This window comes from Vibrio galatheae (genome assembly GCF_000967545.1).
In the GTDB taxonomy this organism is placed as follows: Bacteria; Pseudomonadota; Gammaproteobacteria; order Enterobacterales; family Vibrionaceae; genus Vibrio; species Vibrio galatheae.
Map to the genome: position 1 here is coordinate 57,320 of NZ_JXXV01000005.1, position 57,671 is coordinate 114,990.

Below are 57,671 nucleotides of genomic sequence, written 5' to 3' on the forward strand. Positions count from 1 at the left end.
TTCGCGCTTATTTGCTTATATTACCAACCGTTCACACCCGTGAGCCTGGGTGTGTGAAACAAGTAATTACTTGCTTAGGTCTGATGCGTGCTCAGATAGGAACGCTGCAACACCTTTTGGTGATGCGTCCATACCTGCTTTACCTTCTTCCCACTGTGCTGGACATACTTCACCGTTTTTCTGGTGGAAGTTTAGTGCGTCAACCATGCGTAGCATTTCGTCGATGTTACGGCCTAGTGGTAGGTCGTTAACAACTTGGTGACGTACAAGACCATCTTCGTCGATTAGGAAAGAACCACGGAAAGCAACGCCTGCTTCTGGGTGCTCAACGTCGTAAGCTTTACAGATTTCGTGCTTAACGTCAGCAACTAGTGGGTACTTAACTTGACCGATACCGCCATCTTCGATTGCAGTGTTACGCCATGCGTTGTGAGAGAACTGAGAATCGATAGATACACCGATTACTTCAACACCTTTAGCTTGGAAATCAGCTAGACGGTTGTCGAAAGCGATTAGCTCAGATGGGCAAACGAAAGTGAAATCTAGTGGGTAGAAGAAAACAACCGCTTTCTTACCTTTAGTGAACTCAGCAAAGTTGAAGTTATCAACGATTTCACCGTTACCTAGAACAGCTGCAGCAGTAAAATCTGGGGCTTGACGACCTACTAGTACCATTTTTTTGCTCCTAAAATATATGGTTAGTTCCAAACCAAGCTTGGTTTAAGTTGGTTTAGTCCGTGTTTGTGCGCGACAAACTATAGTACACATTGTAGTATGTAAAAAAGCGAATTAAATAGATTAAGTTAATCGAAAAAAGCGATAAGTTGGTTTTTATTAGCTCGATCAATATCTCATCACAAGTAATCAATAAATCTATGAATAAGTGGCCTAGCCTCAAGCAGTTACATTATCTCATTACTCTGCACGAAACCCGCCATTTCAGCGACGCCGCCGAGAAGTGTTTTGTTAGCCAGTCAACCTTAAGTAAGGGAATTCAAAACCTCGAAGAGTTGATTGGCTGCCCTCTATATGAAAAGAAAGATAAAAAAAGCCCATTGGTGTTCACTCAAGCTGGAGAGTTGGTGGTTCAGCAAGGGCGAGAGCTCCTCGCCAAAGGGCAAGATTTAGTCGAGTTAGGGCGGTTGTGCCAAGGTGATGAAATGGAAGGGCAGTTGCGAGTTGGATGCATCCCGACTATCGCCCCCTTCTTACTGTGCGATCTGGTTCAGGAAGTGAATCAACGATTTCCTCAGCTTAACCTGCTACTGCGAGAAGATACCACCACCAACCTATTGGACGCCTTACGCCACGGAGAGTTAGATGTTTTGATACTCGCGCTGCCCGTCGATATTGATGGCATGGATAGCCGTATTGTGGGCAATGATCCGTTTAGAATGATCATTAGTCAGAATCAAGCCGATGCGATACGCACGCCCATCAAATATGCGGATTTACCCAATGAGTTTGTGTTCTTATTAGAGAAAGAGCACTGTTTAACCGAGCATGCCGTTTCCGCTTGCCAATTGACAGACAAAGAAAAGATCAATCCTTTCTCTGCGACGAGTTTGCATACCTTAGTGCAAATGGTAGCGAATGGCATGGGAACCACTTTTATTCCTCAGATGGCGATCGATCATGGCTTGATTGACAACCAAAATCTGGTCGTGATTGATGCTCCTGGGCAACAAGCCCATCGTCATATTGGATTGGTTTGGCGCCCAAGTTCATCTCGCGTCAACACTTTCAATCAGTTGGCAGATGTCGTATCAGAGCTGCTCTAGCACTAAGGTGTTCGTCACCGAAATTTCTTCTGTAGAAGAAGTGTACAGCTTGTAATGTTACTTTCGGTCTGAGTAGAAACTTTGACATGTTTGAGCGGCGCTAGCCGCTCTTTTTTTGTGCTGTAACACTCAGTTGGATAGTTATATTTTGAAAAAACTGAGCAGATCTTTTTGTCGTGTCGCTAGGCCTGAAAGTTCAACACTGGCCTTATTGCTTTCTCGGATCGCAGCAACATTAACATTCACTAGCTCGAAAGCGATGGAGACATTTTTGGATATATCTTGAGTGACACTAGATTGCTCTTCTGATGCGGTAGCCACTTGAGTGTTCATTTCTGATATTTGTCTGACAGAGTCGGTAATAGAGCTAAACGCCGAACGTAAGTTTTGACTGTAGCTACGTGACTCTTCGGCCAAGGTTAGATTGGATTGCATGAATTTATTGGCATCTTGAGCTTGGGCCTGGAGACGAGCGATGATCTCTTGAATGTCGATAGTCGATTGCTGCGTCTTAGCGGCCAATGAGCGAACTTCGTCGGCGACAACGGCAAAACCTCGCCCTTGTTCTCCTGCACGTGCTGCTTCAATGGCTGCATTGAGCGCCAGCAAATTGGTCTGCTCTGAAATAGAATTGATCACTTCGATAACACTGCCGATCTCAACAGAATATTCTTGCAACTGATGGACGATACCAGACGTTTCTGCAATCGATTTATCCACCTTACCAGAGACTTCGTCAGAAGAACTTAGTAAACGTTGTCCTTCTAGCACATTGGTGTTGGCCGTACTGGCAGCAGTTTCGGCGCGAGAAGCACTTTGACTGACCTCACTTGCTGTGCTGGAGAGCTCGTCAATCGCTGTTGCAATTTGTTCGACCTGATTGAATTCTTGTTGCGCGTTATTCTCAGTCTCGCTCATGACACTGGTTAATTGCACGGATGCTGACGACACGCTATCTGATGTTTGATGAAACTCCCCAATAATGCGTTTGAGTTCAACACACATCTGCAGAATGTTGGCATAGATACCGGTTTCTTTACCGGTGATGTTTTTGTCAATCGATAGGTTGCCTGATGAGACTTGTTCAACGATCGCCTGGATTTCGCTTGGCTCACCACCGACGATTTTAAACACGCTGCGATATATTTTGACTGCAACAAACAGTGATATAGCAATCACCAGTAGCGATGTGATTGCCAGTAGCGTTTGTGCATTGTCAAACCTTTCAACCATTGCAGGGCCAATCGCATCTTGTTCTGCTTTAGTACTTAGCTTGATTTGCTCAATCGACGACGCCGCTGATGCGCCTATCACATCGAGTGTATTGCTGATGATAGCGTTACGGGCATCAATGGTTTTAATCACCTCGGCGAAAATCGCTTGGTAAGTGTTGAAGCTTTGGAAGAAGGTGTTGAATGCCGACGTTTGTTCGGATGAGTTGAGTTGTTCTTTAATACTACTCGCTAAAGTGGTGAGTTGATCAAACTCCATTTGTGCTCTTTCAGCGTCTTGCGGGCGATTGTCGGTTAAAAATTTAGATACATAGAGACGCGACAACAAAAGATGTTCTTGGATGATCCCTGACTTGACAGCAATAGCCAAATCTTGCTCACTGGCTGCGTTTGCCATCAAGTTTGAAATTGCTTCTCTCATAGCCAGCCCTGCAGGATCTAACTTATCTCTCACCAGTTGGTTTCTGGTGTCGACAAGCTGAACGACCTGATCAAAGCCTTGTTCATATTGAGTCATCTGCTGTTGCATTTGTTTCAATGTACTTTGATGGGAACCGACTTTATAAGTTGATAACGCTTCATTAATCAGTTGCTTAGCGGTTGAAATACGGTCATGCAGGTTAGAGATATATTGATCATCTTGCGTCCTGATAAACTTTAGCGATGCTAAGCGCGCTTCAAGAATGTTGGCTTGAATTCGGCCTGTTGCAACACTTGTTAAGGCGAGAGAACGGTAGTCATCGAAGCCATTGCTTGATTGATAAAATCGAACAGAAGAAAGAATCGAGATAACCAGAATTAGGCTGAGAACGACGCCAAAGCCTAGTGAGAGTAATTTTTTTAAGCTCATGGGGTACCCTAACAATGAGTTGTCATTCGTCACTAGAGTGAGAGAATCACAGAGTATGGTTTGATGTTAAAAAAGTGTAATTGATAGGTTTGATTAATGCTAATTTAGGCGGGGGGTTATGGCGCTGATATTTTTACGCTGTGATATTGGTATGCGTATAGCGTATTGGTAAGTCGAGTTTTAGAGTCTCGCGTCTAAAACTCGACACTTTAGCTGTGTTTATTCCATCTCTTCTGGTTCAACTTCTTCTTGTAGTTCAAGTAGATTGATCGCGATAGCAACAAAGTCACTGTCGGTGATAATGCCCACTAATTGGCCTTTCTCTACCACTGGCAAACAACCGACTTTATGTTTTTGCATGTAAATCGCACTCTCTTTTAATCCAGCCTGAGGTGCTACTGTCATCACACCAGTTTTCATCACCTCATGTAATGGAGTATTGAGTGTGTAAGATTGATTTTCGGGGATCTGCTGCAAGCTTGATTCTTGCGCAGCGAGCACGTCGCGTTGAGATATTACACCAAGCAAATGCTTATGCGCATCGACGATGGGGACATGACGAATGTCTAGCGCTTCCATGGTATGTTTCGCATCGGCAAGGTTATGTGAGCGTAGCAAAGTATGCGGGTTACGCGTCATCATGTCTTCTACCTTAATCATGGCTGCCTCCTGAGTTATTGTGATTTACAACTAAGTAGCCTTTACTAGGCGGTCTGCGTTGCGATTCTCTTCTACTTACTGTCGGTATCAGCTAAAGCTACTTAGGTATCCTTCTTTAATATAGTAACTTTTGCCACTGGATATTGAGAGCCAGTTAGGTTTTTATTCCTATTTTTTGCAAAAGCGCTGGCGAAATATCAAAAGATTAAAACCAACGTGCAGAACCATCGCCTATCAAGCATTTCAGCAGCAGAAAAAATCGAATTCGATTACAATAATTCACATCTCTTTCCTTGCTATTACTGGTATGCGGAATATACTAGTCGGCTGCGAAAAACTCGTCGTCTGTTTGTGACAGAATCAGTTCGACTTCCATCACGACATAACAAACCACGACTAAAGATTAGTAACATGCAAGTATCAGATTTTCACTTTGACCTACCCGATGAGCTGATTGCTCGTTATCCTCAGCCACAGCGTACTGCTAGCCGTCTGCTTCAACTTGACGGTAACAGTGGCGAGCTCACCGATGGCACGTTTACCGATGTGCTGGAGCAAGTGCAGCCGGGTGATTTAGTGGTTTTCAATAATACTCGCGTGATTCCAGCGCGTATGTTTGGTCGCAAGGAGTCAGGGGGCAAGCTAGAGGTGTTGGTAGAGCGAGTACTGGATGAAAAGAGCATTCTGGCTCACGTTCGTTGCTCTAAATCTCCAAAACCTGGCACAACAATTTTTATTGGTGAGAACGACGAGTACTCGGCACAGATGGTTGCGCGTCATGATGCACTGTTTGAGTTGAAGTTTAATACCGAGCAAAATGTATTGGCGGTATTGGAAGAAATTGGTCATATGCCACTTCCACCTTATATTGACCGCCCTGATGAAGATTCAGATAAAGAGCGTTACCAAACGGTTTACAACAAGAAACCGGGCGCGGTGGCTGCGCCAACGGCTGGTCTGCATTTTGACGAGCCTTTGCTAGAGAAAATCAAAGCCAAAGGCGCTGAGTTTGCCTACGTTACTCTGCATGTTGGCGCGGGGACGTTCCAGCCAGTTAAAGTAGACAACATCAATGATCACCATATGCACGCTGAGTACGTTGAAGTCCCGCAAGAAGTGGTGGATGCGATCAATGCAGCGAAAGCACGTGGCGGTCGTATTATCGCAGTGGGGACAACGTCTGTACGCTCTCTGGAAAGCGCAGCGCAAGATGCCATCAAAAAGGGTACGGAGTTAGTACCTTTCTTTGGTGATACCGAGATTTTCATCTTCCCAGGTTATGAATATCAGTTGGTGGACTGTTTAATTACCAATTTCCATCTGCCAGAATCGACACTGATTATGCTGGTCAGTGCATTCGCAGGTTATGAAAATACTATGAACGCCTACAAACACGCGGTAGAGAATAACTACCGTTTCTTCTCGTATGGCGATTCAATGTTTATCCAAAAGAAAACGGCATAATTTAAAAATTTACGAGTGCTAGCAGAACGCTAGGACGCTAACTAGAAGGCTAGTTAGTATCTCGCATGGAAGGCGACCGCTCCTCATGACCCGTCATATTTGGCGCTGCAATGTTGTTGACTGCGTAAATTCACCCTAGTCACATAGAATCTCTATGCTCATAGGGCTGAGCTTACTGTCGCCTAGCTGCAACACCAACTATTTAGGGTAGATGGCAAAATGATGACTGTTTTGCTCTGAACTTAATGTCAGACTGTTTCTCTGACAACCGGAGGCTTCGTGAAGTTAAAATTCGATCTTAAGAAAAAAGATGGTGTAGCGCGTCGTGGTCAACTGACCTTCGAACGTGGCACTGTTCAAACTCCTGCATTTATGCCAGTGGGTACGTACGGTACCGTTAAAGGCATGACACCAGAGGAAGTGAAAGGCACTGGTGCTGAAATCCTTCTCGGCAACACTTTCCACCTTTGGCTACGCCCAGGTCAAGAAATCATGAAAATGCACGGCGATTTGCATGATTTTATGAACTGGCATGGTCCAATCCTGACTGACTCAGGCGGTTTCCAAGTATTTAGTTTGGGCAAAATGCGCACTATCACTGAGCAAGGGGTTCACTTCCGTAACCCGGTTAACGGTGACAAGATTTTCATGGACGCAGAAAAGTCGATGGAAATCCAAAAAGACCTTGGTTCAGATATCGTAATGATCTTCGACGAGTGTACGCCGTACCCTGCGACACATGACGAAGCGAAAAAATCGATGGAAATGTCGCTACGCTGGGCACAACGTTCACGCGACCATTTCGATAAACTAGAAAACCCGAACAACCTATTTGGTATCGTGCAAGGTGGCGTTTACGAAGACCTGCGTGATGTTTCGGTTAAGGGCCTAACAGAGATCGGTTTTGATGGTTACGCTGTCGGTGGTCTTGCGGTTGGTGAGCCTAAAGAGGACATGCACCGCATTCTAGAGCACACCTGTCCACAACTTCCGGAAGACAAACCTCGTTACTTGATGGGTGTTGGCAAACCAGAAGATTTAGTAGAAGGTGTTCGACGCGGTATCGACATGTTCGACTGTGTAATGCCAACGCGTAACGCACGTAATGGCCACTTATTTGTGACAGGTGGTGTGATCAAGATCCGTAATGCGAAACATAAAACAGATACAACGCCATTAGATCCGCACTGTGACTGTTACACTTGCCAAAACTACAGCAAGTCGTACCTTCACCACTTAGAGCGTTGTAATGAAATCTTGGGTGCTCGTCTAAATACGATCCACAACCTGCGTTATTACCAACGTTTGATGGAAAGTATTCGTAACGCGATTGATGAAGATCGCTTTGATGAGTTCGTGCAAGAGTTCTATGAGCGTCGTGGTCGTGAAGTACCACCGCTAGCAAAAGAGCAGTAACAGCTGACTTAAATAATTGAAGCCTTTGGCCTTGTGCCAGAGGCTTTTACGAATAAAGTAGGCAAACGTAGGTTATTTTTGAGAGAGCGATCTCTATTAGTCACACTCAGACTTGAAACTAAATTGCGTCGGCCCAACTTGGGTATTAATAAAAAATAATAGAGGACTTTTTAATGTTTATTTCTCAAGCTCATGCAGCAGCAGAAGGTGGCCCAGCAGGCGGCGGTTTTGAAATGCTAATCATGCTAGGTATGTTTGCGGTGATCTTCTACTTCATGATCTACCGTCCACAAGCTAAGCGTGTTAAAGAGCACAAGAGCCTAATGTCGTCGATGGGTAAAGGTGATGAAGTGCTAACGAGCGGTGGCCTAGTGGGTAAAATCACTAAAATCGCTGAAGATAACGACTACATCTCTATCGAGCTGAACACAAATAACGAAGTTGTTATCAAGAAAGATTTCGTTACTGCAGTGCTACCAAAAGGTACGCTTAAGTCTCTATAAAACAGCTAGAGGATCCTCGCTGTGTTAAACCGCTATCCTATATGGAAGTACCTGATGGTGGTGTTTACCATCGCTATTGCTGCATTGTATGCACTTCCAAATATCTACGGTGAAGATCCGGCTATTCAAGTTACAGGGGCGCGTGGCGCCTCTGTAGATATGTCAACGCTGGATTCTGTCACTCACGCTCTTGAAACTCAGGGCTTATCTCATAAATCCATTGCTCTCGAAAATGGATCTATTCTTGTACGCTTTAATGACACTGACACCCAAATCAGTGCCCGCGATATTATCAATGAAGCACTTGGCAAAGACACAATTGTTGCTCTGAACCTTGCTCCTTCAACACCGGATTGGCTTGAGTCTATCGGTGCTGCACCGATGAAACTTGGCTTGGACCTACGTGGTGGTGTTCACTTCTTGATGGAAGTGGATATGGATGCCGCGATGGAAAAGCTGGTCGGTCAGCAGGAAGAAGCTTTCCGCACAGAACTTCGTGAAGAAAAAATTCGTTACCGCGCCATTCGTCCGTCTGGGAAAGAGGCGGTAGAAGTACTCCTTCGTGATGAAAAGCAGTTGGCGGATGCCGAGCGTATTCTGAAGAAAAACCATCCAGACATGATCTTTACAGAGTCAGATTCTGATGGTCGTTTTGCTTTAACTGCGACGTTTACCGAGCAGCGTTTAACCGAAATTCGTAATTACGCCGTTGAACAAAACATCACTATCTTACGTAACCGTGTTAACGAATTAGGTGTTGCCGAGCCACTAGTTCAACGTCAGGGCGCAAGCCGTATCGTTGTTGAACTGCCAGGCGTCCAAGACACCGCGCGTGCGAAAGAAATTCTAGGTGCGACAGCAACGCTCGAGTTCCGTGAAGTGGATGCTAAAGCCGATTTGGCAGCCGCAGCCAGTGGCCGTGCCCCAGCAGGTAGCGAGATTAAACAAGATCGCGATGGTCGCCCTGTGGTACTTAAGAAACGTGTCATTCTTGGTGGTGCAAGCATTACCGATGCGAGTTCAAGTGTTGACGAATATGGCCGACCTCAAGTTAACATCTCACTAGACAGTGAAGGTGGCAGCAAGATGTCTGCGTTCTCTAAGCAAAACATTGGTAAGCTGATGGCTACCGTGTTTGCTGAGTACAAAGACAGTGGTCGTCGTACTCCGGAAGGCAAGGTGATTCTGTCTAAACACGAAGAAGTGATCAACCAAGCGACGATTCAGTCTGCACTCGGTCGTAACTTCCGTATTACCGGTATCGATTCTGCTGCGGAAGCGCATAACTTAGCGTTATTGCTACGTGCAGGTGCTTTGATTGCGCCTATTTCTATTGTTGAAGAGCGAACCATTGGTCCATCTATGGGGCAACAAAATATCGATATGGGTATTCAGGCGTGTCTCTTTGGCCTTGCCGCTGTGATGTTGTTCTGTTTGGTTTACTACCGTAAGTTCGGTCTGTTCGCTAACCTTGCGCTCATTGCTAATATTGTGTTGATTATCGGTGTAATGTCGATGATTCCTGGCGCGACGATGACGCTACCGGGCATCGCAGGTATCGTATTAACGGTGGGTATGGCGGTCGATGCCAACGTCCTTATCTTTGAGCGTATTCGTGAAGAGCTGCGCGACGGACGTAATCCCCAGCAAGCAATTCACCAAGGTTACGCCAATGCGTTCAGTACCATTGCCGATGCCAACATCACAACCTTGATCACGGCAATCATTCTATTTGCAGTTGGTACAGGTGCGATTAAAGGCTTCGCGGTAACGCTATCTATCGGTATCTTGACCTCAATGTTTACCGCCATTATTGGTACTCGTTGTATCGTGAACCTGCTTTACGGCGGTAAGCGAATCAACAAACTGTCGATCTAAGGAAGTAATATGTTTCAGTTAATGAAAACAGACAGAACGATCGACTTTATGCGTTGGTCGAAGTTGGCATTTGTGTTGTCTATTTTGATGATTGGTGCCTCTATCTTCACTCTGTCAACTAAGTGGTTGAACTGGGGTCTAGACTTTACCGGTGGTACCTTAATCGAAGTAGGCTTTGAGCAACCAGCAAACCTCGAAGAAATTCGTGGTGCACTGGAAGCAAAAGGCTTCGGTGATGCCACGGTGCAAAACTTTGGTAGTGCACGTGATGTAATGGTGCGCCTACGTCCTCGCGAGGATATGGCTGGTGAAACTCTTGGTAATCAGATCTTAAATGCGATTAAAGACGGCACGGGTGACAGTGTTGAGATGCGTCGTATTGAGTTCGTTGGTCCAAACGTGGGTGACGAGCTGACCGAGGCGGGTGGTCTTGCGATCCTTGTCTCGCTGATCTGTATCTTGCTTTACGTTTCGGTGCGTTTTGAGTGGCGTTTGGCTGCGGGTGCGGTATTGGCCTTAACTCACGATGTCATCATTACTCTGGGTGTCTTTTCGCTGCTTGAAATTGAAGTCGACCTGACAATTGTCGCGGCGCTGTTGACGGTCGTTGGTTACTCGCTAAACGATACCATAGTGGTATTTGACCGTATTCGTGAAAACTTCCGCAAGATGCGTAAGGGCGAACCAGCCGAGATTATGAACAGCTCGATTACCCAAACATTGAGCCGTACGTTAATTACTTCAGGTACTACCTTGTTCGTTGTTATTGCGCTGTTTACTCAGGGCGGTGCTATGATTCATGGCTTTGCAACCGCACTTCTCTTGGGTATTACGGTCGGTACTTACTCTTCAATCTATGTCGCTTCGGCGCTGGCATTGAAATTGGGTATTACCAAAGAGCATTTAATGCCTCCTCAAATTGAGAAAGAGGGTGCAGAGTTTGATGAGATGCCTTAAGGCTATTTCACCATACACATAGTCTAAAGCCGCTGAACTCAGCGGCTTTATTGTTGATGAAAGGAATTCATAGTGCGTTGTTTAACGCTATTTACGTTGCTGTTTAGCGCCACTCTGTGGGCAAATACACTGGTGCTATCGGGTATTAGTGATGACGAACTCAAGTTGTCTATTCAGTCTTCTTGGCTGCATTGCGAACCACAAGTTTGGTGTAGCGACGAGCTGTTTTATTATCGAGAAAGTTTTATTGCTGAAGCTCGAATAAGCCCGCAAAAATTTTCCATTCAATTGTTCGCTGAATATTCCGCCCATCTACTTTCTCAGCTCCAACTGCATTTGCGCCAAGATGGTTTTAGCCTCACCAGCGTGAATATCGAAGAGATGGAGTTTGACGTCGCCTCGGCGCTCAAAGAAGTCTCAGCGCCTGAAGCGGATAGAGACTTAGTGCTGTTTCTAAATCGATATCCACCGGAAGCGATGCGCACAATCTATTGGCAGAATCCTAACTGGGAAGCTCGACTATTTAGTGACGGTGAACTGGTCTCGTTGACCGTGACTCCTCGTTAACCTTTGTGAGACAGACCTCGCCAAGCAGATAGCGTTGCGCTGTAAACGAGACATTAGCAAAGATCTTGTTATGATGAAAACAAGTAAAGCAATAGGAAATCCGTCATGCCACATTTACGTTTTCGAGCGGTAGAGCCGCAAACCGTGCAAACCTTGTCACAGTCGTTGATTGATGAGCTACAGCCTCATATGGATTGCCCACGCGAAGATTTTACCTTTGAATACATCTACAGCACTTTTTATCATGAAGGCGAAGTAAGCCAAGCCTACCCATTTGTTGAAGTACTGTGGTTCGACCGTGGTCAAGATACCCAAGATAGCGTCGCGAAAATTATTACTCAGCAAGTGCGTGGCATCATTGGTGAAGATGTCGACGTCGCCGTGATTTTCACCGCGCTAGCGGCGAGTGGCTACTATGATAATGGTGAACATTATTAGATTTTGAGCGGCATAAGGGAGCTTCGTATGGCAAGTCATTTTCAAACCTCCGTAATGAGCTTGACTCTACTTGCATTACTAAGCTTTCCGGCTATTGCTACGCCTTGGGAGCAAATAGCCAATCCGTCCAATCAGCCACCACAAGCGATTGGTAGCTACGCCAATGGTTGTTTAGCTGGTGGTGCTGCGCTTCCTCTGAACGGGGAAGGGTATCAGGTACTGCGCAGTCAGCGTGCGCGTTATTACGCTCATCCTAACACCATCAGCTTTGTCCAGTCTTTGGCTTATTTAGCCAGTCAAAAGCTTCATACCTCACTCTTAATCGGCGATATGTCACTGCCGCAAGGTGGACGCTTTTCTTCAGGCCACTCTAGCCATCAAACCGGACTCGATATTGATATCTGGTTGCGCTTTGCTGATCGCCCTCTCTCTAATGAGCAACTTGAACAGCCAACGCCAATGAGTGTGGTCGACATCGAACAGTATCGATTGCTGCAAAAACAGTGGGAGTCGCGTCATTTTGACCTGATTAAAATGACCGCGCTCAAGGAGCAAGTTGCGCGGATATTTGTTCATCCAGTGATCAAGAACAAGCTCTGTCAAAGTGAGCAAAGTGAAGATAGGGCTTGGCTGCGAAAAGTGCGTCCGTGGTGGGGACATCATTATCACATGCATGTGCGTTTGAAATGTCCACAAGGAAGTGAGATCTGTCAGCCTCAAGCAGCGCCACCGCAAGGTGATGGCTGTGGAGCTGAGTTAGCGAGTTGGAAGCCGCAACCTAAACCTGCTGCGCCAAAGATAGCGAGCACTAAGCCGAAAAAGAAAAAAGCCAAACTCTTGCCCGAGCAGTGTCAGCAATTGCTTGAAGAGATATAACAAAAAACGCAGCTCCAGTGAGCTGCGTTTTTCATTAAGGCGGAATGTTAAGCTAAACCTTGAATGATGACGAATTTCTCCAGCAACTCTTCTTCGGTTTCTACGTGGTTTGGATCGGTAATGATACATTTTGTGATCGGACATACCGACTGACACGTAGGCTTCTCATAGTGACCTTTACACTCAGTACATAGATCAGGATCGATCTCAAAGATAGAGTCACCCATAGAAATAGCCCCATTGGGACATTCTGGGTCACACATATCGCAGTTAATGCACTTATCGGTGATCAGTAACGCCATTGCTTACTTACCCGTTGGGTTACGAGTATCCTGACCTGAGTTTAGGTTACGCATTAACAAGCCATATTCAAGATCCATATCTTGTGGAACTGGAATAAATACAAAGTGGCCGTTACCTTTTGCGTCTTCAATCTGTTCTGATTTACGGTTTTCCATCACTTCGAGAGTAAAGACTACATTGCCTTTTGGCGTCATTAGCTCAAGGCTGTCACCGACAACAAATTTGTTTTTCACTTCAACTTCAGCAAGGTCACCACGGCGTTTACCCGTAAACTCACCAACAAACTGCTGCGCGTCAGAAACTGAGTAACCGTAATCGTAGTTCTGGTAGGCATCGTGAGTGTGACGACGTAGGAAACCTTCGGTGTAACCACGGTGAGCAAGGCTTTCCAGCGTGCCCATTAGGTTTTCATCAAATGGCTTGCCAGCAACGGCATCATCAATCGCTTTGCGGTATACCTGAGCAGTACGCGCACAGTAGTAGAATGATTTAGTACGGCCTTCGATCTTCAATGAGTGAACACCCATCTTAGTTAGGCGCTCAACGTGTTGAACGGCGCGAAGATCTTTTGAGTTCATGATGTAAGTACCATGCTCATCTTCGTAAGCTGCCATCTTCTCTTCTGGACGGTGTGCTTCAGAAAGCAGGACTACTTCATCCGTTGGCTTACCACGACCGATAGTCGTTTCAGGGCGCTCGTCCTGAATTTCAACCGCTTGTGCTTCTGTCGGGTCAAATTTCTCTACGATATCGCCAGTGTCATTTTCTTTGCCTTGTTCAACTTTATATTCCCAACGACATGCGTTGGTACACGTACCTTGGTTCGGATCACGCTTGTTGATGTAGCCAGACAATAAACAGCGTCCTGAATAAGCCATACATAGCGCGCCGTGAACGAACACTTCGAGCTCTGTTTCAGGACAGTGTTCACGGATCTCTTCAATTTCTTCCAGAGAAAGCTCACGAGATACAATCACACGCTCAACACCGTTTGCTGCCCAGAATTTTACGGTTGCCCAGTTCACCGCGTTCGCTTGTACAGACAGGTGAATTGGCATCTCAGGAAACGCTTCACGAACCATCATAATCAAACCTGGGTCAGACATGATCAGTGCGTCAGGGCCCATTTCTACCACAGGTTTAAGATCGCGGATGAAGGTTTTTAGCTTAGAGTTGTGCGGCTGGATGTTACAAACCACGTAAAGCTTTTTGCCTTGGGCATGCGCTTCGTTGATACCAATTTGTAGATTCTCGTGGTTAAACTCGTTGTTACGTACGCGAAGGCTGTAACGAGGCTGGCCTGCGTATACCGCATCAGCGCCATAGGCGAATGCGTAACGCATGTTTTTTAGGCTACCTGCCGGTGACAGTAGCTCTGGTACGAATGCTTTCTCAGTCATGTGTAATTCTCTTAATCTGATCTCAAGTCAGGCCGATTCCACCACATGGGATCGGGGGCGCAAATTTTACGTCAAAATGTGACTTGTGACCAGCGAAGAGTGTGAACAAAATTTATTCATGCTAGCAATGGCCTGTTAGCTATTGCTTTGCAAGTCGCTTGAGGGAAGTTAGGGGGAGGAATTATGCGCAGAGCTATGTCCGCGCATACTTGTTAGTAAGAGCGATACAGGCCATTCTTAGATGCCCTGATATAACGCTTTATGAGTTAGGATGCGGCAGTCCGCCAAGGCATTCGTATAGGTTGGGTAGAAACGCGCTAAGTTCACCACACATCAGCGAGAAGTCAGCGTCAAAACGAGCAGCCTGATCTTCACGTGGGATATCATCGTTTTGATCTTTTAGCTCATCAGAGAATTTAAGGCGCTTGATGCTGCCATCTTCTGCCAAAATGAACTCGATTCGTTCTTGCCACCATAACGCCAGCTTAGTGACGACTTTATCCGCGTCGATGTGGCTGCGAATTTCATCCGCCGTTAACTCTTGCTTCTTACAACGGATCACGCCGCCTTCTTCAAGTACCGATTTGAGCTCAGCTTCATCAAGCATTTGCATGCCAACGGGTGTTTCGCCCGTTTTGACCCACTCAGTTAAGGTGGTTTCTACCGCTTTTTCAGGGATAGCAGGAACAACAGGTAGACTGCCCATGGTTTTACGTAGCAAAGCTAATACATCTTCCGCTTTTTTGAAGCTGCTCGCATCGACAAGAATAAAACCTTCTTTCGGCAAGATAAGAACATAGGTGTGGTTGCTGCGGCTAAAGGCTCGTGGTAGCAGATCCATCACAATGTCTTCTTTTAACGTGTCTTTTTCTTTCTTTTTCAGTGGGCGGCCTTCTTGCGCTTCGAGGGCATCAACCTTAGCACTGAGTGAATCTTTGATCACTGATGCTGGCAGCATTTTTTCTTCTTTCTTAGCGCAGATAAGGATGCGGTTTTCAGACACGTGAGTCATCATGTCGCCATGTTTACCCATAGCTGTTACCCAACCAAACTTCTGTTTGTCTTGGCTGCCGCAAGGGGTAAAACGGAACTCAGCTAATTGTTTTTCAAGCTGATCTGCATTGAACTCGATATCACGGTTAAAACGATATACCAGACAGTTTTTAAACCACATACTTTTTCTCTTACCTTTAATTTAGCTGCCAATCATAAAGACTTTTGTGTCGCTTGTCTTACTGCAAACACGCAATAGTGGGATGAAAGTTATATGAAAATTTGTTTTCAAAGGTCACAAAAGTGTCATAATTGCTAGTGATAATGCTTAGCGTTGCACAAGGGTTGAATACCCTAGATAACTAAACTTACACAAGGTTATTAGATTATGTCTAGAAGGATTCTGGTTGTTGAAGACGAAGCACCTATTCGCGAAATGCTTTGCTTTGTACTTGAACAAAAAGGTTACCAAGCGGTAGAAGCGGAAGATTACGATAGTGCGGTAACTAAACTGGCTGAACCCTTCCCAGATCTAGTATTGCTAGACTGGATGCTACCGGGTGGTAGTGGTATCAACTTTATCAAACATATGAAACGCGAAGAGCTGACACGTAACATTCCAGTGGTCATGCTCACGGCTCGTGGTGAAGAAGAAGACAAAGTGCGTGGTCTTGAAGTCGGTGCAGACGACTACATTACTAAGCCATTTTCACCAAAAGAGCTGGTTGCTCGTCTTAAAGCGGTCATTCGCCGCGTGACACCAACGGCATTAGAAGATGTGATTGATGTGCAAGGGCTCAAACTTGACCCTGTTTCCCACCGTGTTACGGCGAACGATGAAGCGCTTGATATGGGGCCGACAGAGTTCAAAATGTTGCACTTTTTTATGACCCACCAAGAGCGTGTCTACAGCAGAGAGCAGCTACTGAACAATGTGTGGGGCACCAACGTTTATGTTGAAGATCGAACTGTCGATGTTCATATCCGTCGTCTGCGTAAAGCGCTCGAAACAGCCGGTCATGATAAGCTGATTCAGACAGTACGCGGTGCAGGCTACCGATTCTCGACCAAAGCGTAGTAAATAGACCCATTCGGAGAGGTATGTGGTAGAACGGTTAACTTGGAAGAAGCTGGCCTGGGAGCTGGCTTTTTTTTACACCCCTTGGGTGATTGTCGGCTGGATTTTCGGTCAAATGCCGTGGTTGCTATTAGCGGCTACGGTTTTACAGCTGGTATGGCATCTGCACAACCAAATGCGCTTATCTGCGTGGTTGTGGGATGAAAAGCGCCTGACACCACCGTCTGGCAGTGGTAACTGGGAGTCGCTGTTTAACGGCATCTACCGCTTGCAGCAGCGCCAGCGTAAAAAGCGCAAAGAGTTAACTAATTTAATCCGTCGTTTCCGTAATGGTGCGGAATCGCTGCCCGATGCGGTGGTGGTTTTTCGTGGCGAAGGCAATATTGTCTGGTGCAACAAGCTTGCTCAGCATCTACTTGGCTTTAAATGGCCTGATGATTCAGGTCAGCCGATTTCTAACTTGATTCGCACACCTGACTTCATTAAATACCTCAACAAACAAGACTTTTCTGAGCCGCTTGAAATGCAATCACCGCTTAATGTTGAGCGTATGCTAGAGCTACGTATCGTGCCTTATACCGAAGGCGAACACCTGATGGTGGTGCGTGATGTTTCTCAGGTAAAACAACTCGAGGGCATGCGCCGTAACTTCTTCGCTAACGTTTCCCACGAACTGCGAACTCCGATGACGGTGCTGCAAGGTTATCTAGAGATGACCGAAGACCCCGATATGGTCGTCGGCCCTATGTGGACCAAAGCGCACGGCGTAATGACAGAGCAGCTCAACCGAATGAACAGTTTGGTCAATCAGCTGCTGACATTGTCGAAGATTGAAGCCGCGCCGATGCACGAACTTGAAGATGTGGTCAATGTGCCAGCCATGCTAGAAGTGCTGGAGAAAGAGGCGGCGAGTCTTAGTGGCGATCTTGCCCATAAACTCTCTTTTGATGTTGACAATAGCTTACGTGTATTGGGTGATGATGATCAGCTACGCAGCGCAATATCTAATCTGGTTTACAATGCGGTTAAATATACTCCGCCAGGCGCAGATATTCGCGTGCGTTGGTATCAATCGTCACAAGGCGCTCATCTAGAAGTGGAAGACAGTGGTGATGGTATCGAACCTCAGCACTTACACAGACTCACCGAGCGTTTCTATCGCGTGGATAAAGCGCGCTCTCGAGACACTGGAGGCAGTGGCTTAGGTTTGGCAATCGTTAAGCATGCACTTAGCCATCATGACTCCCATTTAGAAATTCAAAGTGCGGTTGGCGTTGGCAGTAAATTCTCTTTCATTCTTCCACCAAGATTGGTCGTCAGTTAATGAAATGGTCGACAGCATTACTTAGTCTCAGTGTGTCGGCTGCTACGGCTACAAGCGGTGAACTAGAGGATTACCAAAAAACGGCCGGGATTAGCGGCAGTTTAACCAGTGTTGGTTCCGATACCTTAGCTGGGATGACAACCTTGTGGGTCGAAGAGTTTCAACAGCTTTATCCGAGCGTTAATGGTCAGGTACAAGCGTCAGGATCGTCGACTGCGCCTCCAGCTTTAACAGAGCGCACTGCGCAGTTTGGCCCGATGAGCCGACCGATGCGTAATCGTGAAATTGAATCTTTTGCGAGAGAGCACGGCTATAAGCCAACAGAGTTAAGAGTTGCAATTGATGCAATTGGTGTTTTTGTTCACCGTGACAATCCGATCAAAGGGCTCAATTTCTCTCAGCTCGACAGCATATTTTCTGCCACCTTACGCTGTGGGGCAACGCGACATCTCAATACTTGGGCCGACCTTGGATTAGACTATCAATGGGCTAAACGCGGCATGCAGTTATTTGGTCGTAACTCAGTGTCAGGCACCTATGGTTATTTTAAAAAGAATGCGCTGTGTGGCGGAGACTTTAAGAGCAGCGTTAACGAACAACCGGGTTCAGCTTCTGTGGTGCAATCGGTAAGCTCAGCCATTAACACCATTGGTTACTCTGGTGTGGGGTACAAGGTCTCTGGAGTAAAACTGCTGCCAATTGCCAAATCAGGCGCTGATTACGTTGAAGCTAACCAAGCTAATATCTTGTCAGGTAAGTACCCACTATCACGTTACTTATATGTCTATGTGAACAAAGATCCAGTAAAACCGCTGAGTCCAATTGAACGTGAGTTTATTCGCTTTATCTATTCGAAACAGGGGCAGGCATTGGTTGCCAAAGATGGCTACATTCCAATTTCAGCAGAAATTGCCCAGCGTGAGTTAGCCAAAGTCGATATTTCAGCGAATGATTAGGTCAACAGATCCTAGTCTAAGCCTCTGCAGAGTTAGAGGCTTATTAGTGTTTACTGTTTGTGAATTGAAAAAACTTAGCTTTGTTATTCGGATTGAGTAAAGCTCAGCTCCCAGCCCGCGCTGCGCCAATACTCTTGCTCACTGGCGAGATCCGCATCGAGCAGTTTGTTGGATTCCAACCAATTTTCATCTTGTGATGTTAGTGTCCATTTATCGCCATCAATAGATAAGCTAAGCGATGGTAGTGGCTCATCGTTGCGTTGTCCATTAAGCAGAATTGCCAAGCGCAAGATGCGAATTAGGCTAACTATGTCCTTCTTTTTGAACAAAGCAAACTCTTCCATTTCATGCAATTTGAGCGCTTTTCGTTGAAAACGCACTAACATCGCCAGCACACGCTGTTGCTCGCGGTTAAAGCCGGGCATATAAGTGTTGCGTAAAATATAGGCAGAGTGGCGATGGAAGGCTTGTAAACTGATACTTAAGCCGACCTCATGCAGCAGGGCGCTCCATTCGAGTAAATCAAACAGTTCGGAGCTTTTTTTGATGCCTAAGTCTTTATGGACTTGATGCAGAAATTCCGTCGCATGGCCCTTGATTTTAGCGGCATGCTCTAGATCGACTAAGTGTTTATTGGCGAGGTTTTCTGTGGTGCGCATACGGATGTCAGAGCGTTTAAAGCTGTCTTCCATTTCAAACAGCAAACCTTCGCGTAGCGCGCCTTCAGAAAAGTGCATCTCAGAGACTTTCAAACTGTGCAAAATTGCAGAGAGGATAGCGACTCCGGCGGCGAAAACGGGTTTACGCTCGGCAGTGAGCCCTTCCAGTTCAATATCATCAATTGTGTCCCATTCAGACAGTACAGTGATCAGTTTGTCTAGTCGTTCGGTGGTGATGATGCCGTCTTCAAATCCCAGCCCAATCAGCACTTCTCGAATCGCCTTGATGGTGCCCGATGAACCAAAAGCGACATCCCAGCCTTTCTTCTTATAGCGATGGGCTAATGACTCCATTTTTTGTTCTGCTGCAAGCGTCGCTTTGGCAAAGTTCTTCTTCGACAGTTTGCCATTGGCGAAATAGTGGCTAGTGTAGCTGACACAGCCCATTTGCTTACTGTTGATTAAGTCTGGTTCAAAGCCACTACCGATGATCATTTCAGTACTGCCACCGCCGATGTCGACCACCAATTTCGCCCCAGATTCCGGTTGAGTATGCGCAACGCCTAAATAAATTAAACGCGCTTCTTCAATGCCGGGAATGATTTCTATCGGGAACGGCAGTACGTCACGGGCGCGTTGCAAAAAAATGTGGGAATTATTGGCTTGGCGCAGGGTGTGAGTTGCAGCAATGCGAACATTTTCTTCAGCAAAACCTTGCAGACGTTCAGCGAACATCGTTAAGCATTCTAGGCCGCGTTCAATCGATGCATTATCAAGGTTTTTTTGTCCATCAAGCCCAGCAGCGAGGCGAACACGCTGTTTATGGCGGCTGACCAGTTGCAAATCCTGATCAACGACTCGTGCCACCACCATATGGAAGCTGTTTGAGCCTAAATCGATGGCGGCAACGTCACGAATGTCCTGTGTTTGAGTCATTTAACTGCTCTTGCTCTTTACGTTTTTGAATCTTAGTTTGTTTTTCTATATTTTTAAGATAGTCGTAAATGGCAATTTGCGAGCGAACTTTCTTACGATTGCCACGCGCGACGTAACTATTGCTCATTTCCTTATCGATCCATCTCGCCTTTACTGTATCGGTAAAGTGGATGTCAATGATATCAATAATGCGTTGTTTAAGACGTTCGTCACGTACTGGGGCAGCGACTTCAATTCGATAGTCGATGTTTCGCGTCATCCAGTCAGCCGATGAAATGTAGACTTGCGGGTCACCATCATTGTGTGCGATCACGACTCTTGGGTGTTCGAGAAAGCGGTCGACGATACTGATGATCTTAATGTTGTCGCTGACCCCTTCAATTCCCGGAACCAGAGAGCACATTCCGCGAATAATCATCCTTATTTCCACTCCAGATGCACTCGCACCATAGAGTTTATTGACAATGCCTTTATCGACCAGGTTATTGACCTTGATGGTTAGCGAAGCTTTCTTGCCGATTTTGGCGTTGGCAATTTCGTTGTCGATCAAACGGTAGATTTGCTTACGTGAGTTACGCGGCGAAACAAACAAATGGTTGAAGCGCACAGGGCGATATGGGTTTTCAATGTAGCCGAAGACCTTACGTACTTCTGTGGTGATCTCTGGATCGGCAGTCAGCAGAGAGAAATCAGTATAGATACGTGCGGTCTTTTCGTGGAAGTTGCCAGTACCAATATGTGCATAGCGGACAATTTCTTCACCTTCTCGGCGACTGATCAGCAGCAGTTTAGAGTGAATTTTTAAACCCGGCACACCAAAAATAACTTGAACACCTGCTTCGGTAAGCACGCGCGACCACTCGATATTGGCTTCTTCATCAAAGCGCGCTTGCAACTCGACGACCACAGTGACGTTTTTACCGTTGTGCACCGCGTCAATTAGCGAGTTCATTAAGCGTGAATCTTTCGCAACACGATAGATATTAATCTTGATGCTCAACACTTTAGGGTCAAATGAAGCCTGTCGAACCAGCTCACTGATATGCTCAAAGGTGTGATATGGGTAGTAGAGCAAAATATCTTGCGCTTTGATTGCATCAAATTTGTTGGCGTAACCATCAAAATCGGCACATTGCATTGGCGGCAGTGGCTTGTTTTCTAGGTAGTCACGACCGACATTAGGGAAAGCGATAAAGTCTTTGAAGTTGTGGTAGCGTCCGCCGGGAATCAAGCTATCGTAGTTAGAAATCTTTAATTTGTCGCATAAGAAATCCAGCATCTCATGTGGCATATCCCGTTGATAAACAAAGCGCACCGGCATGGCGGTCAAACGTTGGCTTACCCCTTCCGACATCTGCTCTAATAAGCTGTGTTCGACTTCGTGGCTTAAATCGTATTCCGCGTCACGCGTCATTTTCATCGCATAACCGTTCAGCTCTTGGTAATCGAAGAAGCCGCTGAACAGATCATCAAGGCAATATCGAATGATGTTATCAAGCAAGATAATGGTTTTACGTCGCTTGCCTTTTTGCTCAGGAACCATCACAAATCGTGGCAGGTGATCGGTTGGGATCTCAATCAGGGCATATTGGTTGCTTTGCTCGGTTTTGAGTTCGACCACTATGTAGGCGTATTCGTCTTTTAAAAATTGCAGTACATCGATATCGTCGCGCATCATTAATGGGGTTATATGAGGCAGAACTTCCTTAAGGAAATACTTTTTTACCCATTTTTCTTGCGTTTCACTGAGCTGAGTTTCGTTGACCAGAAAGATACGTCGTCTTGCCATATCACGAATTAATTCCGCGTATAACTCATCAAATCGCTCATTCAGTTTCAACGCCTTGCCCTGCATCTTGGACAACAAGTGCTTGGAGTTATCGTTACCGCCACGTTCTTGGTTGATCAGGATACGCCGTTTGACATCGGCAAAGCGGACTTTATAAAACTCATCTAAGTTATTGGAAAATATACCAAGAAATCGAATTCGCTCAATCAGAGGAACACTTTTATCTGCCGCTTCTTGTAAGACGCGCTCATTGAAAGAGAGCCAGCTCAATTCTTTTTCAATATACAGTTTTTCTGCGCTCATAAATCTTACCTTATAACCTGTCTGACGATGTTGAGTACTGTTAAATTACTCAGATGGATAGCAACTTAAGGTGTTTGTATGACAGTTTTATTGCATTTTTTTATTGCATTGTTTTCAGTTGTTTATTGCGATCTGTAATATAATTGTCACCTAATAGAAATATTATAGCCTCGGACAAAAATAGGTAAGAAAAACTCATGGCCAAAGCGGAATTCTCATTACGAGAGCGTGATCATAAGCGACTAATCAAAGATCGATTGGTTCGCTTCGCCGTTTCCGTCGGTGGCGTGAGCGTGTTAGCCGCTTTGGTTCTTATCTTTGTCTATCTTGCTATGATGGTTTTACCCCTATTTAGTGACGCTAAAATAACACCTGATGTTCGCTCTGTGCCGGTTGTGACACATCAGCCGATTGCACTTGGCGTGGATGACGCAGGAGAAAGCGCGTTTGTGCTCTCTTCGCAAGGAAAGCTCAGCTTTTGGTCACTGTTAGAACCAAGTGGCAAGCCCTTACTGTCGCGGCAAATTGGTCAGACGGATGATTTATTCGCCCAATCTTTAGCGGCTTTTGGCTGGTACGGTTTTGCTAACTCACATGGTGAAGTGACATTATTCAAGCCCAATCTTGAATCGGAACTGAAGCAGGGCAAAAGAGTCCTTACCCCGAGTGTCGCAGAGTTATCAACGCCGTTTGATCTACACGCTGAGCAACATGCTTTGCGCCAATTTGCCTTCGCTAACCCGCAAGATCTGACTCTAGTGGGTTGGTATGATGACCATTATGTACGAGTGCGTTGGCAAGGGGAAAGCGGGGTTAGCCACTATCGTTTCTCTGAGCCTTTGCCGAGCTTAGATCAACTTATTTTAACCCCCGACGGTAATACCTTGTATATGAGAACGGGGTCTGAGCTGATAGTAGCGTTAAAACGTGGCGCTAAATTTGAAGTACGAGAAATTGTCGACTTGAGTCAAGGCCGCCCTGAACATGCGATTACCCATATCAATCTGCTGCCGGGCGCTTACTCGCTTCTTGTCACTCATCAAGATGGTTTAGTGTCTCAGTGGTTTGATGTGCTATCCAATGGTGAGCGACATTTAACTCACATTCGTCAATTTAAACTCGCGTCGCAATTGGAGTTCTTGCTTGCTGATACCTATCGCAAGGGATTCTATAGTTTTTATACCAACGGCACGGTGCAAAGCCACTACACCACCAGTCAAAAGTTGGTGATGTTTGAGAGAGCGTATACTAAAGCTCCCAAGCTGGTGGCGATGTCGAACAATGAGTCGTATTTGTTGGCGGTAAACGATGATGCGCTTACGCTTGCCTCGATTGATAATCCCTATCCAGAGATCTCGCTCTCTTCGTTGTGGCAAAAAGTCTGGTACGAGGGTTACCCAGAGCCGCAATATGTGTGGCAAACCACCTCCGCTAGTGACGAGTTTGAAGCGAAATTCAGTATCGTACCGATTGCATTTGGCACCTTAAAAGCCGCCGCCTTTGCAATGCTGTTTGCGATACCCATTGCGGTTTTTGGTGCAATCTACACCGCCTATTTTATGACACCTAAGATGCGTCGAGTCGTGAAGCCATCGATTGAACTGATGGAAGCCTTACCGACCGTTATTATAGGTTTTCTAGCTGGACTTTGGTTCGCGCCGATTGTTGAGAGTCACCTCGCTGCTGTTGTTACTTTAATGCTGTTTTTGCCGCTATCCATGATCGTTGTTGGGTTAGTCTGGTATTTGCTGCCTAAAACTTGGACTGGGCGATTTGCCAGTGGTTGGCATGCACTGATCTTGATGCCAGCAGTCGTAGTGATTAGTGTGGTGATCTTGTCTAACAGTAGCAACTTAGAAGCGTTACTGTTTGCTGGCGATGTCAGAGTTTACCTCGCGCAAAATGGAATAGACTTCGACCAGCGTAATGCGTTGGTGGTTGGCTTTGCTATGGGATTTGCGGTGATTCCGACCATTTTTACCATTGCAGAAGATGCGATTTTCTCGGTGCCAAAACATTTGTCTGATGGATCATTGGCATTAGGGGCAACGCCTTGGCAAACATTAGTTCATGTGGTGTTACTCACTGCCAGTCCTGGGATATTTTCCGCTATCATGATGGGGCTTGGTCGCGCGGTGGGTGAAACCATGATAGTGCTCATGGCAACGGGCAATACACCGATTCTGGACTGGAACATCCTTGAAGGGATGCGCACCTTGTCGGCCACTATCGCGGTTGAAATGCCAGAGTCCGCAGTGGGCAGTTCTCACTATCGAATTTTATTTTTAGCAGCCTTACTGCTGTTAGTCTTTACCTTTGCGGTTAACTCACTCGCCGAATGGGTACGTCAACGCTTGCGTGAAAAGTACCGTTCGCTGTAACAGTTTATGATTAGGAAACGTTCTACGTGTTTAAGTGGTTAAAGTCAGGTTCACCTTGGATATGGTTAACAGGTGGTGCGGTGAGCGTCAGCCTGTTATCTGTATTGGGGCTTTTACTGCTTATAGGTTGGAAAGGGCTTTCTTATTTTTGGCCGGCTCCCTTATATCAATGGCAAACGCAGCAAGGCGATATTTTGGTTGGGCAAATATACTCACAAGAGTATGTGCCGATTAATCACTTACGCGAAATGGACATCGATTTGCCGCAAGACGTAATAGAAAAAGGTCTGGTTAATCGTATCAGTATCAAAGTCGCCAACCGCGATTTGTACTCAGCCGACTTTGTTTCTCTGCTCGAAGTGGATCTTAATCCGCCGACACAACCGGAAGATTGGGCCGTGATTGAACGGGCTCGTGGTGGTGATTTTTATGGTCAGCCGATTGGCTATCTTCATCCAGACGGTCGCGTGAGTGACGACAATATTGTCGCCGATTACAGGGCAGGAATTGCTTTTGCTGACGTAGTGCGAGATGAAATAGAAAACTTAATTGAACGTGATGTCAGAGTGATCAATGCACAGGCAGAGCGACTTAGGTTAGTAAAGAGAAAAAGGTCACTCAATGGTACTTTAAACGATGAGTTTATTACATTTTATCAACAGAAGAGCGACCAATACGCTCAGGCTTTAGCAGCGGCTGAAGCTGAATTGGATAACTTGCGTAGCCAACTAGTGAACCAAGGTTTGCTGGTGAAGGAGATGACGGGCAAGACAGTCACCATTCCTCTTAGCGATATTCTCGATTTATGGTATCCGAATCAGCTCAATCTTGGCCAAAAACTTACTCGATGGGCCCAGCAAGCGTGGAAGTTTTTATCTGATGATCCGCGTGAATCGAACTCTGAAGGTGGCGTCTTCCCGGCGATGTTTGGCACTGTTTTATTGGTGTTAATTATGTCTGTGATTGTGATGCCGCTGGGTGTTATCGCGGCGATTTATCTTCATGAGTATGCGAAAAACAATGCCTTTACTCGCTTGATTCGTGTCGCGGTGATCAACTTGGCTGGTGTACCGTCTATCGTCTATGGTGTGTTTGGACTGGGCTTTTTTGTCTATACCTTAGGTGGCTCGATTGACGCCTTATTTTATGAAGAGCGGCTACCTACGCCGACATTTGGTACGCCGGGTTTGTTATGGTCAGCATTGACCTTAGCGGTATTAACCCTGCCAGTGGTGATTGTCGCCACAGAGGAAGGTCTAACACGCATCCCAAGTTCAGTACGGCATGGTTCACTCGCATTAGGTGCAACACAATTTGAGACCATGTGGCGTATTGTATTGCCAATGGCAAGCCCTGCAATTATTACCGGCTTGATCCTCGCCGTTGCACGAGCTGCGGGTGAGGTAGCTCCGCTAATGTTGGTGGGTGCGGTCAAGTTAGCCTCAAGCTTGCCCGTGGACAGTCAATTCCCGTTTTTGCATTTAGAGCGTAAGTTTATGCATTTAGGCTTCCATATCTATGACGTTGGGTTCCAGACCACTAATATTGAAAGTGCACGGCCGTTAGTTTACGCCACGTCATTTTTGCTCGTGACCGTGATTGTGGGCTTGAATTTAACTGCCATCAGTATTCGTAACAACTTACGCGAGAAATACCGAACGCTAGGACAAGATTAACCATGTTTTCAGTTAACCAAACACTCGGCTATCAGGCCCCTTTAGACGTAAACAACCTCAGCGATCAGCAAACTGCGATTGCCATCGAGGGGTTGAACTTGTACTACCAAAACACTCAAGCCTTAAGCGATATTTCGATGCGCATTCCGAAAGGGCAGGTGACTGCATTTATCGGCCCGTCGGGTTGTGGTAAATCAACGCTGCTACGCTGCATCAATCGCATGAACGATCTCGTCGATGGCTGCCGTGTTGAAGGCAAGGTTAAGCTGCATGGCAAAAATGTTTACCATCCTAAAGTGGATGTCGCGACTCTGCGCCGTCGTGTCGGTATGGTGTTTCAACGGCCGAATCCATTTCCAAAATCAATTTACGAAAATGTCGTTTACGGTCTACGTTTACAGGGAATCAAAAACAGCCGTGCCTTAGATGATGCGGTTGAACGTTCATTACGTGCGTCTGCATTGTGGGACGAAGTGAAAAACCGTTTGCACGAGAATGCGTTTGGTTTGTCTGGTGGTCAACAGCAGCGTTTGGTGATTGCCCGTGCGATTGCGATTGAGCCAGAAGTATTACTGCTTGATGAGCCAACTTCAGCGCTTGATCCTATTTCCACCTTAACCATCGAAGAGCTGATCAACGATCTGAAAACCAAATATACGGTTGTTATTGTTACACACAACATGCAACAGGCGGCGCGAGTGAGTGATCACACTGCTTTTATCCATATGGGTAAGTTGATCGAGTACTCAGATACGGACTCTATATTTACTTCGCCGTTGAAAAAGCAAACTGAAGACTATATTACAGGTAGATACGGTTAAATTTGTTGTTAGAACCATTAACGGTTCTATGCTTTTGCTATTACTCAGAAAAAGAGAGTCACTTCCTTCATGAATTTTGGACGCCATATTTCAGGTCAGTTTAATGTCGAACTCGAGTCGATCCGAACCCATGTATTAACTATGGGCGGTTTGGTCGAGCAGCAGTTATCGTTTGCTATGCAAGCACTGCACAAAGAAGATATTGAACTGGCAAGAAAAGTGGTGCGTGATGATCACAAGGTCAACGCGATGGAAGTCTCGATTGATGAGGCTTGTACGCGCATCATTGCTAAACGCCAGCCGACGGCTAAAGATTTACGCCTGATCATGGCGATTATCAAAACCATTACAGACTTAGAGCGCATCGGTGATGTCGCGACTAAGATAGCCTACGTTGCGATTGAAAGCCCATCATCTAAAGAGCGTCAGTTCCAAGTTTCGTTAGAGCCACTGTGTCGTCAGGCGATCAGCATGTTGCACCAAGTGCTGGATGCGTTTGCGCGTATGGATGTGGATGCGGCGGCTGAAGTGTACAAGTTGGATGACAAAATCGACGCTGAGTATGAGGCGGTTATTCGTCAGTTGATGACCTATATGATGGAAGATCCCAAAAATATCCCCAATATTTTGCAAGTAATGTGGTCGGCACGTGCCATCGAGCGAGTGGGTGACCGCTGCCAAAACATTTGTGAGTACATTATCTACTTCGTCAAAGGTAAAGATGTTCGCCACTTGGGCGAACAAAGTATCGATGATGCACTGCGTTAATCGTTAACTCACGCTAGTATTTTTGTGGAACAAATGTCTGCTCTTCGAGTGGTGCGCGAATATAGCCTTCTTTGTTGAGTTCCGGTAGCTCGATCTCCGGATAGCTAATTTCTTGATACTCAATTTGTTCCAATAAGTGGCTAATACAGTCAAGACGCGCGCGCTTTTTATCATCGGATGGCACTACCCACCATGGGCACTGCTTGGTATCTGTATAGGCAAACATCTTGTCTTTCGCTTCCGAGTACTCTGCCCAACGATTGCGAGATTCTAAGTCCATCGGGCTGAATTTCCAGCGTTTGATCGGCGTACTGATGCGGCCTAAAAAGCGCTTCTCCTGCTCTTCATCTGAGACAGAAAACCAATACTTGATTAACACAATGCCTGAGCGCTGCAACATACGTTCGAACTCAGGACAAGAGCGCAAAAACTCTTCGTACTGTTCGTCGCTGCAAAATCCCATCACTTTTTCCACGCCAGCGCGATTGTACCAACTGCGGTCAAAAAGCACCATCTCACCTGCAGAAGGAAGATGCGCTACATAGCGTTGAAAATACCACTGAGTTTTCTCTTTTTCAGTGGGAGCGGGAAGAGCAGTAACACGGCAAACCCTAGGGTTGAGTTTCTCTGTGATCCGCTTAATGACGCCACCTTTCCCCGCGGCGTCACGCCCTTCAAAGATCACGACTACTTTCAGTCCTTCGTTCTTGACCCATTCTTGCAGTTTGACCAGTTCGACTTGCAGTCGCTCTAGTTCGCTTTCGTAGAACTTTTTATCCAGTTTTTTGCTGCCCATAATGCTCTCCTTCGTTATCAAAAGGTTAGCATCAGTGCGTACTCAATGAGAGTATTGTGGCTAAGAACTGAGAGCCTTTACGACATTTTCAATGGCGTTGCGGCTTGTGAGTGGAATGGTGAAATCATCAATGTTGTGATTGCCCATTTTTGCTTCGTCACTGATGGTCATCATCTGACTAGGTCGAGCGGTTTTACCTGACAAATGAACTTCTCTCACGCCTGTGTGGGTGACAATGTCGGCGACGTTTTCAGCGCTCAGCCCAGCACCAGCCATGATTGAGATTCGGCCACCGGCGGCGGTGACCATTTGTTTAAGGCGCTCTTTACCCAATTCAACGTTTGCGGCTAATCCTGAGGTTAGAATACGTTCACATCCTAATGAGATTATGGCTTCAATCGCTTGTTGCCAGTCACTGCTTTGATCGATAGCTCGATGGAAGGTCATGCCCAAACCATACAGTTTTGCTCGCTCAGCCAATTGCTCTGCGAGTTTGATATCTATGTTGCCATCTGCTTTAAGGACGCCGAATACAATACCTTGCAACCCAGCTTCAGCAGCGGCTTCAATGTCGAGTAACATTGCGTCGATGTCGTCTTGTTCATAGAGAAAATCGCCTTGGCGTGGCCTTATCATCGCGTAAAGCGGAATCGGTGACAGCTGGGCAGCTTTCTTCATAAAACCAAAACTTGGCGTTAAGCCTCCAAGCGCTAATGAAGAACAAAGTTCAATACGAGTCGCTCCGCCAGCAACCGCATTATGCAGTGATTCCAAATTGTCGATGCAGACTTCTACGTGATATTTCATGGCAGATCCTAGTAATCAGATTGCTGTTATTTTAGCAGCCGAGCGGTGAGATATAAGGGTAAAGATCGAAGATTTGCTTTCCTCAAAATGAACTGTAAAAACAAAAAACCTCAGCACTTGGCTGAGGTTTTAAAATCGAGTTACGCGATATTAAGCCGCGTCGTCTTGAGCTTGCTCTGCATCTTCCACCGCTTCAACTTTCTTTGTTTTCTTCGGTGTCGGTTTGCGTTTTGCGCCTAGTGCGTAAAGCACTTCTTCTTTATTTTGTGCTAGGAACATAGCCAAGTCTTCTTGCTTGCCTTCGTCTTCTAGCAATTCACTTTTACCTAGTAGCTCAAAAAGCTCATCAGCCATATCAAGCATTTTGTCATATGCGTCAGCTTCCGCTTTAGAGGCAAAAGTCATTTTCTCTTCTCCGTTGCGTTCTACCACGTACTTGACGATTACAGCCATGGTTGGTCCTCTAACTCAAATTATCAAATGTATTCACTGTCTGTTTATACAGTTTTTAAGTGGTAAAGTCTAGGTAACCTAGGTGATCATGAGGTTGAGATCAGCAAAAGCTTGCTAGTGAGCTTTCGTTATTGAGAAGTTAGTGGAATACAGAACTGCAAAAGGTGCTCAGTCGCAATCTTGGCCACACTTTCTAGCATTTCTGGTGGAGGGTTATCTATGGAGTGAATTTGTAACCCGTCTAGTATGCTAACGGCATAGTGAGTCATGACTTGAGTGTCGGCGTTTTTGATAAGCTGGCCATCATTGGCAGCTTTTGTAAAACGATTTTGTATGAGCTGGATGAATTCAGAGCGCATTTTTAAAGCAGATGTTTTGACCACACTAGAATCATCACTGCAAGCCAGAGAGCTTTGGATCATCAAGCAACCTTTGTTTTTCTCGTTGCTGCATTTTGCTTCCGCAGTACGGGAAAAAATTGCCTCAATCACATCGCGAATTTGAGGCTGGCCCAATGCACTAAGGAATGGCGCTCCTTCACGATTCTTATACATCTCTACCGCCTGAAAATAGAGTTGTTCTTTATTGCCAAACGTTGCGTACATACTTGGTTTGTTGATGCCCATTGCTTGGGTGAGATCTTTTAGTGATGCGCCATCGTAACCTTGTGTCCAAAAGACATCCAAAGCTCTCTCAAGAGCGACTTCTCTATCAAAGCTTTTTGGGCGACCACAGGTTAAACGAACCATAACTTTATTCAACAACTTCTCAAATATGACACTCAAATGGTAATTCGCAGGCCGTGTGTTGTCCATATCGTAAATGTATTCATTTGGTGAATTTAACTTGATCAATGTCAAAACTTGGTATTATTATACCGATCGGTACAAAATAATGTAAGGATAGCGAGATGGTAGGTAAACACCTTAAAATGCCTCTTCTACTTATCTCAATTGCAGCACCTTTGGTGTTGTCGGGATGTCAGGATTCACATGCAGAAGTGACTCAGTCCGCACCACCACCTCCAACTGTTGAAGTCGCAGAGGTGCTAGTTGAAACCATCACTGAGCTTGATGAATATACGGGGCGTTTAGAATCGCCTCAGACGGTTTCTGTGATACCGCGAGTGTCGGGCTATGTTGAGCAAGTGCATTTTGAGGAAGGCACTATGGTTCAAGAGGGCGATGTCCTTTTCTCCATTGATGACCGAGCATTTGTGGCGGAAGTGGCGAGACTTGAGGCTGAACTAAGCAGTGCGAAGGCAAGCTACAACCAATCGATTAAAGATCATCAGCGTGTGCTCAAGCTGAGTAAAAACAACGCCATCTCGCAAGAAACGGTAGATGCTCGTCTCACCGCCAAGCTGCGTGGGGCCGCCAGCGTTGCTGCCATCAACGCTGCATTATCACAAGCTAAGCTTGATTTAGCTTTTACACAAGTAACTGCGCCAATTACTGGCAAAGTTTCAAGAGCATATATTACCAAAGGTAACTATGTATCAGCGGGTGATACTCAGTTAACTACATTAGTATCGACGGCTCATATGTACGCCTACTTTGATGTTGATGAAGTAACCTTCCTTAAATACCAGAAGTTAAACAGGCTTAAAGCGGGTAAAGGAAACGAAAAGCAGTTAGTTCAGCTAGGCCTTGCTAATGATGCGTCTTACCCGCGAGTGGGTCACATCGACTTTGTTGACAATGCTGTTAATCAAGCAACAGGTACGATTCGAGTTCGTGCTGTATTTGACAATAAGGACCAATCTATGTGGCCTGGAATGTTCGCTAAATTACGTATTACAGGTTCAGGCAGTTATGAAGGAGTGTTGATAGACAACCGAGCGGTGGGTACTGATCTCAACAACAAGTATGTGTTAGTTCTTGATGAGAACAATATCGTTCAATATCGCGCTGTTTCTCTTGGTGAAAAACTGAGTGGCTTGCGTATTGTGGCAGATGGTTTATTGCCGGGTGAAAAAGTGGTGGTGAATGGTCTGCAACGTGTGCGTGCCAACATGCCGGTTACACCAAGTGAAGTCACAATGGCAAATGAGCTGACTTTATTGATGTTGCGCGATCAACAAAATCTGGTTGACCAGCAGCGCCAATCTCTTACAACAGCGGCACTCAACGAGAAGGGATAACGGATGTTTTCTCAGTATTTTATTCGTAGGCCGATATTCGCATCGGTTTTATCGATACTCATTTTTATTGCGGGTGCCTTATCAGTTTGGCAACTGCCTATTACTGAGTACCCGGAAGTTGTTCCTCCGACGGTTGTCGTCACTACGACATATCCAGGCGCAAACCCTAAAGTCATTGCCGATACAGTTGCGTCACCTCTTGAAGAAGAAATTAACGGTGTTGAAGGTATGTTGTACATGTCTTCTCAAGCAACTTCTGATGGGATGATGACCCTAACGGTGACTTTTGAAATAGGTACCGATGCGGACAAAGCGCAATCGTTAGTGCAAAGTCGAGTTGACCGCGCACTGCCAAGGTTACCCGAAGAAGTACAGCGTTTAGGGGTTGTTACGGAGAAGTCTTCACCAGACTTGACCATGGTTGTTCACCTTTACTCCCCTGATGAACGTTATGATTTGCTGTACTTAGCAAACTATGCAGCACTTAACGTACGGGATGAAATTACCCGCATTGAGGGGATTGGCTCAGTGCGTGTGTTTGGTGGTGGCGAGTACAGTATGCGAATCTGGTTAGACCCGAACAAGGTTGCCGCGCTTGGTTTGAATCCTAGCGAGATTATTGCAGCGATTCGTGAGCAAAACCAGCAAGCTGCGGCAGGCAGTCTAGGCGCGCAGCCAAGTGGTAATTCGGACTTCCAATTGCTGATAAATGTGAAAGGTCGCCTCACGGATGTAGAAGAGTTTGAAAACATCATAATTAAAGTCGGTGACAATGGTCAGGTTAACCGTTTGAAAGATGTGGCTCGAATTGAACTTGGTGCGGAAACGTATTCATTGAGATCATTGCTGGACAACCAAGATGCGGTAGCGATTGGTGTTTTCCAAGCATCAGGGTCTAACGCGATTCAGATCTCTGAAGACGTGCGCAGCAAGATGGCAGAGCTTGAACAGAGCTTCCCACAAGGTGTGGCGTACGACATCGTTTATGACCCGACAGTCTTTGTTCGTGGCTCAATTGAAGCTGTTGTTCAAACGCTACTTGAGGCGATATTACTAGTCGTCTTAGTTGTCGTGTTGTTCCTACAGACGTGGCGCGCTTCAATTATACCGTTGGTGGCAGTCCCGGTTTCTTTGGTTGGTACGTTCGCTTTCATGCATCTGATGGGCTTTTCACTTAATGCTCTATCGCTGTTTGGTTTGGTATTGGCGATCGGTATTGTCGTCGATGATGCCATTGTGGTGGTAGAGAATGTGGAACGAAACATAGCGGAAGGTTTGGCACCTATACCTGCAACGGAAAAGGCGATGCGTGAGGTTACGGGGCCAATCGTCGCGACGACCTTAGTTCTTGCGGCAGTATTCATTCCGACAGCTTTTATGTCTGGATTAACCGGACAATTTTATAAGCAGTTTGCACTGACCATTACCATATCAACCTTCATATCCGCGATTAACTCTTTGACTTTGAGCCCGGCTTTATCTGCATTGATATTGAAAGGTCATGATCAGCCTAAAGACTGGCTTACTCGTGTCATGGATTCGTTGTTTGGACGTCTGATTTTTGCTCCGTTTAATAAGTTGTTTAATAAAGGCGCGAATGCTTACGGTTACGTGGTGAAGAAAACCATTCGTCTCGGTGCGTTGATTGGTGCTATCTATGTCGGATTACTTGGTCTCACGGCTTATCAGTTCGATAAAACGCCGACAGGTTATGTCCCAGGGCAAGATAAGCAGTACTTAGTCGCTTTTGCTCAATTACCTGATGCGGCTTCACTCGAGCGTACCGATACTGTGATTCGTGAAATGTCTGAGATTGCGCTTGCTCAACCTGGCGTTGAACACTCGGTCGCCTTCCCGGGTCTGAGCATCAATGGATTTACCAATAGTCCTAACAGTGGCATTGTTTTCACACCACTGTCTGCTTTTGAAGAGCGTCAAGATGCTAGCTTGAGTGCGGGTGCGATTGCGATGCAACTTAACCAAAAATTTGCTGCGATTCCCGATGCCTTTATTGCTATCTTCCCACCGCCACCTGTTCAAGGTCTGGGTACGATTGGTGGTTTTAGGCTGCAAATCCAAGACCGAGGGAATCACGGCTATGAGTCTTTGTATCAGGTTACTCAACAAATCATTATGAAGGCTTGGGCTGATCCTGCTTTAACAGGAGTGTTCTCAAGCTATCAGGTCAACGTACCACAATTAGAGCTGGATGTAGATCGCACTAAAGCGCTGAAACAAAACGTCTCTTTAGATGATGTATTTGCGACATTGCAGTCTTACATGGGGTCAACTTACGTCAACGACATCAACCAGTTTGGTCGAACTTATCAGGTGAATGTTCAAGCTGATGAAGCGTTTCGTCAAAACCCAGAGCAGATTCGTCAGCTGAAGGTAAGAAATTCCGATGGCGAAATGATTCCACTAGGATCATTTGTGAATGTTGATAACGTTGCGGGACCTGATCGAGTCATGCATTACAATGCCTATAAGACCGCAGAAATCAACGGAAGTCCAATGCCGGGTGTTAGCTCTGGTGAAGCTCAGGCAGCGATTGAAAAGATTCTTGCAGAGACTTTACCAATCGGTATGACGTACGAATGGACGGAGTTAACTTATCAGCAAAAGCTCGCAGGTGATACTGCAACTTTAATTTATCCATTGGTAATTTTACTGGTGTTCTTGGTGTTGGCAGCACAGTACGAGAGCGTGCGTTTACCTATGGCAATTATCTTGATTATCCCTATGACGCTATTGTCGGCGATCAGCGGTGTGATCTTGTGGGGAAGTGACAACAATATCTTCACCCAAATAGGTTTGATTGTATTAGTTGGTCTGGCTACTAAGAACGCGATTTTAATTGTTGAATTTGCCAAGGAGTTGCAGGACAGAGGCCGTACAGTAATGGAAGCAATCTTAGAGGCATCTCGCCTACGTTTGCGTCCAATTCTGATGACATCGATTGCTTTTATTATGGGCGTTGTTCCAATGGTGTTCTCAACTGGAGCAGGTGCGGAAATGAGACAAGCTATGGGTATCGCAGTATTTTCCGGCATGATTGGTGTAACTGTGTTTGGATTACTGTTAACTCCGCTGTTCTATTACGTCCTAGCAAAACGTGCTCAACAAAAGAAAGAAGCAAGTGAGAAAAATATGCTACTTGCAGTTGAAAATGAATCCACTGTCTGATCCCTCTAATTAGGATTAGTAGGGCAACTCCGGAAATTGGGGTTGCCCTTTTTTTATGTGGCTAGCCTTTATTCCATTGATGACAATAGTCGATAAAAGAGCGTAATAGTGGGCTTTGGTATTTTTCTTTGTGTACCAGTAGCCAGTAGCGACGCTTCATATCCAGTGACAGTTTAAGCTCGATGACTCTGCCGTCGGTTAATGCCTGTTGAGCGGCGAGCCTAGACAAACAGCCGAGTCCAAGGCCTGCCGAAACGCTGTTAATCAGAGCTTCGGTTGTATTGAGCTGAAACGCTTCGTGCCACTGCTCAATGCGCGGTGCAATTGCGCGTAAGAAGAACTCTCTTGAACCCGAACCCGGCTCACGCAGTATCCATTCGCTTGCTTCCAAATCTCCCAGACGAAAATCTGTTTTATGTGCCAATGGTGAATTAGGCGAGCAAATGACACACATTTCGTCTTCACTAAATTGCGTGGAGATCAACTGTGGGTGAAGTGTTTTACCTTCTATTAGCGCCAGATCTAGCTCGTAGTCGACCAGTTTCTGACAGATCAACGCAGAGTTAGAAATAAACAAGCTTTGCGATTTATGGCTGGTTTGGTGGCGGAAATCGCTCAATAGGTAGGGGGCAACTTGATTGCCGATGGTGTCGCTGGCACCAATACGTAATTTACCGGAAAGGTTGTGCTCATCGGCAAACAATTGCTCGATGTCTTGCGCTCGCTCAATGAGTTCATCCGCTAAAGGCAGTAATTTTTGCCCCTCTTGATTGAGGATAAGACGATTGTTGACCCGATCAAATAGTGAGTGGCCGATCTGCTTCTCCAGCTCAGATAACGCCATGCTCAGTGCCGCTTTGGATAGAAACAGCGATTGCGAGGCTGCAGTTAAGGTAGTGTGCTGAGTAATTGCGATGAACACTCTCAGTTGTTTAAGCGAAATATTGCTTGCCATTGATTGTTTATAATTTCTGAACGTGTGTTCTAAATAATTAGATATTATCGAACGAATGGCAAGCGTAAACTGACCCTGTTCCAACAGAGTGTGAGGCAAAAATGATTACAGCAACGAAAGCAAAAGTGATGGGCGCGCCAACACCGATGGCAGGTTTAGCGCTTGGCATTGCCAGTTTGGGTTGGTGTTGGGAAAATGCCGCAACGTTTAATGGCTATGCTCAATGGGCGGGGGCTGCCATAGCGAGTGTGTTACTGCTTGTGCTGAGCGCCAAGTTTGTTTTTCATCGTCAGTTGCTGCGTGATGATCTTGCGCACCCAGTGGTGGGGAGTGTGGTGCCAACGTTTGCGATGAGCACTATGGTGGTGTCCAATTCGCTGGGGCACTTTTTTCCGCTGGCAGGGGACATGCTTTGGCTGTTTGCGGTTGGGCTACACTTAGTGTTCTTGACTTGCTTTATTTACCATCGAGCTCAACAGTTTGAGTTACACCATATGCTGCCCAGTTGGTTTGTTCCACCGGTAGGCATTATTGTTGCGGATGTCTCTTTTTCTGGCAATCCCGCTCTGCTCTTCGTTGCCCATGCTGCGCTGGTCTTTGGTATGTTAGCTTATGCGCTGATGCTGCCTATGATGATTTATCGCTTCATGTTCAGTCACGAGATCCCAGACGCAGCCAAACCCACCATGGCGATCCTAGCCGCGCCAGCAAGTCTCTCTCTGGCAGGTTACTTAACGGTGAGTGAACAACCTTCGCCGTTGATTATTGGTTTGTTGTTTGGCATTGCCGTACTGATGACTACGATTATTTACCTTGCGTTCTTTAAGCTGCTTAGATTGCCATTTAGCCCAGGTTATGCCGCATTTACTTTTCCCATGGTCATTGGTGCGACTGCGCTGTATAAGTTGGCCGCGTGGATGCAAAGCGTCGATATGGCTGATAAATACATAGCACAAGTGCGTTTTTTAGCCGCTCTAGAACTGCTGGTTGCCAGTCTGGTAGTTGGCTATGTGGCCGTGAGATACTTCAACCACTACAAGCCAGTGACGCCAGCGTTATCAGCAGTCTAACGCAGACCTTGCTCTCTTAATCTTTTATATAAGGTGTTGCGACTAATATTTAACTCTTTCGCGGTTGCAGAGACATTGCGCCCGTTTTGCTCATAAACACTTAACCAATCGTTTTGTTCTAATTCCTCTGGTTGAACAGCGACAAGCTGGCTGACATTTCTGTATTGCAAAGCCACGGGTTGAGGATGATGCAGTTCGAGATCGTGGAGAAAATCATCGGGAAGATGTTCAATCGCGATGGTCTCGTCACCTGCCATGGCAATCGCGATTTGAATTACGCTAACCATCTGGCGTATGTTTCCCGGCCAAGGGTGGGATTTGAACATAGATAATACGTCGAGGCTTATTTTCGGCGTTTGTTCATCAAGAGCGTGTTTAGCGAGTAAGAATTTTACTAACGCTTCTTTATCTGTCCGTTCACGTAGTGCGGGTAGTGACAGGTTTAGTCCGGTGACACGGTAGTATAAATCTTGGCGGAAAGTCCCTTGCTCGACATCTTGTTTCAAGTTGCGGTTGGTGGCTGACACGAGTTTAAAATCAACGGGGTAAGAAGTCGTTGAACCCAGCGGCGTTACTTTGCGCTCTTGCAATACTCTTAGCAGGCGCGCTTGAACATTCATTGGCATATCGCCCAGTTCATCCAAAAACAGTGTGCCTTTGTCTGCTTTACGGATCAAACCAATATAACCTTTGTTGTTCGCACCAGTGAACGCACCTTTCTCATAGCCAAACAGCTCTGATTCGACCAGTTCTGCCGGAATGGCGGCGCAGTTTACAGCAATCATAGGGGCATGTTTTCGTTCACTCGATAGATGCAATGCATTGACGAACACCTCTTTGCCCACCCCCGTTTCACCATGAATAAGGATTGGAATATCGGTATTGAGGATTCGACTTGCTTGCGTTATCGCCTTTGCCAATCTCGGATCACCCATATTTAATCGTTCGAGATCCAACGGGGCTTTAGCGTCTTTCACATCCTGTTTCATTGGGGATTTACGATAATCGAGTTGCCGTCCTTTAGCCACCTTTGGCGGTGTGATGATAGCGTAGAAATTAAAACGTGAATGTGTCGAGAGGGCGGTTGGGTTAAATGGTGGATGTGACAATAACTGTTCCAGTTTGATATCAAAAATTTGTTCCAATCGCTGCAGGGCGAGATCCTGACCAAGTACCACTTCAGCGCGACGGTTGGCGGAAACAATGACACCTTGTTCATTAAATACCAACAGTGATGACCACTGACTATCAATGTTCTCTGCTGCGGTGTTAAACCACAGTAAATAGTGATCGGATTGAAATTTAGATGCGATGAGCTGATTCTCAATTGCTTGTGACATCAGTTTGACCATACCTAGTGTGTGTGATGTCGGCATATAGGCGTCACTTGAAATCGACAGCACTCCGGCCATTTTTCTATCGGCATCAAACAGGGGTGCAGCCGATCCTGTCATAAAGCGATTTGAGGTGAGAAAGTGTTCATCGTGAAACACCTGAACAATTGACCCAGTTTCGAGCGCTGTGCCTATTGCATTAGTGCCAATCAAGCCCTCTTGCCAGTGAACACCATTTTGAAACACTTGTGGTTGTCTTTGTGAAAAAAAGCGTTGTTCACCCCAACTGTTCAACACTTGTCCATTACTGTTTGCCAATGTGATCAAACAGTTGCTGTTGGCAAGTAAGCTGTCATAGAAGGGCAAAACTTTTTGTTGAGTGGTGGTGAGCAAGCCTTGATGTTCTTCGAGCGTATGAGAAAAAGCCTGGCCCGTTTCCATTTCTATTATTGGATTACTGTTGTGAACTAGCCCTGCCTCTCGACAGCGCTGCCAAGAGTTCTCAATCATTGATAGGTGTTTTTTGTCCATAGTGGTGGCCAATAGCAGCGATACAAAATCATTTTTAAGTAATTATTCTAATTGTTCGCATGTGAACACTAATGATCACAAACGCTCATTTAACATATCACTCATCTGAACACGTTGAACATGTTTTGAACACATTTTATTAACAAATGTTACGGCGGTCTCATATGCGAAATTGCTAATAAAACAAGTCAATTACTAAGTGTTTTAACCAGACTTCCTTGAGTTGAAAGGCTTGGGGGAGCATGTTGTAAAATATTTGTTGCGAAATTTATAACTTGGCACGACTCTCGCTCTATCGAGCAATATCGAAAAAAAATTATTGTTCGAATGGTAAGGAGTTCTTAGTGTCACTAACACTTGAGCAGGTAAGCAAAATTGTTGACGGCGAGATGCATATCTCTGACGTTAACCTCACCTTTGAGCCAGGTTCGTTTAACGTGTTGTTGGGTCGTACGTTGGCGGGCAAGACCTCGTTAATGAGGCTCATCGCAGGGCTGGATCGCCCGACTTCCGGAAAAATAATCGTCAATGGCGTTGATGTCACGGGTGTTTCGGTACGCGATCGCAACATCTCTATGGTCTATCAACAGTTTATCAATTATCCCAATTTGAGCGTGTTTGAGAATGTCGCTTCACCACTGCGTTTGGCTGGAATGGCAGAGAAAGAGATTCAAGAGCGTGTCCATGCGACAGCAGAAATGTTGCGTATTACTGAACATCTCAACAAGCACCCGTTAGAGTTATCTGGTGGTCAGCAGCAGCGTACTGCAATGGCGCGCGCTCTGGTCAAAGATGCAGAAATCATCCTGTTTGATGAACCTCTAGTCAACCTTGACTATAAGTTGCGCGAAGAGCTGCGCCAAGAGATGCGCGAGTTATTTAAGAGCCGCCATACCATTGCGATTTATGCGACGACGGAGCCGAACGAAGCCTTAGCGTTAGGCGGCACGACCACCATCTTGCATGAAGGTAAAGTTATTCAGCATGGGCCGACGGCATCGGTCTATCACAAACCAGACAATGTGGATTCTGCGACCTTATTTAGTGAGCCGCCGATCAACTTGATCTCGGGAGCGGTGACCAGCAACGAAGTCACCTTTGATAACAGCGCGCATTTTCCGCTTAATCAGTCGCTAAGCAAATTAGCCAAAGGGGAATATCAATTTGGTATTCGTCCAAGCCATCTTAGCTTACTGCCTAAAAACGACGATGATGTTGAATTAACGGTTCAAGTTGAGGTTGCGGAAATCAGTGGTTCTGAAACCTTCCTCCATGTTCGTAATGCCCATCTGGATATGGTGTTGCATCTGCCTGGCGTACACAGCTACGACGTGGATGAGACGATCAAAATCTACATTCCAATCCACAAATTTTATGTCTTTGGTATGGATCACAACCTTATCCATGCCCCGATTCGTGATGTCAGGGGATAATTGTCATGGTTCAAATTACACTCAATTCGCTTGCGCACACTTACGATAAAAAGCCGACCGCTTCATCTCCATACGCGATCAAAGAGATGAATCACGTTTGGAAACAAGGTGGAGCTTATGCGCTTCTCGGGCCATCAGGCTGTGGCAAGTCGACCTTGCTCAATATTATTTCTGGCCTGATGAGTCCATCTCAAGGCGACGTGATGTTTGATGATGTACGCGTTAATGAATTGCGCCCACAAGATCGCAATATCGCTCAGGTTTTTCAGTTTCCAGTGATTTACGACACCATGACGGTGTATGACAACTTGGCATTCCCACTGCGGAACATGAAGGTACACAAAGCCAAGATTCACTCCAAAGTGACTGAGATTGCAGAGATTCTCGAACTGACCAATGTATTGTCGAAAAAAGCGCAGCACCTGACCGCAGACGAAAAGCAGAAAGTGTCTATGGGACGCGGGCTCGTTCGTGATGATGTGTCGGCAATTCTCTTTGATGAACCTCTCACTGTAATCGACCCACAACTTAAGTGGAAGCTGCGCCGTAAACTCAAGCAAATCCACCAGCAGTTCAATATCACTATGGTTTACGTCACGCACGATCAGCTTGAAGCATCGACTTTCGCCGATGAAATTGCGGTGATGTACAACGGTCAGATTGTGCAATTCGGTACACCACGCGAGCTGTTTGAGCGACCGAATCACACTTTCGTCGGCTACTTTATTGGCAGCCCCGGAATGAATTTGATGGAGGTCACTCCCACGGAAAACGGGGTGATGTTTGATGGCGTGGAAGTGCCGCTGTCAGAGTCGTACCGCCATGCAATTGCCAAGGCGAATAGTCGCAACATCAAGATCGGTATTCGTCCTGAGTTTGTTCATGTATGGGAAAAGGGTAATGAGTCGGCATTGCGCTGTGAAGTACAGCACGTTGAGGATTTGGGCACCTACAAAATTGTTACTCTGCAACTAGGTAATAAACAAATCAAAGCTCGTCTCCAAGAAGACCAGCGTGTTCCAGAAAAAGAGGCTTACATCAGCTTCCCGGAGCAATGGACCATGCTGTATGTCGATGAGTTCTTAGTCAAGGTAGGGGAAGAGTAATGGATAAGGTTGCAAATAATAAAGCGTGGTTCCTCGTGCTACCTGTCTTTGTGCTGGTGGCGTTCAGTGCCATCGTGCCGCTGATGACGGTGGTCAACTATTCACTGCAAGATATCTTTGATGCCAACACCGCTTATTTTGTTGGCACCGAGTGGTATCGCGAAATCTTAAATGATGATCGCTTGCATGGCGCACTACTACGTCAGTTCGGTTTTACATTCACCATTTTGCTGATCGAAGTACCACTTGGGATCATCGTTGCTCTGACAATGCCAACTAAGGGTAAATGGTCGGCGTTCTGTTTGATTGTCTTGGCGATTCCTCTGCTGATTCCACTCAACGTTGTGGGGACAATCTGGCAGATCTTTGGGCGTGCGGACATTGGCCTATTTGGCTGGGCGTTGAACGGCATGGGCATTGACTATAACTACGCAGGCAACCCAGTCGATGCTTGGTTAACCGTGATCCTAATGGATGTTTGGCACTGGACCTCATTGATTGCCTTGTTGTGTTACTCGGGCCTGCGCGCCATTCCAGATGCGTACTATCAAGCTGCGAACATCGACCGTGCATCAACTTGGTCAATCATTCGCTACATTCAGTTACCCAAGCTAAAAAGCGTATTGCTGATCGGGATTCTGATCCGCTTTATGGATAGCTTCATGATCTACACCGAACCGTTCGTATTAACGGGGGGCGGCCCGGGTAACTCAACCACTTTCCTCAGTCAGACACTAACCAAAATGGCAATCGGTCAGTTTGATATCGGGCCAGCAGCGGCTTTCTCTATCATCTACTTCCTAATCATCCTATTGGTGAGCTGGGTGTTCTATACCGCGATGACGCACGGTGAAAACAAGTAAGGAAACTACAATGGCGATGACCAAATCTAAATACACCCGCTATACGCAAATTGTCGGGTTAGCCTTCTACATCATCTGCTTGATGCTGCCGATTTACTGGTTGCTCAACATGTCTTTTAAAGAGAACCAAGAGATCTTGGGTGGGCTGAGCTTCTTTCCAGACAATTGGACATTTAAGAACTATGCGACCATTTTCTCTGATTCGAGCTGGTACATGGGCTATGTCAACTCGATCATTTACGTGGTGATGAACATGGTGATCACCTTAACGGTGGCGCTGCCTGCAGCTTATGCTTTTTCACGTTTTAAGTTCATTGGCGACAATCACCTATTCTTTTGGCTACTCACCAATAAGATGGCGCCACCAGCGGTATTTCTGTTGCCGTTCTTCCAGCTCTATTCATCGGTCGGTCTGTTTGACACGCATATCGCCGTGGCGTTGGCACACTGTCTGTTTAATGTGCCACTCGCGGTATGGATCTTAGAAGGCTTCATGTCGAGTGTGCCGCGTGAAATTGATGAAACCGCCTACATCGATGGTTACAGCTTTCCTAAATTCTTCGTCAAAATCTTTTTGCCGATGATCCGTTCGGGGATTGGGGTCTCGGCTTTTTTCTGTTTCATGTTCAGTTGGGTCGAGCTCCTGCTAGCGCGAACGCTGACATCGATTGATGCCAAGCCTATCTCTGCCGTTATGACTCGTACGGTCAGTGCATCGGGTATCGATTGGGGCGTATTGGCGGCTGCCGGCGTTCTAACCATTTTGCCAGGTATTTTAGTTATCTGGTTTGTGAGAAACCATGTTGCGAAAGGTTTCGCACTCGGTCGAGTTTAAGGAGAACAAACATGGCTTGGATGGCATGGACAACACCTTCAGCGCTTTTCTTTGTTGGGATAGCGATGATCTTACTCACTATGACAATTCTAGAAATTCGTTCGCCATGTATTGCGCGCAAAGGGTTTCTACCGATTACCACCACACGCGGTGATCGTCTATTTATCGGTTTATTGAGTTCCGCCTTTATCCACTTGGGATTTGTTGGCTTATCGGAGCTCTCTATTTGGGTGCCATTTACCATCAGCGTAATTTGGCTAGGCACAGTTTTGAAGTGGGGATAAAGACAACGACATGAACATGTGCTCACACTCAAGTTGTAGGCTGTCGTCAGCGAGAGTGGGCGTACTCAATAACGTAACAAACGAGAATACTCATAACTGGAGTTAGACAATAATGAAAAAGGATATCAAGAAATCTTACCTTGCACGTAGCTTAGCGCTCTCTTTCGCACTTGCTGCACTTTCACCTGCCGCACTTGCGGACATGGCAGCGGCGAAGAAATGGATGGATCAAGAGTTCACTCCAACGACTTTGTCGAAAGAAGAGCAGACACAAGAGATGCAGTGGTTCATCGATGCAGCGAAACCGTTCCAAGGTATGGAAATCAATGTTGCCTCTGAAACCATTACCACTCACGAGTACGAAGCGAAAGTACTGGCGAAAGCTTTCTATGAAATTACCGGTATTAAAGTCAATCACGACCTGATTCAAGAAGGTGATGTGGTCGAGAAGCTGCAAACTCAGATGCAAACTGGACGCAATATCTACGATGGCTACATCAACGATTCTGATTTGATAGGTACTCACGTTCGTTACGGTAAAGTGGTGCCTATTTCTGATTTCATCGCAGGTGAAGGAAAAAGCGTCACAAACCCATATCTTGATCTACCGGACTTCATTGGTCTCGATTTCACTACGGGGCCTGATGGCAAAATCTATCAGCTTCCAGATCAGCAGTTCGCAAACTTGTACTGGTTCCGCGCTGACTGGTTTGAACGTGACGATCTGAAAGCGAAATTCAAACAAGAGTACGGCTACGAGCTAGGTGTGCCACTGAACTGGTCAGCGTATGAAGATATCGCCGAGTTCTTTACCAATAAAGTCAAAACCATTGATGGTGAGCCAGTATACGGCCACATGGATTACGGTAAGAAAGATCCATCACTCGGTTGGCGTTTTACCGACTCTTGGTTCTCGATGGCGGGCGCTGGGGATAAAGGGATTCCAAATGGTCTGCCTGTCGATGAGTGGGGGATTCGTATTGAAGGTTGTAAGCCCGTTGGATCTGATGTCGCACGTGGTGGCGCGACCAATGGCCCAGCAGCGGTCTACGCGACGACGAAATACGTCGACTGGTTGAAACAGTACGCGCCACCTGAAGCTCAAGGGATGACGTTCGGTGAAGCCGGTCCGGTTCCAGCGCAAGGGTCTATCGCACAACAAATTTTCTGGTATACCGCATTTACCGCTGATATGACCAAACCTGGGCTTCCTGTGGTTAACGAAGATGGCACACCAAAATGGCGTATGGCGCCTTCGCCACGTGGCCCTTACTGGGAAGATGGCATGAAGCTAGGTTATCAAGATGCCGGCTCTTGGACATTCCTCAACAGTACGCCAGTTGATCGCCGTCAGGCTGCCTGGCTATACGCCCAGTTTGTGGTATCTAAATCGGTAAGTTTGAAGAAAACCTTGGTGGGTTTAACGCCTATTCGTGAGTCGGATATCAATTCGCAAGCGATGACCGATGTGGCACCGAAATTAGGTGGTTTGGTTGAGTTCTACCGCAGTGATGCGCGTAAACAGTGGACGCCAACGGGCACCAACGTACCAGACTATCCAAAACTGGCTCAGCTTTGGTGGCAATATGTTTCGGAAGCGGCCAGTGGCGAGAAAACACCACAAGAGGCGCTTGATGGGTTAGCACAAGCGCAAGATCGTGTCATGCAACGTCTTGAGCGCAGTGGTGCTCAGGGCGAATGTGGGCCGAAACTGAATCCGAAGAAAGCCCCTCAATACTGGTTATCGCAACCGGGCGCACCGAAAGCGAAACTCGCCAACGAGAAGCCGCAAGGTAAGACGATCGCGTATAAAGATCTCATCGCTCAGTAAGGTTAACGACTTTATTGGATGATTTCTCCCTCTGCCCGTTCTTGTCCATTTTGGACTTGAGCGGGCATTTTTGTTTTATCTTGCTGTTTCAAGAGCAACGGCCAGAAGCAGTAGTGAATATTGCTCTTGGTGTGTTAAGACTTGCTGCTAAAGCGATCATCATTTTCTTCGTCTGACACCATGCGAACTTCACGTTGTGGGAAGGGGATTTCAATGCCGTTATTCTGCAGTGTTTCAAGGATGATGAGTAACAGATCGCCGCCAACACGATTGCGTCCATCGTCAATACCTTCCATCCAAAACTCGACAAACATATTGATTCCTGAATCGCCGAAACTGTCGATTTCACAGTCAGGTCGTTCTTCAAAAGGGATATTGTCGCCACTTAATACTTGTGGGTGGGTCGCGACGGCCTCTTTAACGAGCTCCACCATGCTGCGTACATCGGTTTTATAGGCAACGGAAAAATCGACGCGGTAACGCTGCTTAGTATTTTTGTGTGTCCAGTTGGTAAACGAGCTAGAGATAAACTTTTCATTAGGTACGACGATATCTTTACCATCAAAGGTTTCGAGGGTGGTTGAGCGCATATTGAGTTCGGTGACAATGCCGGTACGTCCATCTTCCATTTCTATGTAATCGCCGACAGAAATAGATCGGTCAAAAATAATGATAATGCCGGAAATGAAATTTGAGGCAATGGCTTGCAAACCAAAGCCTAACCCGACGCCGACTGCGCCGCCGAATACCGCTAGGGCGGTCAGATTGATGCCCATTAATTGTAGGATCAGCAGAATAACCGTAAAAAATAGCGAAACTTCAAACACTTTCGCGACAATTTCTCGGGTACGGAAATCGAGCGATTGTTGTTTGCGGATAATGGTTTGGCCAGTGGTATTCGAAACACGTCCGAGCCAGAAAAGCAACGAACCGAAGATCAAGGTTCTGACCAAACCATAGGCAGACAAATGAATATTGCCTAATTCGATCGACATCGATTCGAGGATGACGATGATGTCATCGAGTATGCCAATCGCGTAAAAGACTAAAATTGGAATCCCAATCCAGCGAAATGCGCTTGCTACTAGTGGTGTTTTAATCACCAGCGTAATAAACGAGTTAAACAACAGCAACAGGGCAATCGCAAACGCCATTTGGATAACCCAGCCTTGTTGAATATACAGATGACTAAATTCTAAAGAGATTCTCAACAACAGAATGGCTAAGATGGGAAACAGCAGTTTTCCACACCGATAGAGCAACATGCGAATGGGAAAATCACTTTCTGATGAGGGCTCAGTATGGAGAATCGGTACATATTTATAGATGCGATTGGCGAGAAAATAGGCCAGCAAATAGATCAGCGTAATCATCCCCATTTGGCTGTATGTCTCGATGCTAGACATCGAATCAATAAACGATTGCAAATAGTCAGCGATCAAATCCATTGTCTATCTCTTACTTGCGAGCTGGGATAGCTGGCCTTATCTTGATTTTAAGTCTCTCTGAGCTGTCCCAAACTCAGGCAAAATCGGTGCTTAACGTATTGATAAGTGTTGTCGCAATTCAGTTATTCGTCCAGAAGCGGAGAGACACTGTGTATCAGGTAACCTTTTACTCTGTTAGTGACTAAGATTGCTGCTGGAAAAAATATCGCTGTGGTAAGCTAATAATCAGTATAAATCGGCGTTCGGTGCACTCACTTTGTTTACTGTTTACCATTCGAATCAAGTAGATGTCTTAAAGTCTCTGTTGGTTGAACTCATTCGACTTAATCCGCTGGCAAACCCGTTTGAAAAAGAACAGATCTTAGTTCAAAGCCCGGGGATGTCGCAGTGGTTGAAAATGGAATTAGCCAAAGAGTTTGGTGTGGCAGCCAATATTGATTTTCCTTTACCGGCGACGTTTATCTGGAACATGTTCACCGAAGTGCTCGATGACGTGCCGCAGCGTAGTGCGTTCAACAAAGAGTCGATGACTTGGAAGCTGATGCATGTCTTGCCGAATCTGCTGGAACAGCCAGAGTTCGCACCACTTAAACGCTATTTGGCCAACGATGAAGACAATCCGAAGCTGTACCAACTTTCAGAGAAAATTGCCGATATTTTTGATGGCTACTTAGTTTACCGTCCAGAGTGGATCGCGAGCTGGGAAGCCGGGCAAGCCGTATTGGAGCTGCAAGATGAACACCCGTGGCAGCCAATCTTATGGCAAGCCTTGTATGATCACACCCTCGCACTCGGCCAGTCTCCATTTCATCGTGCTAACTTGTACGAGCACTTTATCGACACGTTAGACAACTTTCGTGGCAGTTTTACCCATTTACCACAACGTTTGTTTGTCTTTGGTATTACCTCTCTGCCACCGCGTTACATGGATGCGCTTAAAGCGATTGGTGAACATATCGATGTGCACCTTATGTTTACCAACCCTTGCCGTTACTATTGGGGTGAGGTTCGTGACCGAAAATTCTTAGCCCGTTTGGCAGCCAAGCAGCGCAAGCACTTAGTGTGGAATCAAGACCACTCAGAGCAGCACGGGGAGAGTGAGCAACTGAAAGGCTCACTCGAAGACAACTTGATTGACGAGTTACATACCGATGCGGTTGGCAATAGCCTACTTGCTTCAATGGGGAAATTAGGGCGCGATAATATGTACTTATTGTCGCAACTGGAATCTCATGAAATTGAAGCCTTTGTTGAGGTCGAGCGTGACTCTTTGCTCCATCAATTACAGGCCGATATTCTCAACCTCGAAGAACATCAGGATGACAATAAGCTTGAAAGCAGTGAGCATAAACAAGCGGTGTCATTAGAAGATAAGTCGCTGACCTTGCACGCTTGTCATAGTCCGATGCGCGAAGTAGAAGTGCTGCACGATCAACTGTTAGCTATGTTTGATGCGGACCCAAGCCTAAAGCCGCGTGACATTATTGTTATGGTGGCCGACATCAACGCCTACAGCCCTGCTATTCAAGCGGTGTTTGGTAACGCGCCAGGCGAGCGGTTTATTCCTTACTCAATTTCTGACCGCACCGCCGATCAGGAGAGCCCTATTCTCAATGCGTTTATGCAGTTGGTGAATTTGCCAAATACGCGCTGCTTGGCGTCAGAACTACTCGAATTGCTCGAAACACCGGCGATATTGGCGCGATTTGGTTTGGATGAGAATGAGTTTATCCTCGCCAAACAGTGGGTTGAGCAGTCGGGTATTCGCTGGGGCTTAAACTCGACGACAGGCCAAGAGTTTGATCTGCCAGAAACAAGCCAGAATACTTGGCAATTTGGCATCGATCGTATGCTGCTCGGTTATGCAATGGAGCAATCGGTTGGGCTATTTGAATCCAATTCTGGCCCACTTGCGCCATACAATGAAGTGCAAGGCATGGGGGCAGAACTTGCTGGTAAGCTAGCCCATTACATTGAAACTATTAGCGATTACAGAGTTAAACTCCTAAAAAACCAGTCTATTGATAGCTGGCGTGAAGTGTTGACTTTGTTACTCGATGATTTCTTTAGTGTCGAGTTGGAAGGAGAGGCGGCGCTAAAATCGATCCGCGATACGTTAGCCAATTTAAAACAGCAGCTAACCGATGCAGCGTTTGAGCAACAATTAGCTCCGGCAATTATTATTCAATACCTGCAAAACAAATTGTCGGCGACACGTATCAGCCAACGTTTCCTTGCTGGACAAGTTAACTTCTGTACCTTGATGCCGATGCGTTCGATTCCATTCCGAGCGGTTTGTCTGTTAGGCATGAATGATGGTGTTTATCCGCGCTCAATGCCGCCGGAAGGTTTTGATCTGATGAACGGTCGCACTAAAGCGGGGGATCGTTCTCGTCGAGACGATGACAGATATCTGTTTTTAGAAGCCATGTTATCCGCGCAACAAAGCTTGTATATCAGTTATGTTGGTCGCTCCATTCAAGATAATACCGAACGTGTCCCATCGGTATTGGTGGCGGAGCTGATGGAATATTGTCAGCAGAATTATTGCCTAGAGGGGGATCAGTCTTTAGCCAGTGACGATTCTGGCGATAAGCTGCTGAGCGAACTGATCACTTATCACTCAATGGTGCCATTTAGTGCTAGCGCATTTTCGGGGCAGCAGCCAAGCTACGCTAAAGAGTGGCTTCCAGCCGCCAACAGACTCGGGCAAAGCAGCGGTGAATTTAATCGTGAATTAGCAGATTACTTGCTTGATGCGAGTTATCCATTGGAATTGGATCTAGTCGAGTTGCAACGTTTTTGGCGCTTACCGGTACAGTACTTCTTTAATCGCCGCTTAAAAGTGATGTTTGAACCGCCGTTACCAGTGATGGAAGACGATGAACCATTTGTGCTCAATGGATTAGAGAGCTACCAGATGCGTGATGGCTTGCTTGAAGTGTTACTCAAGCAGCAACTCAATGATGCTCAAGCAGGAAAGGCGGTCATTGAGGACTTTGTTAAACAGCAGCGCGCGGAAGGAAAACTGCCAGTTGGGGCGTTTGGCGATATTGAGTTTGAAACCAATCGTGTACAAACGCAGGAGCTGGAGGAGAAACTGGCGTTCTTGTGCGGTGCTGAGTGTGATGATTTAGAAATCAAACTGAACTTTGATGTGCTCGGCTCAGACAAAAAAATCAACCTCATTGGTTGGCTGACCCAATATTATCAATCGGGATTGATTCGATTCCGTAGTGGCAAGATACGTAGCCAAGATTATCTATCGGCTTGGATTGATCATTTGGCGATGTCGGCGATGGGCGTAAGTAAACGCACTCATCTGATTGGCTATGATCGCAAAGAGGGCGTGGTGCATCTGATTTACCCGGAAATCACCGACGCTCAGCACGCGCATGGTTTGCTATCTGAGTTGGTTCGTTTGTTCTATCAAGGCATGACACAGCCATTGTGTTATTTCCCCAAAACGGCCTTAGCGAGTGTGGAGGCGGGCTTTAATCGCGGGAATTGGGTCGATGATGAAGAGAAATCACTCAAGAAAATGGCCGAAACATTCAACGACAGCTTTATGGCGACGGGGGAAGGAAAAGATCCTTATATCGCGCGAATTTGGCCAACGTGGAATGATGACTTAGCTTGTGAGGTGCGAACGTTAACCGCACTTGTGCTGCAAACTCCACGCTTGCAGGCGCAAATAAGTGAAGATGTTTCTTGAAGATAAAGTGGAGAAAGTAGGTGGCCGCCAGTAAATCATTATAGTGTAGGGCGTTCGCTGTACGGCCACAGGTCAGAGGGACCATTATTCGGTGGGTTTGTTGCAGGCTAGCGATTATCCGTTAGCCGCTCAACACATGGCGCGTATATTAGCGGTTAGTTAACTAAGCTACCGTGAGAAAGATCTCATAAAATTCTAAGTTTTTAGGGATTTATACTAATTGCAATCGTTTTTAAGTCTGGATCACATTTAGAATTCGGTTTTGCATAAAAAGGGCAAATATTTTATGGCAGTAACGTCAATGGTCACTTCGCTTGATACGATGACTTTTCCTTTGCATGGTGCGCGATTGATAGAAGCATCGGCAGGTACAGGGAAAACCTTCACCATTGCTGGTTTGTATCTTAGGTTGCTGCTAGGACATGGTAGCTCCGAGACCAAGCATCAGAAGCCATTAACGGTCGATCAAATCTTAGTTGTGACCTTTACCGAAGCCGCAACGGCTGAGCTACGTGACCGAATTCGTGCCCGAATCCATGCTGCGCGTCTTGCGTTTGCCCGAGGTAACAGCAGCGATCCTGTGATTGCTCCGCTACTTGAGCAAGTTGACGATCACAAACAAGCGGCGGAGATACTTCTGCAAGCAGAAAGACAGATGGATGAGGCGGCTGTTTATACCATCCACGGCTTTTGCCAACGTATGCTAACCCAAAATGCGTTTGAATCTGGTAGCCGGTTCAATAATGAATTTGTCACTGACGAAAGCCACCTTAAAGCACAAATCGTCGCAGACTACTGGCGACGTAACTTCTATCCATTGCCGATCAACTTAGCAGGTGAAGTGCGCCGAATCTGGAATGCGCCGTCGGACTTGCTTAAATATATCGCCAATTATCTTACTGGAGCGCCAGTGAGCCTTTCGGTTGAGGCGATGAGCGGGAGTCTTGCGGATCTGCATCAGGACAATCTAAAGCGTATTGATCAACTCAAACAGCTGTGGCGCGAACATCAACAAGACTTGTTTGCCGTTATCAATGACTCCGATGTGAATAAACGCAGTTACAGCAAAAAATCGCTGCCTACTTGGCTTGCTGCCGTCAATGCATGGTCTGAAGTAGAGACAACAGGTTATGACTTTCCCGACCAACTGGAAAAGTTTGCTCAGAGCACGCTAATTGAAAAAACGCCTAAGGGCAGCGCGCCGCAACATCTTGTTTTCGAAGCGATTGACACCTTCTTCGCGACACCAATTAGCCTTAAAGCGCCGATTCTCGCCCATGCTATTCAACATTGTCGCGCGATGTTAGCCAACGCCAAGCAACAAAAGCAGTGGCTCTCTTTTGATGACTTACTGACCAATCTTTCTGCGGCAATGGACCAAGATGAGTCGCAGCTGCTTGCAGAGCGAATTCGTTCGCTCTATCCCGTTGCCATGATTGATGAGTTCCAAGATACCGATCCTCTTCAGTACAGTATTTTCAGTCGTATTTATCTTGCCAGTCCGGAGTGCGGTCTGTTTATGATCGGCGACCCGAAGCAGGCGATTTACGGCTTCCGTGGCGCAGATATCTTTACCTACATTAAAGCGCGTAAGCAGGTTTGCTCCCACTTCACTCTTGGAACGAACTGGCGTTCAAGCGCCGATATGGTCAGTGCAGTGAACCAGATTTTCAAACTGCCAGCCAGCCCGTTTATTTATGATCAAGACATCCCATTTTTGCCGGTCGACTCGAGTCCAAGAGCCGAACAACGCATTTGGACTATCGGTGGTCAGAAGCAACCGGCGCTGACTTATTGGTTGCAAGAAGCAGAAGATAAGCCGCTACCCAAAGGGGAATATCTTGCTGCGATGGCTCAAGCAACGGCGAATCAAATCCAGACGATATTGACCGCAGCACAAAACGAAAACGCTTATTTTTACAACGGCAACGATGAGCATTCGATCGAGGCTGGCAATATTGCGGTACTGGTTCGAACAGGTAATGAAGGACGCATGATTAAAGAGGCGCTGGCGAAGCAAGGTATTGCCAGTGTTTATCTATCTAACCGCGATAGCGTGTTTACCTCCTCGGTAGCACAAGACATTCAACGACTTCTGCAAGCGGTGTTAACACCGGAAAATGATCGCGCGCTAAGAGCGAGCTTAGCATCCGAGATGTTTGCTTTAGATGCAGGCAGCCTAGATAAACTCAACAACGACGAGAGCGAATGGGAAAGCGTCATAAATGAGTTTAAAGAGTATCGAAAACTTTGGACTCAACGTGGTGTGCTGCCTATGCTGCGCAGTGTGTTTAGCAAACGTCATGTTGCAGAACGTCTGCTCGAAGAAGAGGCAGGAGAGCGTACTCTTACCGACCTGATGCACATAGGGGAATTGCTTCAGCAAGCCAGTCAGGAGTTAGATAGTGATCACGGGTTATTGCGCTGGCTGGCTCAAGCGATCAGCGATGCGCAAAACGGCCTTGGCGGGAATGACGATCAAATCCAGCGGCTAGAGTCTGAACGTAACTTGGTGCAAATTGTCACTATCCATAAATCGAAAGGTCTTGAATATGATCTGGTGTTTCTGCCTTTTGTGATGACATCGCGCGAAGCCAGTGAAGCCAAGTATTATGACGAGCAGCAAGACAAAACCATCTTAGACATTACTCGCCAAGATGACGCATTGGCTCAGGCTGACAAAGAGCGCTTGGCAGAAGACTTACGTCTGATTTATGTTGCGCTCACTCGAGCGGTTTACGGCTGTTTTATTGGCGCAGCGCCACTGAGAAATGGCCGCTCAAGCAAAGAACCGACAGGTGCCCACCGCAGTGCAATGGGGTACTTACTCCAAGACGGTCAAGAGGGCGGTATTCAAGACCTGACTCTAGCAATCCAAAAGCAGGTCGCTGGGTTGGAGTGCGTTGCACTTACCGGTCTCCCTGATCAACATGAGACGGTGTTTGTGGCGCAAAGCGATCAACAGAAGTCATTAACTGCCAGCGAATTAAGCCATGAAATCGATCGTGATTGGCGCATTACCAGCTACTCTGGCTTGGTTAAGCAAGGCTCACACCACGCGAACGATGCATTCACGGACTTGATGCACCTAGATATTGACTCTTCGGATGAACATGATGATGAGGATATCAGTGAACCAGAAGCCTCGATCTTCACCTTTCCGCGCGGTGCAAGGCCGGGCACCTTCCTGCACACTCTGTTCGAAGAGGTGGAATTTACCCAGCCAAGCACCAGCGACAGCAATACTGAGATTATCGTCCACTTGTTGGAAAGTGAGCAGCTTGACGCCAGTTGGTTACCCATTCTGCAGCAGCTCATTGATACGGTATTAGACACACCACTCGATGGTAAATCTCTGCGTCTTAATCAGAAAGGGCCCGAGCAAAGATTGGTCGAGATGGAGTTTCTATTGCCGATTGAAGTCTTGTCAGCACCCGCGTTAAACCGAGTGATACAGCGCCATGATCCACTGTCGGCTAAAGCGGGTGATCTCGGTTTTTATCCCGTTCAGGGTATGCTGAAAGGCTTTATCGATTTAGTGTTTGAGCATCAAGGCAAATATTATGTGCTCGATTGGAAGTCCAATCATCTCGGTGATCATGTCGATTTCTATCATGGTGAGGCACTGAAATCAGCCATGGCCGATCACCGCTATGATCTCCAATATCAAATTTATGCCCTAGCGCTGCACCGTTTCCTGCGCAGTCGATTAGCCAATTACGACTATGATCAGCACTTTGGTGGGGTCTACTACTTATTTTTACGCGGGATGGATGGCAAGAGCGGCAATGGTATTTTTTCTGCCAAGCCGACGCTGGAGTTTCTGAGTGATATGGACAAACTGATAGACGGACAAAGCCTTGATAGCAAGACCAATAACGCCGGTCAGATGGAGTTACTCTAACGATGACAAACCTTATTTCTACGCTTAAACAACTGGCCAACAAAGGTAACATCAGACAACTGGACTACCAATTTGCGCGCTTTATCGCCACCCAATCACAAGATGAGCAGTTAGCCTTTATTGCGGGGGTTGCCAGTCATGAGTTGGGTAAGGGCCATATCTGCCTGCCGCTGTTTGACGCGCAAGGGCAAGCGGTCGATCTTGCGGCTAAGTTGGGCTTGTTTGGTGAATCGGCGCTAGCGCTCAACCAAGCCCTGCTGGGTGTAGATTGGGCAGCCTTGCTAAATCGCTCTGCTTTCGTCGGCTGCGGAGAGCAAGCTTTACCGCTGGTTTTTGATGGCGAAAGAGTCTATTTGCAGCGTTATTGGCACTATGAAGAAACCCTTGCGCAGCGTTTAAATAGTTTTGGGTCACCCATGATCCTAAAGCTTGATGAAGTAGAGAAACTTGCTCATCTTCTGGATCATCTCTTTGCGCGCAATTATCGTTATCTGTTTGAAGATATTGAAAAATCTAGGCAGTCTGGTGAATCAACACCTGTCCTGCGTCAGCGTATGGTTTGTGACCATCTTGACGTGGTCGCAGAGCAAAATTTGGATTGGCCTACCATAGACCAAAAGCTATTGGACGCGAAGAGTATTCAGCAGCTAACCGTGTTAGATGAGCTGGTTCCGTTAGCGGCTTGCGTGAACTGGCAAAAGGTTGCTGCGGCGGTCGCATTGACGAAACGCTTTGCCGTGATCTCCGGCGGCCCTGGTACAGGTAAAACGACCACAGTGACCAAATTACTCGCCGCCTTGATTGAACAAGCAAGTCATCTAGGTCAGCAGCCGACGATCAAGTTAGTGGCACCAACAGGAAAAGCTGCTGCCCGATTGACCGAATCAATTGGTAAAGCGGTGGCGGAATTGCCAGTGGAGCCTGAACTAAAACAGGCGATTCCTACCGATGCCAGCACGCTGCACCGTTTGCTCGGTGCAATCCCCGATAGTGCCGAATTTCGCCACAATCAGGATAATCCGCTGCATTTGGATATCTTGGTTGTTGATGAAGCTTCGATGGTCGATTTGCCCATGATGTACAAATTGATCGATGCTCTGCCTGGCCACGCTCGGTTGATTCTACTGGGTGACAAAGACCAGTTGGCCTCTGTCGAAGCAGGAGCTGTGCTGGGGGACATCTGCTCGTTTAGCCAATTTGGTTTCAGCCACGGGCAAGCAACGCAAATTGCCCGTCTGACAGGTTTCGATACCCTCGCGTATGGCGCCAATACCCAAGCTACGATCGCCGATAGTTTGTGTATGCTGAAAAAAAGTTATCGTTTTGACGCACGATCAGGGATCGGTCAGCTTGCTCAAGCGGTGAATTCAGGTTCGGGGCCAAAGGTCGACTGGGTATGGCAGCAAGACTTCACGGATATAGCTAAGTTTCCTATCGGTAGTCAGCATTACAACCAGCTTATTCAAACCTTAGTGGCAGAATATAGTCACTACCTGAAACGGATTAATGTCGAGATGTTGGACTCGGCAACAGAAAAGCCTGAAACCCTGTCTCAGCGAGCTAAAGCGGTACTCGAGCTATTTGCACGTTGCCGTTTATTGTGCGCGATACGTGAAGGTGATTTTGGTGTTAGCGGGCTCAATCAACGTATCGAACGTGCCTTGGCGGCGCGTAAGTTGATCCAAACTCAAGATGAACTGTGGTATCACGGCCGACCGGTAATGGTGACGAGAAACGATCACGGATTAGGTCTCTACAACGGAGATATCGGAATTTGCATGCTTGAACACTCAGGGCAACAGGCGCGGTTAAAAGTCTTTTTTGAGTTGCCTGATGGTAGTGTTAAATCGGTTTTGCCTAGTCGCGTTCCCGAACATGAAACCGCCTATGCGATGACCATACATAAATCTCAGGGCAGCGAGTTTGAACATACACTGATGATTTTGCCAGCCGATTTTACACCGATACTGACTCGCGAGTTGATCTACACCGGAATTACACGGGCGAAAAAGAGGCTAAGCCTGTTTGCTGATGACGGAGTAATCAAGCGGGGAATTAAAGTTAAAACGGAGCGGGCGAGTGGTTTAGTGCCAAGACTTCAAAGTAAAGGTTAACCTTCCTTGGCCAACCTATAGCATCATTACAACAGCGCTTTAGAAAAAGAGATGCTGCGAATGCGGTATTTTTTTTGGTAGTTCAGGATGAATGCTTTTAAGCCTTCTGTCACTGGGAAGACACAGTGAACATCGAGATCTTCGAGGAGTTCATTGTCTGCCATATCCCAAAAACTCTGCACAGAGTTACAGATAATTTTCTTCATCAATAGTTTGCTCGTTAGTGACGTAGTGAGTAACCTTAAGCAATCCTTGCGGCTCAACTTATAACCACTAAAGTTGAGAAGTAATCCTATTCAGCTCCCCACATGAATGTGGGGAGGCGAAATATTAACCAAATTAAATCATGAAATAAAGCTAATATTTCATGTAATAAAAAGCAATAGGTCTTATTTATGAGAGTTATGCTTGATTACAGATTGATCGACAATATCTTTGATTTACGTTGATAGTTGTATAAATTTTGTTTCTGCGACGGCAGAAAATCGACACTCATTTCATGAAAACCTTGCTCTCTAAACCAGTGCAGACTGTGAGTGGTTAAGACGAATATCTTCTCGATTCCCTGAGCCTTAGATTGCAGCCGCATATGGTTAAGTAACAACAAGCCACGGTTACCATCACGATATTCAGGATGAATCGCAACGCATGCCATTTCTGCCATCTTCTCTTCAGGATAAGGATAGAGCGCAGCGCAGCCGATAATCAAACCATCCTTCTCAATGATGGTGAACTGATGCAGCTCTTGTTCCAGTTGCTCACGAGAACGCCTTACTAAAATGCCTTGTTCTTCCAGCGGTTGAATTAAATCCAAGATCCCGCCGATATCATCGATATCCGCAACGCGCACTTGT

45 protein-coding genes (1 of these 45 cut by a window edge) are annotated in these 57,671 nt (G+C 46.4%); 28 read left to right on the forward strand and 17 right to left on the reverse strand.

Annotated features, from left to right (window positions below; all coding sequences use genetic code 11):
• Positions 1-66: 66 nt before the first annotated feature.
• Positions 67-675 (reverse strand): peroxiredoxin C, encoded by a 609-nt coding sequence (locus TW81_RS01570; protein WP_045953970.1) that lies wholly within the window; start codon positions 673-675, stop codon positions 67-69.
• A 200-nt stretch (positions 676-875) separates the two neighbouring features.
• On the opposite strand from TW81_RS01570, the gene TW81_RS01575 reads away from it, so the two are divergent.
• Positions 876-1,781, forward strand: a complete 906-nt coding sequence (locus TW81_RS01575; RefSeq protein ID WP_045954045.1) for a hydrogen peroxide-inducible genes activator — start codon at positions 876-878, stop codon at positions 1,779-1,781.
• Positions 1,782-1,922: 141 nt separating this feature from the next.
• Here the strand turns inward: TW81_RS01575 and TW81_RS01580 are convergent, their stop codons facing one another.
• Both TW81_RS01580 and TW81_RS01585 read right to left on the reverse strand, forming a co-directional pair.
• Positions 1,923-3,863 (reverse strand): HAMP domain-containing methyl-accepting chemotaxis protein, encoded by a 1,941-nt coding sequence (locus tag TW81_RS01580; RefSeq protein ID WP_045953971.1) that lies wholly within the window; start codon positions 3,861-3,863, stop codon positions 1,923-1,925.
• 219 nt (positions 3,864-4,082) lie between these two features.
• Positions 4,083-4,523, reverse strand: a complete 441-nt coding sequence (locus TW81_RS01585; RefSeq protein WP_045953972.1) for a CBS domain-containing protein — start codon at positions 4,521-4,523, stop codon at positions 4,083-4,085.
• A 411-nt stretch (positions 4,524-4,934) separates the two neighbouring features.
• Between TW81_RS01585 and queA the strand changes: the two genes are divergently transcribed.
• The 8 genes from queA to mepA all read left to right on the forward strand — a co-directional run bounded on the left by queA (position 4,935) and on the right by mepA (position 12,622).
• The gene (gene queA, locus TW81_RS01590) at positions 4,935-5,987 is read left to right on the forward strand and encodes a tRNA preQ1(34) S-adenosylmethionine ribosyltransferase-isomerase QueA (protein WP_045953973.1); all 1,053 of its coding nucleotides are present in this window, start codon (positions 4,935-4,937) and stop codon (positions 5,985-5,987) included.
• A 279-nt stretch (positions 5,988-6,266) separates the two neighbouring features.
• Positions 6,267-7,403 carry a tRNA guanosine(34) transglycosylase Tgt gene (gene tgt / locus TW81_RS01595; RefSeq protein WP_045953974.1) on the forward strand — a complete coding sequence of 379 codons (1,137 nt, stop codon included), beginning with the start codon at positions 6,267-6,269 and terminating at the stop codon, positions 7,401-7,403.
• Positions 7,404-7,576: 173 nt separating this feature from the next.
• A complete protein-coding gene (gene yajC / locus TW81_RS01600) occupies positions 7,577-7,906 on the forward strand; it encodes a preprotein translocase subunit YajC (RefSeq protein ID WP_045953975.1) in 330 nt (109 codons plus the stop codon).
• 21 nt (positions 7,907-7,927) lie between these two features.
• Positions 7,928-9,784 (forward strand): protein translocase subunit SecD, encoded by a 1,857-nt coding sequence (secD, locus tag TW81_RS01605; protein WP_084715783.1) that lies wholly within the window; start codon positions 7,928-7,930, stop codon positions 9,782-9,784.
• Positions 9,785-9,793: 9 nt separating this feature from the next.
• Complete coding sequence (gene secF / locus TW81_RS01610) at positions 9,794-10,741, forward strand: protein translocase subunit SecF (RefSeq protein ID WP_045953977.1); 948 nt, start codon at positions 9,794-9,796, stop codon at positions 10,739-10,741.
• 72 nt (positions 10,742-10,813) lie between these two features.
• Positions 10,814-11,308 carry a hypothetical protein gene (locus TW81_RS01615; RefSeq protein WP_204243970.1) on the forward strand — a complete coding sequence of 165 codons (495 nt, stop codon included), beginning with the start codon at positions 10,814-10,816 and terminating at the stop codon, positions 11,306-11,308.
• Positions 11,309-11,413: 105 nt separating this feature from the next.
• Positions 11,414-11,746 (forward strand): DUF1904 domain-containing protein, encoded by a 333-nt coding sequence (locus TW81_RS01620; RefSeq protein WP_045953979.1) that lies wholly within the window; start codon positions 11,414-11,416, stop codon positions 11,744-11,746.
• A gap of 54 nt (positions 11,747-11,800) precedes the next feature.
• Positions 11,801-12,622 carry a penicillin-insensitive murein endopeptidase gene (gene mepA, locus TW81_RS01625; RefSeq protein WP_045954046.1) on the forward strand — a complete coding sequence of 274 codons (822 nt, stop codon included), beginning with the start codon at positions 11,801-11,803 and terminating at the stop codon, positions 12,620-12,622.
• 47 nt (positions 12,623-12,669) lie between these two features.
• Here the strand turns inward: mepA and TW81_RS01630 are convergent, their stop codons facing one another.
• From TW81_RS01630 to rdgC, 3 genes are all read right to left on the reverse strand, one after another.
• Positions 12,670-12,924 (reverse strand): YfhL family 4Fe-4S dicluster ferredoxin, encoded by a 255-nt coding sequence (locus tag TW81_RS01630; RefSeq protein WP_045953980.1) that lies wholly within the window; start codon positions 12,922-12,924, stop codon positions 12,670-12,672.
• Positions 12,925-12,927: 3 nt separating this feature from the next.
• Positions 12,928-14,325 (reverse strand): prephenate-dependent tRNA uridine(34) hydroxylase TrhP, encoded by a 1,398-nt coding sequence (trhP, locus tag TW81_RS01635; RefSeq protein WP_045953981.1) that lies wholly within the window; start codon positions 14,323-14,325, stop codon positions 12,928-12,930.
• 259 nt (positions 14,326-14,584) lie between these two features.
• Entirely contained in the window at positions 14,585-15,499 is a 915-nt protein-coding gene (gene rdgC / locus TW81_RS01640; protein WP_045953982.1) for a recombination-associated protein RdgC, read from the reverse strand.
• A gap of 207 nt (positions 15,500-15,706) precedes the next feature.
• Between rdgC and phoB the strand changes: the two genes are divergently transcribed.
• The 3 genes from phoB to TW81_RS01655 are packed head-to-tail and all read left to right on the forward strand — an operon-like array spanning position 15,707 to position 18,676.
• Entirely contained in the window at positions 15,707-16,396 is a 690-nt protein-coding gene (gene phoB, locus TW81_RS01645) for a phosphate regulon transcriptional regulator PhoB (protein WP_045953983.1), read from the forward strand.
• A 25-nt stretch (positions 16,397-16,421) separates the two neighbouring features.
• The gene (phoR, locus tag TW81_RS01650) at positions 16,422-17,720 is read left to right on the forward strand and encodes a phosphate regulon sensor histidine kinase PhoR (protein WP_045953984.1); all 1,299 of its coding nucleotides are present in this window, start codon (positions 16,422-16,424) and stop codon (positions 17,718-17,720) included.
• Positions 17,720-18,676 (forward strand): PstS family phosphate ABC transporter substrate-binding protein, encoded by a 957-nt coding sequence (locus tag TW81_RS01655; RefSeq protein WP_045953985.1) that lies wholly within the window; start codon positions 17,720-17,722, stop codon positions 18,674-18,676. Before phoR ends, TW81_RS01655 begins: the two co-directional genes overlap by 1 nt.
• A gap of 83 nt (positions 18,677-18,759) precedes the next feature.
• On the opposite strand, the gene ppx is transcribed toward TW81_RS01655, so the two are convergent.
• Both ppx and ppk1 read right to left on the reverse strand, forming a co-directional pair.
• Positions 18,760-20,271 (reverse strand): exopolyphosphatase, encoded by a 1,512-nt coding sequence (gene ppx / locus TW81_RS01660; RefSeq protein ID WP_045953986.1) that lies wholly within the window; start codon positions 20,269-20,271, stop codon positions 18,760-18,762.
• A complete protein-coding gene (ppk1, locus tag TW81_RS01665; RefSeq protein WP_045953987.1) occupies positions 20,246-22,363 on the reverse strand; it encodes a polyphosphate kinase 1 in 2,118 nt (705 codons plus the stop codon). The genes ppx and ppk1 overlap by 26 nt, the downstream gene beginning before the upstream one ends.
• 197 nt (positions 22,364-22,560) lie before the next feature.
• Between ppk1 and TW81_RS01670 the strand changes: the two genes are divergently transcribed.
• From TW81_RS01670 to phoU, 4 genes are all read left to right on the forward strand, one after another.
• On the forward strand, positions 22,561-24,744 hold the full coding sequence (locus TW81_RS01670) for an ABC transporter permease subunit (RefSeq protein ID WP_045953988.1): 2,184 nt from the start codon (positions 22,561-22,563) through the stop codon (positions 24,742-24,744).
• A 26-nt stretch (positions 24,745-24,770) separates the two neighbouring features.
• Positions 24,771-26,420, forward strand: coding sequence for a phosphate ABC transporter permease PstA (gene pstA / locus TW81_RS01675; RefSeq protein ID WP_045953989.1), 1,650 nt, complete (start codon positions 24,771-24,773; stop codon positions 26,418-26,420).
• 2 nt (positions 26,421-26,422) lie between these two features.
• Positions 26,423-27,241 (forward strand): phosphate ABC transporter ATP-binding protein PstB, encoded by an 819-nt coding sequence (pstB, locus tag TW81_RS01680; RefSeq protein WP_045953990.1) that lies wholly within the window; start codon positions 26,423-26,425, stop codon positions 27,239-27,241.
• Between the two features lie 69 nt (positions 27,242-27,310).
• On the forward strand, positions 27,311-28,009 hold the full coding sequence (gene phoU / locus TW81_RS01685; protein ID WP_045953991.1) for a phosphate signaling complex protein PhoU: 699 nt from the start codon (positions 27,311-27,313) through the stop codon (positions 28,007-28,009).
• 13 nt (positions 28,010-28,022) lie between these two features.
• Here phoU and ppk2 read toward each other — a convergent pair whose 3' ends face one another.
• The 4 genes from ppk2 to TW81_RS01705 all read right to left on the reverse strand — a co-directional run bounded on the left by ppk2 (position 28,023) and on the right by TW81_RS01705 (position 30,814).
• The gene (gene ppk2 / locus TW81_RS01690; protein ID WP_045953992.1) at positions 28,023-28,805 is read right to left on the reverse strand and encodes a polyphosphate kinase 2; all 783 of its coding nucleotides are present in this window, start codon (positions 28,803-28,805) and stop codon (positions 28,023-28,025) included.
• Positions 28,806-28,865: 60 nt separating this feature from the next.
• The gene (locus TW81_RS01695; protein WP_045953993.1) at positions 28,866-29,612 is read right to left on the reverse strand and encodes a copper homeostasis protein CutC; all 747 of its coding nucleotides are present in this window, start codon (positions 29,610-29,612) and stop codon (positions 28,866-28,868) included.
• Between the two features lie 150 nt (positions 29,613-29,762).
• Positions 29,763-30,065 (reverse strand): YebG family protein, encoded by a 303-nt coding sequence (locus TW81_RS01700; protein ID WP_045953994.1) that lies wholly within the window; start codon positions 30,063-30,065, stop codon positions 29,763-29,765.
• 128 nt (positions 30,066-30,193) lie between these two features.
• Complete coding sequence (locus TW81_RS01705; RefSeq protein WP_045954047.1) at positions 30,194-30,814, reverse strand: TetR/AcrR family transcriptional regulator; 621 nt, start codon at positions 30,812-30,814, stop codon at positions 30,194-30,196.
• A 161-nt stretch (positions 30,815-30,975) separates the two neighbouring features.
• Between TW81_RS01705 and TW81_RS01710 the strand changes: the two genes are divergently transcribed.
• Both TW81_RS01710 and TW81_RS01715 read left to right on the forward strand, forming a co-directional pair.
• Complete coding sequence (locus TW81_RS01710; protein ID WP_045953995.1) at positions 30,976-32,208, forward strand: efflux RND transporter periplasmic adaptor subunit; 1,233 nt, start codon at positions 30,976-30,978, stop codon at positions 32,206-32,208.
• 3 nt (positions 32,209-32,211) lie between these two features.
• Positions 32,212-35,394 carry an efflux RND transporter permease subunit gene (locus tag TW81_RS01715; RefSeq protein ID WP_045953996.1) on the forward strand — a complete coding sequence of 1,061 codons (3,183 nt, stop codon included), beginning with the start codon at positions 32,212-32,214 and terminating at the stop codon, positions 35,392-35,394.
• A gap of 61 nt (positions 35,395-35,455) precedes the next feature.
• On the opposite strand, the gene TW81_RS01720 is transcribed toward TW81_RS01715, so the two are convergent.
• Complete coding sequence (locus TW81_RS01720; protein WP_045953997.1) at positions 35,456-36,349, reverse strand: LysR substrate-binding domain-containing protein; 894 nt, start codon at positions 36,347-36,349, stop codon at positions 35,456-35,458.
• 101 nt (positions 36,350-36,450) lie between these two features.
• On the opposite strand from TW81_RS01720, the gene TW81_RS01725 reads away from it, so the two are divergent.
• A complete protein-coding gene (locus TW81_RS01725; protein WP_045953998.1) occupies positions 36,451-37,419 on the forward strand; it encodes a TDT family transporter in 969 nt (322 codons plus the stop codon).
• On the opposite strand, the gene TW81_RS01730 is transcribed toward TW81_RS01725, so the two are convergent.
• Positions 37,416-39,284, reverse strand: a complete 1,869-nt coding sequence (locus TW81_RS01730) for a sigma-54-dependent Fis family transcriptional regulator (protein WP_045953999.1) — start codon at positions 39,282-39,284, stop codon at positions 37,416-37,418. The two genes, TW81_RS01725 and TW81_RS01730, sit on opposite strands and share 4 nt — an antisense overlap.
• A gap of 344 nt (positions 39,285-39,628) precedes the next feature.
• On the opposite strand from TW81_RS01730, the gene TW81_RS01735 reads away from it, so the two are divergent.
• From TW81_RS01735 to TW81_RS01760, 6 genes are all read left to right on the forward strand, one after another.
• Entirely contained in the window at positions 39,629-40,717 is a 1,089-nt protein-coding gene (locus TW81_RS01735; protein ID WP_045954000.1) for an ABC transporter ATP-binding protein, read from the forward strand.
• Between the two features lie 5 nt (positions 40,718-40,722).
• Positions 40,723-41,823: an ABC transporter ATP-binding protein gene (locus tag TW81_RS01740; protein WP_045954001.1), complete on the forward strand. Its 1,101-nt coding sequence runs from the start codon at positions 40,723-40,725 to the stop codon at positions 41,821-41,823.
• Positions 41,823-42,686, forward strand: coding sequence for a carbohydrate ABC transporter permease (locus TW81_RS01745; protein ID WP_045954002.1), 864 nt, complete (start codon positions 41,823-41,825; stop codon positions 42,684-42,686). The genes TW81_RS01740 and TW81_RS01745 overlap by 1 nt, the downstream gene beginning before the upstream one ends.
• Positions 42,687-42,702: 16 nt before the next feature.
• Positions 42,703-43,521: a carbohydrate ABC transporter permease gene (locus tag TW81_RS01750; protein WP_045954048.1), complete on the forward strand. Its 819-nt coding sequence runs from the start codon at positions 42,703-42,705 to the stop codon at positions 43,519-43,521.
• Positions 43,522-43,532: 11 nt separating this feature from the next.
• On the forward strand, positions 43,533-43,805 hold the full coding sequence (locus tag TW81_RS01755; protein ID WP_045954003.1) for a DUF2160 domain-containing protein: 273 nt from the start codon (positions 43,533-43,535) through the stop codon (positions 43,803-43,805).
• Positions 43,806-43,917: 112 nt separating this feature from the next.
• Positions 43,918-45,636 (forward strand): ABC transporter substrate-binding protein, encoded by a 1,719-nt coding sequence (locus TW81_RS01760; protein ID WP_045954004.1) that lies wholly within the window; start codon positions 43,918-43,920, stop codon positions 45,634-45,636.
• Between the two features lie 134 nt (positions 45,637-45,770).
• On the opposite strand, the gene TW81_RS01765 is transcribed toward TW81_RS01760, so the two are convergent.
• Positions 45,771-47,084 carry a mechanosensitive ion channel family protein gene (locus TW81_RS01765; protein WP_045954005.1) on the reverse strand — a complete coding sequence of 438 codons (1,314 nt, stop codon included), beginning with the start codon at positions 47,082-47,084 and terminating at the stop codon, positions 45,771-45,773.
• A gap of 256 nt (positions 47,085-47,340) precedes the next feature.
• Here TW81_RS01765 and recC point away from each other — a divergent pair, with 256 nt between their 5' ends.
• The 3 genes from recC (at position 47,341) to recD (ending at position 56,817) form a co-directional block, all read left to right on the forward strand.
• A complete protein-coding gene (gene recC, locus TW81_RS01770; protein WP_045954006.1) occupies positions 47,341-50,799 on the forward strand; it encodes an exodeoxyribonuclease V subunit gamma in 3,459 nt (1,152 codons plus the stop codon).
• 286 nt (positions 50,800-51,085) lie between these two features.
• Positions 51,086-54,703 (forward strand): exodeoxyribonuclease V subunit beta, encoded by a 3,618-nt coding sequence (recB, locus tag TW81_RS01775; RefSeq protein ID WP_045954007.1) that lies wholly within the window; start codon positions 51,086-51,088, stop codon positions 54,701-54,703.
• Between the two features lie 2 nt (positions 54,704-54,705).
• Positions 54,706-56,817 (forward strand): exodeoxyribonuclease V subunit alpha, encoded by a 2,112-nt coding sequence (gene recD, locus TW81_RS01780; protein ID WP_045954008.1) that lies wholly within the window; start codon positions 54,706-54,708, stop codon positions 56,815-56,817.
• Between the two features lie 26 nt (positions 56,818-56,843).
• On the opposite strand, the gene TW81_RS01785 is transcribed toward recD, so the two are convergent.
• Complete coding sequence (locus TW81_RS01785; RefSeq protein ID WP_045954009.1) at positions 56,844-57,023, reverse strand: hypothetical protein; 180 nt, start codon at positions 57,021-57,023, stop codon at positions 56,844-56,846.
• A 206-nt stretch (positions 57,024-57,229) separates the two neighbouring features.
• Positions 57,230-57,671 carry the end of an amino-acid N-acetyltransferase gene (gene argA / locus TW81_RS01790; RefSeq protein WP_045954049.1) on the reverse strand. Its footprint extends 896 nt past the window's final position, so the window shows 442 of its 1,338 coding nt (coding positions 897-1,338); the start codon falls outside the window, past its right edge; the stop codon is at positions 57,230-57,232.

Excerpts from the sequence above, each read along its gene's own strand:
- TW81_RS01570 (WP_045953970.1), bottom strand. The coding sequence starts at position 675 with ATGGTACTAGTAGGTCGTCAAGCCCCAGATTTTACTGCTGCAGCTGTT.
- TW81_RS01575 (WP_045954045.1), top strand. The coding sequence starts at position 876 with ATGAATAAGTGGCCTAGCCTCAAGCAGTTACATTATCTCATTACTCTG.
- TW81_RS01580 (WP_045953971.1), bottom strand. The coding sequence starts at position 3,863 with ATGAGCTTAAAAAAATTACTCTCACTAGGCTTTGGCGTCGTTCTCAGC.
- TW81_RS01585 (WP_045953972.1), bottom strand. The coding sequence starts at position 4,523 with ATGATTAAGGTAGAAGACATGATGACGCGTAACCCGCATACTTTGCTA.
- queA (WP_045953973.1), top strand. The coding sequence starts at position 4,935 with ATGCAAGTATCAGATTTTCACTTTGACCTACCCGATGAGCTGATTGCT.
- yajC (WP_045953975.1), top strand. The coding sequence starts at position 7,577 with ATGTTTATTTCTCAAGCTCATGCAGCAGCAGAAGGTGGCCCAGCAGGC.
- secF (WP_045953977.1), top strand. The coding sequence starts at position 9,794 with ATGTTTCAGTTAATGAAAACAGACAGAACGATCGACTTTATGCGTTGG.
- TW81_RS01620 (WP_045953979.1), top strand. The coding sequence starts at position 11,414 with ATGCCACATTTACGTTTTCGAGCGGTAGAGCCGCAAACCGTGCAAACC.
- mepA (WP_045954046.1), top strand. The coding sequence starts at position 11,801 with ATGAGCTTGACTCTACTTGCATTACTAAGCTTTCCGGCTATTGCTACG.
- TW81_RS01630 (WP_045953980.1), bottom strand. The coding sequence starts at position 12,924 with ATGGCGTTACTGATCACCGATAAGTGCATTAACTGCGATATGTGTGAC.
- trhP (WP_045953981.1), bottom strand. The coding sequence starts at position 14,325 with ATGACTGAGAAAGCATTCGTACCAGAGCTACTGTCACCGGCAGGTAGC.
- rdgC (WP_045953982.1), bottom strand. The coding sequence starts at position 15,499 with ATGTGGTTTAAAAACTGTCTGGTATATCGTTTTAACCGTGATATCGAG.
- phoB (WP_045953983.1), top strand. The coding sequence starts at position 15,707 with ATGTCTAGAAGGATTCTGGTTGTTGAAGACGAAGCACCTATTCGCGAA.
- TW81_RS01655 (WP_045953985.1), top strand. The coding sequence starts at position 17,720 with ATGAAATGGTCGACAGCATTACTTAGTCTCAGTGTGTCGGCTGCTACG.
- ppx (WP_045953986.1), bottom strand. The coding sequence starts at position 20,271 with ATGACTCAAACACAGGACATTCGTGACGTTGCCGCCATCGATTTAGGC.
- ppk1 (WP_045953987.1), bottom strand. The coding sequence starts at position 22,363 with ATGAGCGCAGAAAAACTGTATATTGAAAAAGAATTGAGCTGGCTCTCT.
- TW81_RS01670 (WP_045953988.1), top strand. The coding sequence starts at position 22,561 with ATGGCCAAAGCGGAATTCTCATTACGAGAGCGTGATCATAAGCGACTA.
- pstB (WP_045953990.1), top strand. The coding sequence starts at position 26,423 with ATGTTTTCAGTTAACCAAACACTCGGCTATCAGGCCCCTTTAGACGTA.
- phoU (WP_045953991.1), top strand. The coding sequence starts at position 27,311 with ATGAATTTTGGACGCCATATTTCAGGTCAGTTTAATGTCGAACTCGAG.
- ppk2 (WP_045953992.1), bottom strand. The coding sequence starts at position 28,805 with ATGGGCAGCAAAAAACTGGATAAAAAGTTCTACGAAAGCGAACTAGAG.
- TW81_RS01695 (WP_045953993.1), bottom strand. The coding sequence starts at position 29,612 with ATGAAATATCACGTAGAAGTCTGCATCGACAATTTGGAATCACTGCAT.
- TW81_RS01700 (WP_045953994.1), bottom strand. The coding sequence starts at position 30,065 with ATGGCTGTAATCGTCAAGTACGTGGTAGAACGCAACGGAGAAGAGAAA.
- TW81_RS01705 (WP_045954047.1), bottom strand. The coding sequence starts at position 30,814 with ATGGTTCGTTTAACCTGTGGTCGCCCAAAAAGCTTTGATAGAGAAGTC.
- TW81_RS01710 (WP_045953995.1), top strand. The coding sequence starts at position 30,976 with ATGGTAGGTAAACACCTTAAAATGCCTCTTCTACTTATCTCAATTGCA.
- TW81_RS01715 (WP_045953996.1), top strand. The coding sequence starts at position 32,212 with ATGTTTTCTCAGTATTTTATTCGTAGGCCGATATTCGCATCGGTTTTA.
- TW81_RS01720 (WP_045953997.1), bottom strand. The coding sequence starts at position 36,349 with ATGGCAAGCAATATTTCGCTTAAACAACTGAGAGTGTTCATCGCAATT.
- TW81_RS01725 (WP_045953998.1), top strand. The coding sequence starts at position 36,451 with ATGATTACAGCAACGAAAGCAAAAGTGATGGGCGCGCCAACACCGATG.
- TW81_RS01730 (WP_045953999.1), bottom strand. The coding sequence starts at position 39,284 with ATGGACAAAAAACACCTATCAATGATTGAGAACTCTTGGCAGCGCTGT.
- TW81_RS01740 (WP_045954001.1), top strand. The coding sequence starts at position 40,723 with ATGGTTCAAATTACACTCAATTCGCTTGCGCACACTTACGATAAAAAG.
- TW81_RS01745 (WP_045954002.1), top strand. The coding sequence starts at position 41,823 with ATGGATAAGGTTGCAAATAATAAAGCGTGGTTCCTCGTGCTACCTGTC.
- TW81_RS01750 (WP_045954048.1), top strand. The coding sequence starts at position 42,703 with ATGACCAAATCTAAATACACCCGCTATACGCAAATTGTCGGGTTAGCC.
- TW81_RS01755 (WP_045954003.1), top strand. The coding sequence starts at position 43,533 with ATGGCTTGGATGGCATGGACAACACCTTCAGCGCTTTTCTTTGTTGGG.
- TW81_RS01760 (WP_045954004.1), top strand. The coding sequence starts at position 43,918 with ATGAAAAAGGATATCAAGAAATCTTACCTTGCACGTAGCTTAGCGCTC.
- TW81_RS01765 (WP_045954005.1), bottom strand. The coding sequence starts at position 47,084 with ATGGATTTGATCGCTGACTATTTGCAATCGTTTATTGATTCGATGTCT.
- recB (WP_045954007.1), top strand. The coding sequence starts at position 51,086 with ATGGCAGTAACGTCAATGGTCACTTCGCTTGATACGATGACTTTTCCT.
- recD (WP_045954008.1), top strand. The coding sequence starts at position 54,706 with ATGACAAACCTTATTTCTACGCTTAAACAACTGGCCAACAAAGGTAAC.
- TW81_RS01785 (WP_045954009.1), bottom strand. The coding sequence starts at position 57,023 with ATGAAGAAAATTATCTGTAACTCTGTGCAGAGTTTTTGGGATATGGCA.